We start from the raw sequence: 56,285 nt of genomic DNA on the forward strand, positions 1-56,285 counted from the left end.
CGTCTACCGCCCGGCGGCGGAACTCATCGGAATACTTCTTCGGTCGACCCATCGGGAGCAGTCTCCTTCCCCCATGGCCGAAACCACGGGATAGGCACTGCACCAAACCCGGGGGGACTCAGGCGACGACCCCGGCCGCCATCACTCCGGCGGCGACGCCCACCGCTACCAGCCACGGCCCCACCCACCCCACGCCCAGCCCGATCAAGCCCACCAGGCGCACGTCCCCAAAACCCAACGATTCCGGCCGAGTCAACGCCACCCCCGCGAACAGCCCCTCCGCCACGGCGGCCGCCAACAACGCTCCGCCCAACCGCCCCCACGAACCGTGCATCCCAGCCGCCAGCACCAACCAGCCCACCGTGACCGCCAACGTCGCATACACCAGCCGCTTCGGCAGGATCATCCGCTCCAGATCGCTCACCGCCAGCATCGCCAACCCAGCCCCCCAGACCATCAGTCCCGGGGTCGACCAGGTCACACCGAAGCGCAGCCCAACCGCCGCTGCCATCGCCGTCACAATCGCCCATCGCCACGGTGGACCGTAACGGAGGGGGTAACCGGCCGGCGTGAACGAAGCCGCCACTCGTGCCCCTCTCGCAGCGCTAGCCGCCTTCCTGGCGCCCGCCCCGACCAACTGCTTCGACGTACGGTCTCCTTGTCCGATGCCGCCGCTCGCCGCCTGTGCTCGCGGACGCTGCCCTTCCCCCGGTTGCTCCGACCCCGGGCCCACCTGTGCACCGTCCATCCCAGCACCAGGCGCCGCATCTGACTTCCGAGGCAGTTGACACCATCGGCATCTCGCTCGGGGACCCCCCGCCCCCACCACCGGTCGCGCCTCGGCTGATCCAGCCGAAAGCCACGTTGGCGTTGGCGGTAAGCGTGCCACGACGTCCCTTTCAGGTCACCTCCGCAACACTCTGGCGCACCGACGGACGGTTGTCAGCGACCTTTGTCCGACCGCGATCGGATCGTTGTCGGACCAAAGTCCAACTCTCGTCACCCGCTCCGCGGGCTACCTGTGGTCGTCGGAGATCCGGCGCAGCCCAGCACGGTCAACGATCATCACGCCGGCGGCGCCCGTGGACACCATGCCGGCATCTCGGAGCTGACTGACCGTCCGCCCGATCACCTCGCGTACGCTGCCTACCGCCAAAGCCAGGTCAGCTTGACGGACCGGGCGGCCCGGGCCGCCGTCCTGGTCGGCTGCCGTGAGCGCCAAAAGATGGAACGCCAGCCGCTTACGCATCGAGCCGAAAGCCACCCGCGTCGCCTCCGCCAACACGTCATCCAACCGCCTGGTCACCTCCCGCGTCGCAGACCAACCCAAAAGCGGGTAGCGCTCTCCGAGCTCCGTCACCTGCTCGCGGTCCAGTTGGAGCAGCCGCGAGTCACGGACCGCCTGGAACGCAGCCGGGAAGCTCCTTCCCATCAGATGGGTCAACCCCACAGCGCTGGCGGCCCCAAGGTACGACACCGTGAGCTGGCGGCCCGTACTGTCCGCGACGAAGCCGCGAAGTAGGCCACGATCAAGAACCGCAAGCTCGGGGTCATACAAGAACCTCCCAGCCTCCACATTGATGATGACACTACGAGCGGTCACATCACCAAGAACCTCATTCGGTAATACGTTCAGGAAGCTTCGGGCGATCCCATCCGGCTGAAGAGAGGCCGTCATAGCTAGCGACTTACCAGGGGATCCCTCACGCCAGCCTTGGCTGTGAACATGAGTGAGCATTTCATTCGTGCACAAGGCACATTCACTCGAACCGACCGGCCGCGGCCCTAACTGTAGTCACCAATTGTGGCTTCCCGTTTCGGGTCCCTGCAACGATCTTGCTTCCTCATCTGTAAAAGAAGGCCGGCGGCGGGATATCCGACCTCTGCGGCGAGGTTGGTACCTCAACCGGAGCAGGATAGGTCAACCCACCCGACCAAAACCGGTGGGCGTGCCGTCGTAGGTGAGAGGCTGCGTCTGGACGTTCGTGCCGGTGGTGTTGGCCGACACCACCTGGCCCCCACCGATGTACATGGCGTCGTGAGACGGTGCAGATCCACCGTAGAACACGATGTCGCCGGGCTGGAGCTGGCCTTCGGAGACGGGGGTCGTGGCCTGCATTTGCGACACGGTGTAGTGGGGCAACGAGACACCCGCGGCAGCCCAGGCGTAGAGGACGAGGCCCGAGCAGTCGAAGCTGCTCGGCCCAGCGCCGCCCCATTGGTAGGGCTTGCCGACCTGGGCCAGGGCGACCCGGACAGCGGTGGCCGCGCCGCCGATGTCGGGGGCGGGGGGTGCGGGGGGCGCTGGGGGGGTGGCGGCGGCAGCTGGCGTGGCAACGGCAGAGACCGGCGCCGTCGACCCGTCGACCTGGAGGACTTGGCCGACCAGGATGGTGTTGGGGTCGGCCAGGTGGTTGGCGCCGGCGAGCGCCGACCATGAGGTCCCGTAGCGGACCGCAATCGAACCCAACGTGTCACCGGCGCGGACGGTGTAGCTGGGCCCGGCCCCTGGCGCCGCGGCCACCGTAACCGTCACGCCGTCCCCTGCCGTGGCGCCGTCTCCGATGTTGAGAACCTGGCCGACCAGGACGGTGTTGGGGTCGACCAAGCGGTTGGCGGCGGCGAGCGCCGACCATGAGGTCCCGTAGCGAGCGGCGATCGAACCCAGCGTGTCACCGGCGCGGACGGTGTAGCTGGACCCGCCCTCGGCTGATCCCCCTGACGAAGGACCGCCGTTGAGCGAGAGAGACTCGCCGCCGAAGATGAGGTTGGGGTTAGCCACGTGGTTGGTCGCAGCGAGCGCCGAGACGGTGGTGCCGTGGCTGGCCGCGATCGCAGCCAGGGTGTCGCCGGCATGGACCGTGTACGCCGGGGCGGCCATGGCCACTGCGCCTGCGCTTCCCACGGCGGTCACTCCAGCCATGGTGGCGGCAGACACCGTGAGCACCCGAAGGGAGCGAGAACGTCCGTACTGCTGTAGGCGCACCACCCGCTCCACGAACCCGTCGCCGTCGTCGCCGCCGGCCAAGCGCATACACCACACGACAGGGGTGAGTACCCAGCCGAGGGCGTACGCGGCGGCGAAGCGGACCAGGTCGCCAGCGCCGAGGTCGACCGAAGCGATCTGCTCGACCGCCTCGCCGCCCGACTCGACGATGCCCAGCTCCCGTTCGAAGGCATCCCAATCGAGGCACACGCCCGGTTGGGCGCCAAAGGCGACGGTCAGCTCCCGCTGGGCCGAGAGACGGCGGACCCGCCACACCAACGTGGCGTACCCACCGGCCAGGACCGCGGCGGCCACGGCCGCCGAGCGCAGAACCCCCAACCCAGGAATGGCACTGAGCAGGCCGAGCGCCCCTACCGCTACACCCATGCCCACGAGGACCCGGCGGCGCCGGACTCGGACCTGGCTCGCCGGCCGCCACGGGAGCGTCGACTTCCCCGAGGCCGCCTTTTCGGCCGGTACGTGCGGCGCCGTCAGCACGACACCAAACACTGCGTGACGGTCGGTCGGAACTGGTTCACGAAACACTCCCCTCCTCACCACACGCGGCAGAGCCGCCTGCGTTCACCTCGGTAGTTGCGTACGTGGTCTGCGGATCTTGGTCGGGCATCACCACCTGCCTCCCGTGAGCACCCTCTTGGTCTTGTTGTGCCGCCGTCGCAGTCACCCTCCGACCGTCCGTCTCGTCGACGGCGCCCCCCGTTCGCTTCACTGTCCTGGATCGCAGTAGTCGACTTCAGTGGTGGAATGAAAATTGGCTACTAAAACGTTCCGTTTGAATCTGCCGCCTTCGCTGATCTCTTCTGCTGATACGTCGAACGTGAACTGTTCCATGGCTCGGAGGTGGACGCCGCCTAGAATGGTGGGTCGTTTGACGACGTAGATGGGCGACCACGGGCAGCAGTAGTAGTGGCCGATGCGTTGACCGCGGCTGTCAACCGCATAGCCGATATCACCCTTCGCGAGAGCAGTCTCGATCTCGCGAAGGGTACGAAGAGTCGCGTCGGGGTTCGAATCGTTGGCCCAGAGCGCTTCGATCGATCGCCGCGCTTGAGGATCGCGTTGCCATTGATCGCGGCTTTCTGGGTCGGTCAAACACCATGGGTCAAAGTCCGACGGAGCACCGGTGCTGGACGAGTGGTCGGAGGGCGCCAAACGGGGCTGAAGGGTGGCTGCGGGCATCGCCAGTAGCTGTCCGAGCTCGAAGTAGCCCTCGAGCGCCGTTTTGAGGTGACGCTCGATGTCGGTGTGCACACCCGGCGGCAGTCGGTCGGCCCACAGGCGACTGGCGTAGTCGGCGTCGGCGTCGGCACGGGCCCGAAGTTCTTTGATCTTGTCGTGAGCTTGCTGTTGGGGAAGGTCGTCTCCGAGCGAGAAACCGGACAGGGTGGCCTCTGCTTGGGTCCGCAGCCGGGTAGTTGCCGCTCGCATCGCGGCAAGATGCGCTGGGGGACAGGGTTCGACCGCTACGAAAGGCGGAAGAGCGGTCGGAACGGCCACGTCCAGCTTGAACGACTCGCTGGCTTGGGCCTCGCGGGCGATCGCCAGCCAGGTGGGTACCGGGCCGTAGAACGCCAGGGCTTGGCGGGCGGTGACGGGCGGCAGGTAGCCGGGCGTAGCGGGGTCCGCCGCGTAGTCGGCGTCGATCATCTCGTCGCCGAGGACCTGCAAGGCGAAGGCGCTCCATGCGGCGAGCAATGTGATCTGCGTCGAGGCAGGAGCGGTCCAAGCGGTGACGCCCTGAACACCCCAATCGGCCCTGACCTGATCGAACTCGCCAATCAGGTCGTAGACCTCCGCTCCCGCCCGGCGGTACGCTTCGACTGCCGCTGCTGGTATCTCGCCGTGCAAACGGGCCACCATGCGGGTGCCGAATCCGGGTTTCGCCGTCATTAGATGATCACGGTGCAACGGGCTGTCATCTGGTCGCGGCTACCATTTCGGTCCGCCGTGTGGAGACGTGGCGGTCCCCCCGGGGCGGGGAGCGTCATGTGCTCGGCGCCGCCTGCGGGGCGGCCCCGCTACGTTCGGTGAGTGCTGCTGGGGTCAACGTTCCAGCGTCGAGGCTGGCCAGGATCTGGTCCGCTTCGCTGTTCAGTTCGGCGTGGTGGGCGTGCATTTCGAGCACCTCGGGGCTGGCGCTCGACAGTTCGGTGGATGCCTGGGCTTCGGCGAACTGTCCTGCAACCTTCTGTTTGATCTCGTCGAACGACGGCACGTCCCCGCTGCGGGTCAGGTCCGAGACCTGCTTGAGGCTCGCCGCCATCTCTTTCTGCATCCTCGCCTGATCGACCTGGGCCAGAATGGTGCCCTTCTCGTTCAGCTTTTGTTGCATCTGGTCGGCCGACTCCTGGACCGCTTCCCGGGCGCTGTTCGCCGCTTCCTCGAGCTGGGGGATCTGAGCGACGAGACCCTGAGTCTGGTCACGCAAGCTGGCGATCTTCGATGCGAAGGTTCGGGCCACGTCGACGTTGCCCTGTTGCTTGGCGGCCAGCGCCGACTTGGTGTACTTGGCTTCCTGTTCCGAGAGGTCGGCCAGGCGCATCTTGGCCACCTTCTCCTGGGCGATCACGTGGCTGGCAGCCGCTTCCAGCTCCCGATGGTGTTCTTGCAGGCCAGCGATCGCCTGTTCGACCTGGACTTTCGGGTCAGCGTGCGCGTCGAACTCGGACTGCGCTTTCGCCTGGGCGTAACTGTTGGCCCGCCCGAACACCTTGCTCCACGACATCGCTGTCACTCCTCTCCACACGAGGCAACGGCGGCGTTCGAACGGCAGACGTCACCGGTGGGGCAGGGCACCGTGTTGTTCATCCGACCGAAGCTACTTCACGCAGTCGTAGATCGCCAGAGTGGCCGCTCACCGGTACCTCGTCGCCGCCACGAAGCCCGCCAGCACGAAGGCTCCGCCCAGCACCAGATAGACTGTTCGGGCGCCGCTGGCAGGGAGCCCGAAATAACTCGTCATGCAAATGACGACTCCGCCGACGAGCAGGACGATGATGAGGACCGGCAACCACCACGGGCTGCCGGGTAGCTCTGGGGTGACGGGCGGGCTATAGCGCCCGGTGTTGGACCTCCCCGCCGGAGTCGGCCCGCCGGGCGACCGTGCGTTGGTGGCGGCCCTCTTGGGGGTCGACGGCCTCGGTGTCTTGGTCTTCCTGGTCAATTGGTCATCAGGCTTCGCGTCCCGGAGTGGTGGTGAGGAGGAGGAGTCAGGGTCGGCTTGCCAGCACAAACTGCGCATACAGAGGTTGGATTCGTACGACGGCGCCGGAGTGGGGTGCCTCGATGACCTGGCCGTTGCCGATGTACATGGCCTCGTGTTCGCCCGGATCGGCGAAGAACACGAGGTCACCAGGTTGCAGGTCGCGCACAGGGATGTGGACAGTGGTGGAGTACTGCGCCCCGCTGTAGTGCGGCAGTGAAACCCCGGCATAGGCCCAGGCCCACATGGTCAACCCGGAGCAGTCGAAGGTGCTGGGACCTGCTGCTCCCCACACGTACGGGTCGCCGAGACGGGTCATGGCGGCTGCCACGGCGGTCGCACCGCCGCTGCCGGCGGGAGCGGGCTGGGTCGGTGGGCCGGTGTCGGTTGTGCTGGCCGGACCCGGAGGGGCAGGCGCCGGCGTCACAGCAGCGACCGGCGAGGCGGCGGCCGGCGCCTGCTGCGGTTGCTCGGCAGCGGTCTGAGCCTGCTGGAGTTGTGCTTGCTCGGCGGCTCGTTGCTGCGCCAAGGCCAGTTGAGCCTGGCGTTCCCGTTGGGCTTCCTGCGCGGCTTGGGCTTGGGCGACGAGTGTCGTCAGTTGCCCTTTGACTTGGGCGTAGGTGCCTTGAAGCTGGGACTGGGCTTGTTGCACCGACGTCTCGGCAGACTTCACCGCGCCTACCTGTGCAGCTGCATGTTGTTGCGCGCCCGAGAGCTGTCTCTCGGCGGTCGTGGCCTGGAGCTCGGCGACTCGGTATTGGTCGAGGGCGTCTTGCTGGTTGGATGCCAGCACGGTGGCGTACTCGCTGCGGAGGAGCTCGTTTTGGGCGCTCGGCAGGCCGGCAGCCGCTTGGGCGGCCAGCGTGGCGGTTCCCCCACCGACGTACGCATCGAGGGCGACCTTACGAACTGCCAGGCGCGCCTTGGCCGCGTTGGCGGTCGCCGCTTGTACCAGGTGCTGGGCGACCGCGACCTGTTGTCCCGTCTGCTGCTCGGTGAGCACGGCCTTGTCGTACTGCTCTGACAGCGCAGATTCTTGCAAACCGAGGGAATCGATCTGCGTGGCCAGCTGCGCCGCCTGGGCTCGCTTGTCGCTGATCTCGTCTGCTCGGGCGGGGACCGATGAGGCGAGGAGGCCGAACAGCGCTACGCTTGCGCCGATGGCCACCCGGCGGGGAAGACGCCGTCGAGCAATCATGTAGCGACGAACTCTAGGGGAGCGCCCACCTCTGGTCAACTACTGCTTGTCGCAGATACCGGAGGTGTCGAAGCCTGGTTCTGTAGAACCGGGACTCTGTTGCGTTAGCCGACTCATGCCGCGATCTGGTCTCGTGAAAGGCCTGGCGGTGGTCGAACCGCCTCACGTGAGGGTTGGTCGGTCGAGCGGCGACCTGTGAGGTCCAGATGGTCGAGGCGGAGCGGCGCGGGGGTTCGGCCCCTTGGCCGCTCCCCTTGCAGTTCATCAACCTCCCGGCGCTGGCCGGGCGGAGCATGAACTGGGTTGGGACTGATTTGGGTCGGGGTGGTCGCCGAGTTCCGTGTCGACGAAACGGGGACGGCTGCTCGGTGCTTCGACGCTGGTGGGGGTGCCGAGCGGGTCAGGGGTGTCGCCCGGGCGGTCGAGGAGCCGGCGGCGACGCTCGGCGCCCCCGGGCAGGGTTAGGTGCGGTAGCTGAACGTGGTCATCATGCCGGTGCCTTGGTGGTAGACGTTGTGGCAGTGCAGCATCCACTGGCCGGGGTTGTCGGTGTCGATGTCAATGGCGACCTGACGCCCGGGGAGGATGTTGACAGTGTCCTTGCGGGTGCCTCCGTAGCCGGGCAGGGCGAAGGTGTGCCCGTGGAGGTGGATGGGGTGCCACATCATGGTGCGGTTGGCGAGGGTGATCCGTACCCGTTGTCCTTGCCGGGGATCGAGACGGTCGGCGTCTCCGCCGAGCGACCAGCGGTAGCCGGACATCGACCCGTCGAGGGTCACCGTATAGGCGCGATCCGGTTGGCGGGGGGCGAGCCGGGCCGGTTCGGTCGGCTGGAGGGCGCTGTAGGCGAGCAGCTGACCGCCGAGACCGCCCGGCGGCACATCGCGAGGTGACGTGGCGCTGGTGTCGTTGGTGCGCAGCACCGCCGAGGCGTGCCCGGTCTTGCCTTCGGCTTGGGCGTAGAGCGGCCAGGCACCGCTGCGCGCGACCAGTTCCACGTCGTAGCGTTCGCCCATCCCGATAATGAAGCTATCGACGGTGACGGGCTGCACGGGCCAGCCGTCGGTGTGAGTGACGGTGAGCCGATGGCCCTCAACCGCAACGCGAAAGGCGGTGTCGGAGCCGGCGTTGATCACCCGCAGGCGTACCTTGGCGCCGACCGCAGCGTTGATAGTAGGCCGATCGGCCGGCGGGCGGCCGTTGAGCAAGTACATCGGATAGGCGATGTCGCCGGCGTCGCCGCCCAACGCCCCGGAGGTCATCGACGACATGGCCGTCCCTGCTGCGTTGGTGGGCGCCGAGCTGTCGCTCATGCCGCCCATTGCGTTCATACCGCTCGATTGGCTGTCGGAGCCGCGATTCATCATCCCACCGCTTGCCTTGAGGGCGGCGAGCGCCTTATCCGGGGTTTGTCCGTTGATGCCGTCGAGCCAGTCGTCCAAGACGATGACCTGGTCGACGTCGCCGCCTGCCTCGTTGGGGTCTTCTATGACAAGCGGCGCGTACAGGCCCCGGTCGAGTTGGAGGCCGACGTGGGGGTGGAAAAAGTAGGTGCCGGGGTTGGGCGTGTCGAAGCGGTAGAGGTACTCGGCGCCTGGCTTCACGGCTTTCTGGGTGAGGCCGGGCACGCCGTCCGCGTTGTTGCGGATGGCGATCCCGTGCCAGTGGACCGTCGTCGGTTCGGGCAGCGCGTTGCGCAAGGTGACCGCGAGCTCCGTGCCCTTGGTGACCCGGATCTCGGGGGTGGCCAGCTCGGTGGCGTACGCCCAGGTGGGCACCTGCCGTCCGGCGAGGTCGACGGTGAGCGGCGCCGCGGTGAGTGCCAGAGCCTTGGTGAGGCCGTTGCGGTAGCGGCGGGCGTCGACCGCTGCCACCACCGAAGCTTGCGGCCCTATTGCGCCCGGTGCCGTCGGGCTGGCGCCGCAGGCGCCCAACGCAACGGCGGCGCCTGCCCCTCCGGTGAGGGACAGGAACTGGCGGCGGGTCAACGAATTCACGGGCGCGGGGAACCTTTCTCATGTCCAGCCCCGAACCCGGGACCGATCCTGGCGGGGGGATCGACAGGTGCAAGTACGACCTGCTGTCAGAGAACAGTAGGTCAGGCCAGGACCACAGTGAAACCGGCCGGGTGCGCTGCCGCCGGCATTTGGACGTCCCAACCCCAGCCCTCCCAGTGCACACGGCCCCGAAGCTGTCGCATGCCGAATCGACTACCGGGTCCAGCCGAGCTACCTTCTACTACGTCATGTCGTTCGACGAGGCGCGATAGAGGACCCGTGAGCTTTCGTGAGCACCGGGCACGGTGGCTTTCGTCGGGTGTAGGTCTTATCGCTATCGCCCTGATCGCGGTGTTCGCCGTCCAGCCGCCCGCTGCCAACCAGCAGGTGCAAAGCGCGCTGATCGGCCATCGCGCCCCGCCGGTGTCCGGCCCGTCAGTCACCCCCTCCCCCTTCACCACCCTTGGCGGCCTCACCGGGCGGTGGGTGATCGTCAATTTCTTCGCCACCTGGTGCACCCCCTGCCAAGTGGAGCAACCGCAGCTCGCCAGCTTCGTCGCCACCCACCGCAGTAGCGGTGACGTCCAGCTGGTCATGGTCATCTACAACGACAACACCCCCAGCGTCCAGGGGTTCCTGCGCGCCAAGGGCGGTGTTTGGCCGGCGGTCCAAGACCCCGGCGGCCAGGTCGCCCTCAACTACGGGGTCTCCGGTATCCCCGAGACCTTCCTGATCGACCCCAACGGGGTCATTGTGGGCAAGGTCACCGGCGGGTCCACCGCAACAGGTCTCGACGCCCTGCTCGCCAAGGCGAAGGCCCGCGGTCTGTGACGCCGCGACGGCTGGGCAAGGTCCTCCCCTGGGCGGCCCTCGGTGTGGTGGTGGCGTTCGCCTTGGTCGTCGGCTCCCACCGCCCCGCCGGGCCGACACCGCTCGCTGCCCGAGTGCGATCAATCGCCGCAGGGATCCGATGCCCCACGTGCCAGGGCGAGACCGCGGCTGAATCACAGGTATACGCCGCCAGGGCCATCCGCGCTGACATCGCCCAACGCCTAAAGGCCCGGCAAAGCCCCGGCGAGATCCGTGCCTACCTCGTCAGCCGGTACGGAACTGGGATCTTGGAGTCGCCGCCCGTTCACGGCCTGACCGCCTTGGTGTGGTACCTGCCGGTGGTGGTGATCCCAGCCGCGGCGGTCGTGCTCGTCGTCGGGCTCCGCCGATCCCGTCACAAACGGTCTGCGGATTCGGTGCTGAGCGAGGAGGACCGGGCGTTGGTAGCGGCCGCTCTCGCGACACAACCGTCGCCTCCAGCCGCCCTGCGCGCCGAGATAGCAAGATCGCAGGCTGCCGAGCGGCGCGAGGCCCCACCAACCCAAGTGCCCGCCGTTGAGAGCTCAAGCGGCGACCGTGATCGCCGAGCAGATACCCCAGCGGCGCCGAACGCGTCCCGGGTGCAGGGAGATGACCGGTCATCCGAAGTCGGCTAACCAATCGGCGACGGCGGGATCTCGACGCAAGTGACTCACAGAGTCCAGTCCCGGGGAAGCGGGTGTGCTCGTCGATTACGTCAAAATGGCGGGTGAACGCTACGAACAGCCGCCTACTCGTGGTAGTGCTCCCGGTAGCTGTGGCATTCGCCGGGAATTTGCAAAATGTTCGTTGACATGGTGGACTCGTAATTGCCGGCGAGGCGTCGGCGTCGGGTCGTCGAACTCGCGGGCGGGTACGTCGATCGTCAAACGGCAGCGCTGGCGAACCAGGTGACGGTGCGTTTGCGTGGAGATGGAAACTGACGAACCCGTGATCGAGATGGACGTCAGTTACCGGACCCATTTCCTCGAGAACGGCGAAGTTCCGGTAGATGGTGGATTCAGCCGCGTCGGGTTACGCTGGTGGACTTCGCTGCACAGTTGTCGGCGCTGAGGTGACGATGAACTCCGCTGGCAAGGGGCACCTCGCTGGTGACGCGCCGCGCGGCCGTTGCTCGGCTCCGTTGGCCTGCAGTTCCGCGATGACGGCGTCCGCAGCGACAGCAAGCGGCGGCTCATTCGGCCTGATAGGACACACGGGTGTTCATGATGTCACGGCTTACCGACGGCGATGTCGTTGCCGGCGAAGGCGACCGGGGCGAGGCGCCGGCGTTTGGTCCACCAGACAAACGCCAAGCCGAGGCCGAGCAGAGCGGCGAAGGTCTCGTCGACCCCACCGCCGATGGCCTTGGGCCCGTAGACGAAGAACAGTACGAGCAGCGCTCCCATGATCACGCTGGAGAACAGCGAGCCGACAAGAAGGAGGCGATGACCGTGAGGTTGAAGCCGAACGTCGGGGAGAAGCTTGTGACCGACGGTCAGGAACACCACCGCGGTGACGGAATCCAAGAAGAACTCGGCGAGCAGGAAGAACCCTGCTGCCGAGAGCACCAGAGTGAAGAACGAACTGAGGGAGGACACGAACAGCTGGAGGGCTACAACCACGGCGGCAAGGCCGAGCACGGAGCCGATGGCGACGTGGGGGACGTCGTGGCCGTTCAGTTTGGCGAAGCTGCTCGGGATGAGCCGCTCTCGTCCCATGGCGTAGAGGGCTCGGGTCAGGATGAAGCTGGTGAGCCACAGGCCGCCTGCGGTTGACAACAGGATGGGGATCAGCATGATCCACGGCGCCCCTGGGACCAGACGATGAGACCAGATGGCCAGGGGGTCGGTGGAGTTGGCCAGCAGACGCAGGGGGGTTTCGCCGAGCATGAGCGGGTAGAGGACGGCGTAGAAGATGAGGGCGCCGAAGGCGCCGACGATGCCGCCGATACCGGGGTCGTTGCGCGGTCGCTGTGACTCTTCGGCGGCGTAGCTGTCGATCTCCCAACCATCGAGGATCGTGGCGGCCACGACGGCCACGATGAGGATGCCGCCGATGGGGGGCGCTCCGAAGTGGATTGGCACCGAGAGCCGGTGCCAGCTGAGCGCCCCGAAGATGCCGAACCCGGCGAGCGAGGCCATCTCCACCACAAAGAATGCTTGGGTGATTCGCGCTGTGGGCCGACCGCCGAGCAGCAGCGGCACCGCTGCGAAGCCGATCCAGAACAGCGTCACGCCCATCTGGACCACTGGCGGAGCCTGGTACCCGGGTGCGATCAACGCCAGCGTGTAGGAGCCGGCCGGGATGGCAATCGGTGGGATCGAGAAGAAGTAGGCCAGGATCAAGATCCACGCCTGGTAACGCGATACCCCGCGACCGATGACCCGCGCCGACCAGTGGTAGGAAGCGCCAGCATGGGGGAAGTGCCGGTTGAGCAGGCGGAACACGAAGCTCGAGATGACGAACGGCACAGCCAGGATGGCAATGGCAGGCAGCGTCCACCAACCGGCCTGCGCGGCCATGACCCCGCCGGTGGCGGCCACCGAGAACATCGGGCCTACGCTCGACACCGACAACGGCACCAAGTCCCACAGACGGAACGACTGGGCCAGCCGGCGTTGTCCCACGGCGCCCAAGGGGGCCACGAGGGGCTGCCTGGGGACGTCAGGCGTGTCAGTCACGGATCGTTCTTCCCCCCGGCACACCCGAGAGCCGCCGTCAGCGATTAGAAACCCGTAATGCTAGTAGCTCGCAGGTGGAGGCAAATGTCGCTACGCCTGCACTCAACGACGCCTCGTGGTTTGCACCGCCCCGTCGGTCGTAGATCAGGACAAGCCCGTTCTCCCGAGCTCGCCGCGGCCAGGCCCGTCGTGCCTTCTTGAAGGGGGGGATGCGAAGCGCTGCTGTGAAGCCGTGCCGCCCGTCACGGAAGGAGGCGGCCGGCTCCGAGGGGGAGGGCGATGCCGGCACCGATCCCGAGTGCCACGGAGGCGGCGGCTGCGGTGTAGGCGGCGGCGGCGCTCCAGGTGCCGGCGGTGACGAGAGCTGCGTCCTCGCGGTCGGCGGGGGCGGCGAGGAAGGCGGGGGCGAGCCAGCGAAGGTAGTAGTAGAGGCTGGCCACGGTGTTGGCGACGGCGAGCACGGCGAGCCAGGTGTAGCCGCCGTTGATGGTGGCGGTGAAGATCTCGAGCTTGCCGACGAAGATGGCGGTGGGTGGGGTGCCGACCAGGCCGAGGAGGCAGACGGCGAGGGCGGCGGCCAGGGCGGGGTGGCGCCGGGCCATGCCCCGGTAGTCTTCGATGGTGACGGCGGAGGGCAGTTCGGCGACGACGGCGAAGGCGCCGAGGTTGGTGACGGCGTAGGCGGCCAGGTAGTACCACAGGGCTCGCTGGGCGAGACCCGATCGGCCGGCGACGGTGACGGCCATGAGCAGGTAGCCGACCTGGCTGACGGTGGAGTACGCGAGGAGTCGTTTTACTTTCGTCTGGCCGAAGGCGGCCAGGTTGCCGAGGGTCATGGACGCGGCGGCGACGATGGCGGCTAGGAGCGCCCAGTCGACGCTGTGGGCGGGCAGGGCGTGGGTGTAGAGACGCCAAGCGGCGCCGAGACCGCCGATCTTGGGGATGGTGCTGACGAACGCTGCGGCGGGGGTGGAGGCGCCATCGACGGCGTCGGGCACCCAGAACTGGGCGGGAACACCGCCGATCTTGAACAAGATGCCGGCGGTCACGGCCACCACCCCGAACGCAACCGCGGCGGGCGGAGCACCGGTGAGGGCGTCGCGCAGGCCGGGATAGCTGCTGGTGCCGGCGACGCCGACCAGGACAGTGGTCCCGGTGAGCATGACGATCCCGAGGAGGGCGCCGAGGAGGTAGTACTTGAGGGCGGCTTCGGTGCCGAGGGGGTTGCGGAGGAGACCGACGAGGCCGTAGCTGGGGACGCTGGCGAGGAGGTAGGCGGCGAAGAGGGTGAGCAGGTCGTCGGCGCCGACCAGGGCGATCGCTCCCGCGGAGGCGAGGAGGACGAGGACGTAGAACTCGGTTTCGTGGCGGTGGCCGCCGACGGCGTCGACCGACAGGCAGAGCACGAGCAGGGTGGCGGCCAGGATGATGACCCGGGCGGCGTTGGTGGCGGGATCGACGGCGTAGCTGCCGTCGAAGACCCGTTGCGGGGTGTCGAGCATCGCGGCCGCAGTGGCGGCCAGCCCGGCCACGCAGGCGCCGGCGGCCAGGACCCGGACGACCCATTGGCGTCGGCGGGGCAGCCAGCTTCCGGCCAGGAGCCCGATGACCGCAGCCGCGACGAGGGCGATCTCGGGGATCAGGGCGGCAGGGTTCTCCTTCACGGGGTCCCGCGGGTCGCTGTCTGTCTGGTGCTCATCGAGCGACGAGGCCGACGAGGTGGCGGGCGGCCGGTTCGATGACATCGAGGAGCCATCGGGGGGCGACGCCGATGACCGCGGAGACGGCCAGCAGCGGGACCACGGCAACGGCTTCGCGGACGGTGAGATCAGCGAAGCCGGTTCCGGCGGGGACGGTTTCGGGGAGGCGGAGCGGTCCGACGAGCATTCGTTGCAGGGCCCGGAGGAACAGCCCGGCGGTGATGACGATGCTGAGCACGGCCACTGTGGTGGCCGCGACTTGGGAGGCCAGGCTTCCGGCGAAGATCTGGAACTCAGCGACGAACCCGGAGAACCCTGGGATCCCGATCGACGCGAAGGCGGCCAGCGCGGTGAGCCCGGCGAAGGCGGGGGCGGAGCCGGCGAGGCCGGAGTGGGCGTCGATCTGGTAGCTGCCGGTGCGGTCCCACAGCGTCCCGGAGAGCAGGAACAGGGCGCCGGTGATGAGCCCGTGGGAGACCATTTGGGTGACCGCCCCGGTGACGGCCAGGGAGCGGGCTTGGGCGTCGGTGCCGGCGAGGACCCCGGCGGCGCCGACGCCGAGGATGACGTAGCCCATGTGGTTGACGCTGGTGTAGGCGATCATCCGTTTGAGGTTCGGTTGGGCCAGGGCGACCAGCGCCCCGTAGACGGCGCTGAGCGCGCCGACGATGATGAAGACCAGAGCGTAGCGGCGCCACGCGTCGGGGAGGAGGGGCATGGCGATGCGCACGAACCCGTAGGTGCCCATCTTGAGCAGCACCCCGGCCAGGATGGCCGATCCGGTGGCGGGGGCGTCGGTGTGGGCGGGGGGCAGCCAGGTGTGGAACGGGACGGTCGGGGTTTTGATGGCCAGGCCGACGCCGATGGCGGCCAGGACCGCCCCGGCGTATGCGCCGCGCCCGGCGAGCGGGTTTGCTCGGATGAGGGCCACGATGTCGAAGGTGTGGGGGGTGGCGGCCAGGTACAGGCCGATGAACCCGAGGAGCAGTGCGAGCGACCCGACGAAGGTGTAGAGGAAGAATTTGAGCGCCGCGGCCCGGGCGGCTGGACCGTGTCCCCAGCCGGCGATGACGAAGTACATGCCGACGATGGACAGGTCGAAGAACACGAAGAACACGATGAGGTCGAGGGCGACGAACAGTCCGATGCAGACGGTTTCGAGCCCGAGGAACAGGCACACGTAGGTCCGGGGGCGGCGGGTCTCTCGCAGCGAGTAGACGGCGCAGGCCAGGAACAGCACCGAGGTCAGGGCCACGAGCGGCAGGGACAGCCCGTCGACGCCGACGTGGTAGCCGACACCGGCGGAGGGGATCCATCTCAGGTTCTCGGTGAACCCGAATCCTCCGTGCGGGTTGTAGGCGACCCACACGGCGATGACCAGAGCCAGGTCGACGGCGGAGATCGCCACCCAGGCTCGGAGAAACCACTTACCGGGGAGCCGTGAGGGGAGCACGGCGAGGGCCAACGCCGCTGCTGCGGGCCAGAAGACGATCAGGCTCAGCACGCCGTCAACCGACCAAGACCATGATCGCCACGAGGACGACAAGGACGGCGGCGGCCTGGGCGTAGTACTGGTGGACCAGCCCGGTCTGGGGGCGCCGGGCGATCCGGCCGAGACGGCGGGCTCCGCTCGCCACGCCGGCCACCACGTCGTCGACGCCGACCTCGCCGACCCGGGCGGCCACACCGGCGGACCCGACGGCGGCTGCGGCCAGCCGGCGTACGGCGCCGTCGACGACGTCGTCGTCGAAACGGGCCAGCGCCCCGGCCGCCCGCAGCGTCGGGCGCACCACCACCATGTGGGCGGCGGCTTCCAGCCCGAGCCACCCGCCGAGGGTGGCGGTGACCGCAGCCGGCATACGGGCCCGGCCGGTCAGGCGCCACGTGGCGGCCGCCGCGGCGAACGCCAGCCCGGCGGACAGGCCGAGCGACCACCCGGGCGGCCCGGGCTCCCCCCGTGTGGCCACGGTCCGCTCGAACGCCGCGGTCACGGCGGGCAGCGCGTACACCCCCAAGCCCACTGCGGCGGCAGCAAGGGGCACCAGGGGGGCGGCCATCAGCGGGCCGACCCGGCGTGTGCCGGGCCTCTCGGTGTCGTAGGCGGCATTGCCCTCGACGGGGGCGGGAAGCCAGATCAGGCGGGCGGCGCGGATGCTGTAGACAGCCGAGATCACCGCGGCGGCCAGCCCGGCCGCGTACAGGCCCGGGTCGCGGGCCAGCGCCGCAGCCAGGACGGTGTCCTTGGTGGCCCACAGCGACAGCGGCGGGATCCCGGCCAACGCCAAAACGCCGGCGGTGAAGGTGACGCCGACGAGGCGGTACCGGCGGCCGGCGCCGGCCAGGGCTGCCAGCTGTTTAGTGCCGAGCGCGCTCAGCCACGCCCCGGCGGCCAGGAACAGCAGGCTTTTCACCGCGGCGTGCGCGACCAGCTGGGCGGTGCCCGCCGCCACCCCACCCGCACCGGCGGCCAGGACCATGAAGCCGATCTGCGCGCACGTCGACGCCGCCAGCAGCTGTTTGAGGTCGCGCTGGGCGACGGCGACCAGTCCGAGCGCCACCGCGGTCGCCGCCCCCACCCAGGCGACCACCGGTTGACCCCACCCGGAGGCGGCCAGGAGCGGGTGGAGACGCAACAGCAGGTAGGCGCCGGCGGCGACCATGGTCGCGGAGTGCAGCAGCGCCGAGACCGGGCTCGGCCCCTCCATGGCCCGCGACAGCCAGAAACTGAACGGCAGTTGCGCCGACTTGCCCAGGGCGGCCGCCACCACCCCGGCGGTGACCACATCGAGCCACGGGGACCCCAACCTGGGAAGGGCGTCCAGTTGGAGCGACCCGGCCCCGCCGGCGACGGCGGCGCCGGCCGCCATGTACAAGCCGATGTCACCGGCGCGGGTCGTCACGAACGCAGTGGTACCGGCTTCCACCCGGCGCCGGTCGTGCCACCAGAACCCGATGAGCGCCCAGCTGGTGGCGCCCATGACCTCCCAGCCCATCAACAACACCGCCAAGCCGGTGGCGGTGACCGTGACCACCATGGCCCCGGCGAAGACCAGCATGATCCCGAAGAACCGGCTGCGAGCCTCGCCGGCACCGATGTCGGCGGCGGCGAAGACCAGCACCGCTACGGTGACCGCGGCGACGGTGACGACGAGCACGGCGGAGAGCCCGTCTACCGCGAACCCGGCCCGTATCCCGATGAACAGCGGTGCGCTGGCCGACGGGCGCAGCACTGCGGCACCGACGGCCAACCCGAGCGTGACCGAAGCGGCCGCCACACCCACCGGGGCGGCCACCCGATCCGTCCGCTGTCCACAGACGGCCAATCCCGCCCCGACGGCGAGCGGCACCCCCAGCAACACCCATATCAGCACCCGGCGGCGCTCATTCCTTGAGGTCCGCGGCCATGTCGGTCATGTCCACGTCCCGGGCCCGGAAGATGGCGGTGGTCACCGCGAACCCGACGGCCATCTCCACGGCCATGGCCACCACCGCCACCACGACCACCACCTGGTCACTAGGAGCGCCCGGGCCGATGAAGTACCAGAAGGCGGCGGCGGCGACGGTGATCCCGTTGAGCATCAGCTCCAGGCCCATCATTAACATCACGATCGACTGCTGGGACAGCGCCCCGTAGACCCCTACCGAGAACAGGGCCGCGGCCAGCAACAGGAACACCTCCAGACTCATCGAGCCTTGCCTTTCAGGTCGTCGCCGAGGCGGTCGTAGCGGCCCTGCTGGGAGGCGAGCACGACGGTCACCACCATGGTGGCGAACAGGGTTACCCCGAGCAGCATCATGGTCAACATGTGCGGCCCCATCAGAGACTTGCCGAGATCGAACGTCGGGTCGGCCGGCCGGTGCGGACCACGCGCAGGCCAAGGAACCAAAAAGATCCCGGCAGCCAGGGAGGCGAAAACAGTGCCGGCGGTGAGCAGGGAGCCGCGCTGGTTGTGAACCATGGACATCGGCATGAGCCCGGCCGGGTTCATCATGTACATGACCATGAACACCGCCATGATCACCATCTCCATGATCATCATCACCACGATGACCACGCCCAGATAGTCCAGGCCGAGCAGGATGATCTCCCCGGCGCCGAAGAGGAACGAGGCGAGCAGCGCGAAGGTGGCCCGCGCCATCGAGTCCACCACGAACACCGTTACCGCGCAGGCAACAGCGGCGACGGCCAGCACCCAGAACGCCACGGCGCCCATCAGCGCTCCCCCGCTCATCTCGACACCGACCTCATCTCGACACCGCCACCAGAGCGGCAATCAGGTCCTGGGCGATGGTGAGCGGTATCAGGACCGTCCACGCCACCGGCATCCACCGCTCCAGGCGCACCGTCGGCACCGACCGACGGACCCCGACCAGAACCCCCAGCACGGCGAAAGTCTTGACCGTCGACCACGCCCAAGCGGGCAGGACCGGGCCGAGACCGCCGCCGAGGAACAACGGGACCGCCATCGCCGCACCCGCGGTCAGGAGCAACCACCGGCCAGCGGCCAGGATCAGCCGGTCCGGGCCAGCCACCTCAGCGAAAACCCCGCCGGCCACGTCGACGCCGGCCGGCTGGTCGAACGGGCCGGTGAAAGAGAAGCCGAGCACGCTGAGCAGATACACCACGAACCCGACCGGCATCCACACCGCGAACCACAGGTGACGTTGGTGGGCGACGATCGTCCCCACCTGCAACGACCCCGCCGCGGTGGCCGCCCCTATCAGGGCGAACATGTGCGGCAACTCGTAGGCCAGTCCCTGGGCGACCATCCGGTACCCGCCGACCAGCGACAACACGCTGTTGGGTCCCCACCCCGCCGCCCACAGCGCCGCCCACGTGGCGATCTCCATGCCGTTGAACCACACCACCCCCACCCCGAGGTCGTCGACCGCCCACCGCCCAAAGGGGATCACCGCCGCCGCCAGCACCGCCGCTGTCGGCACGGCGATCAGCCCCAGCCGCCACAGGAGCCGGTCAGGGGCAAGCGTCGTCCTTCGCTGGCCGACCAGCAGCCGGGCGGTGTCGGAGCCGACCCCTGCCGCGATGGTCCGGGGACCGTACGGCTGACCGGCGGCCCGGGCCGCCAGAGCCCGGTCGGCGCAAACGGCCACCACCGCCGCCCCGCCTAGAAGGGGCAGCACGGCGAGCACCGCCCACAATGAGGCGGACTCAACCATCGGCGACCGAGGCGGGATGGCCGGCCATCTCGTCGACGTCGGGGTCGAAGCTGGCGACGATGAGCCGGGCCGCGCCGATCTCGGCGCCCACCACGAGGCGCTCGATCGCAGCCAGCAGCGGTTCGGGCGGGGTCACCGCATCGTGAAGGTACCCGAGCGCTCGACCGTCGCCGTGAGCGGTCAGCAGCACCGGGTCGTCGACCAGGTCGAGCATTTCGGCCGCCTCGGCCAGCCACTGCCGGTAGCGGGCGGTCACGTCGCCGCCGGCCCGGGCGACCGGGCCGGTCACACCGAGAGCGGTCGCGTCGGCGGCGCCGAGCACACCGAGCCCGGTAGTCATCCACCTGAGCGTGCGGGAACGTCCGACCCGGCGGGCCACGGCAGCAAAACGGCTGGCGACCTCGTGATGGGCTGCACCGGCCAGGACGTCGTCACGCAGCACGCGGGCGGCGGCTGCGGGGTCGGGCCAGCCGGCCACGCACAAGAAGCGGCCGAGACGGTCCAGGTAGCAGCCCGCGGTGCGCCGTGCCGCCTCGCCAACGGTCACCGCCTCGCCGTACATCGCCCGTGTCGCCGGCTCGACCCAAAACGAGCCGCGTCCTTGTGCGCCGACAAGTTCGCCCCGGGCGGATTGAATGATGTCGCCCTGCAGGGTGACCCGCAGCACCAAACCGGCAGGCCAGCCGACCAGCAGCGGACCGAGGGTGGCGTGGAGCTGGTCGAGCTTGAGGCCGTCGCGGTCGTCGCCCCGCTCCGCCATCGCCAAACCCGCTGGCATCGACATGCCGTCGTCCATGTCGCCGTGAGACATGGACGGATGCTCCGGTCCCTGCTGGTCGATGTCCGGCCCGGAGCCCTGATGGGCCTCACCTTGGCCAGCGGGGTCCTGGTCAGGTGACACGTCGAGATGGCGGTCGGCGGGATCCGGGCCGGGCGGTGACATCGCACCAGCTGCCATCTGATCCGGCGGCGTCGCATGGGCGCGTGGGTCCGAGCGGCCCGGTGTACCGCTACGTTCCTGGTTTGGCATTGCGAGCCGAGCTTTGGCCGCGTCCAGCGCGCCCGGGGCCAAGACGGCGGCGACGACACAGGTGCGGGAACGAGGGCCGGGGATCTCGGCCCAAAGCTCTTCCACCGCGGTCCTGAGACCTGTCGGGACCGAACCGCACACCACCAACACGTCGGCGTCGGCCGGGCTCCACGCCGTCGGCCAGTTCCGTCTCCGCAATTGCGCCTCGACCGCCAGGCGGATGGGGGTGCCGGTGGGCATGGCGGCCACTAGCACGTGCGGGCGCCGAGCGGCCGCCCTCAACATCCGGTGGGTTACGCCCATCGCATCGCCCCCTCACGCCAGGCGTAGGCAACCCCAGCGAGCAGGACCGCCAAGAAGCTGAACATCTCGATCACCGCACTGGCACCGACGGCGGCGACGACCCGCGTCCAGGGGTACATGAACACCATCTCCATGTCGAACGCCAAGAACAGCATCGTCAGGGTGTACCAGCGGACATGGAACCGGCTCAGCGCGTGCTCGCCCGGCAGCAGGCCCGAACCGAACGGTGCCGCCCGTAACGGCTCGCGGTCCACCCCGACCAGCCGGCTCATCCCGTAGATAGCCCCGACGACGCCGACCGTCACCACGGCCAAGACCAACACCGGCACGAAATCCCCGGTCATCGCCGGCCGGCCTGGCGCTGCGAGCCGACCGTGATGAGCGTCACGTCCGCCCCGTCGACGCTGTCCGCGGCCACCGGGTCCTCACGTTCCCACGCCATCGTCGAGGTGCACGTGGTGCGGCGAGGCATTGCATCCCGATCGAGTGTACGCGACGCTGCGACAGCAGGTCGTAGCTGCAGGGGACCTCTCGTTGGGCGCAGAGGGTCGTCTCGAGACAGCTCGTCGCCCGCCGCCCCTAGAAGACCAGGGCGGCGAGCGACACGGCGACGACCGCGGCGGCGACGGTGGCGACGGCACGGGGGCCGACTCTGGACTGGCGGGCCTCGACCCGGAGCCCGAGGATGGCTTGGCGCAAGGCGGTGTAAGCGCCGACCGCGGCGAGAAACAGCCACACTGACGACACACCGCCCAGCCCGACGGTCAGGCCCGCTCCGAGCGCCACGGCCGCCGCCAGGGCCGACTCGAGGAGCTGGGTCGGGACCCGGCGGGTGCCGACCCGCTGATCTGACGACCACAGGCCAGCGCGAGAGGTGGTGGGGCGGCCGGAGCAGCAGCCGGCGAAGAAACAGCCGACCCGGCCGATGGCCAGGCCGGTGAACAACCCGGGGGCTGCCGTGTCGAGGTAGGCCCCGACCGGGGTGCCCGACGCCAGCAGCAGGGACACGGCGACGATGACGAACCCGGCGAGGAAGCCTTGGACTGCCCAGCCCTCGAAGCGGGGCTCGCGGCGATGCAAATGCAACGCCACGAACCACACTTTGGCGGCGACGATGCCGGCGGCGACCCCCGCGACCGACACGGTCAGCGTCCCGCCCGGACGCGGGCGGAGATCGGCGACGATGACCTGCTGGACGATCAGCCCGACAACCGTGCCGATGACAGCGGTCGCCGCCCACACGACCGGGATGATCCCGGCGGCAACAGCCAAAGGCGGCAGATGGGTGGACAGGGGGCACCCATCGGGATTGGCCGGCGGTCGTCGCCGTAGCGACCACGACGAGACCGGCAGCCCCACGTCGGCGCTGCGGCGGGCGGGCCGTCCGTCGCGTCTGGTGGCATCGGTTTCGCCGACCAGCGCGGCCGTCACCGACCAGTCACCGGGGGTGAGGTCTCTGAGGCGAGCGGTCACCGCGACGGGGCCCGCTCGGCCGACCCGTTCGAAGGTCTCGTCGAGGGTGAAACGGTCGTTGGTCGGCGGGGATTGCTCGCCGTCGTCTTCGTCGAAGCGGGGTTTGACGAGGTGGCCGGCGAACCTGACGGCGAGGGTGTCAGGCTTGTCGGGCGACGGGGGCGGGCACCAGGCGGTGACGGCCAGCAACTCTTGGGCGGCCCGGTCGAGCAGTCCCGGCTGGCGTTGGGGCTCAGCCGGGACCGCATCGGACGGCTCGGGCGGCGCGGGAACCTGACCGGCTTTCGCAGACGACACACCCGGGATGCTACTACTGCTAGTCGGAGTTGGTGCGAGGGAGGGGGGATTAGGCGGCGGGGTAGCCGATGTCGGTGAGCTTGGCCTTGATGGCGTCGGGCGTGGTCTCGGTGTCGTCGTAGACGACATGGACGGCTTTGGTGTCGATGTCGACCTCGACGCGGTCCACGCCGGGCGCTTGGGTGAGGTCGCCTTCGATGCTGGCCTTGCAGTGCGCGCAGGAGATGTCGTTGGCGATCACATCGAGGGTGGTCATGGTGCGTTCTTCTTTCTGTTGTTGGTACTGGCTGATGGGTCAGGCCGCGGCAGGAATGGCCGGCCCGGCGGTGGCGTCCCGGTCGGTGGAGCCGCCCGGTTGTTGGGCGCGGTCGCTGCGTCCGAACCGTCGGAGCCTCAACGCGTTGGTGACCACGCTTACCGAGCTGAGCGCCATGGCCGCAGCGGCGAGCATGGGGGGCAGGACCCCGAAGGCGGCCAGGGGGACCAGGACGACGTTGTAGCCGAACGCCCAGCCCAGGTTCTGCCAGATGATCCGCCTGGTGGCCCGGGACAAGGTGATGGCATCGGCGACGGCGCCCACGTCGCCGTGGACCAGGGTGATGTCGGCGGCGGCCATGGCCACCCCGGTCCCGGTACCCACCGCGATGCCGATGTCGGCGGTGGCCAGAGCGGGAGCGTCGTTGATGCCGTCGCCGACCATCGCCACCGCGCCGTGAACGGTCCGCAGTTCCTCGACGAGACGGGCCTTGTCCTCGGGGCGCAGCCGCGCCCGGACCTCGTCCACGCCCACCTGGGCGCCGAGCGCGTCGGCGACCTCGGCCCGGTCGCCGGTGGCGAGGACCACTCGCAGGCCTTGGGCTCGCAGGTGGGCGACCCCCGACGCGGCGTCAGGTCGGAGCGCGTCGGCGACACCGATAACCAGTCGGATCTCTCCGTCGATCGCCACACCCACCGGTGTGTGACCTTGACCGGCGAGGCGGTCCGCTGCGGCCACGGCCCGACCTAACCGTTGGTCAGATACTGGGCCCGCCGCGGTATCCGCTGCGGCGAGCCAGTCCAGCGAGCCGACCTGAATCCGTTGGCCCTCCACCTCGGCCTCGATGCCGCCGCCGGGGCTGACCTCGACGGTGACCGCCTCCATGCCCAGCTTGATGCCACGCCGCTCGGCGCCGGACACGACGGCCCGGGCCAGAGGGTGCTCGGAGGAAGCCTCGACGGTCGCAGCCAACCTCAGCGCCTCGGTGCCGTCGGCGCCGTCGATGGTGATGACGTCGACGATCTCGGGGCGGCCCACGGTGAGGGTCCCGGTCTTGTCCACCACCACCACCCCTAGGTCACGGACGCGCTCCAGCACCTGGGCGCCGGAGATCAACAACCCCAACTCGGCGCCCCGGCCCGTGCCGACCATGACCGCCACCGGCGTCGCCAACCCGAGCGCGCACGGGCAGGCCACCACCAGCACTGCGACAGCCGGGATCAGCGACGCGACCAGAGCATGACCGGTGGCGAACCACCCCCCGAAGGTGACCGCGGCGACGACCAGGATCACCGGGACGAACACCGACGAGACCTGGTCGGCCAGGCGTTGCGCCTTGGACTTGCCGAGCTGGGCCCGCTCCACCAGGGCGGTGATGCGCGCCAGGGTGGTCTCTGCACCGGTGCGGGTCACCCGGACCGTGAGCGGTGCCAGGCCGTTGACCGTGCCCCCAGTGACCTCGTCGCCGGGAGCCTTGGCCACCGGGACGCTCTCACCCGTGACCATGGACTCGTCGATCGCCGCCGCTCCATCAAGGATCGTCCCATCCGCGGGGAGGGCCTCTCCGGGGCGAACCAGGATGGCGTCGCCGACGCGAAGGGCGTCGGCGCCCACCTCGAGCGTGGCCGTAGCGGTCGCGTCGGTGGGGGCTCCGGCCCGGGCGAGGAGGTGGGCGGTGCGGGGTCGCAGCCCGGCCAGGGTCTCGATGGCGTCGCCGGCCCGGCCTCGGCTCAGCACCTCGAGGTACTTGCCGACCGAGATAAGCGTGACGATCACCGCGGCCACATCGAAGTAGGTGGCCTTCCCGGGTAGGGCGAAGGTGGCTGCCACCGAGTAGGCGAAGGCCACGGTCGAACCGAGGGACACCAAGGTGTCCATGTTGACTGCCTGGTGCCGGGCCGCCTTCAGCGCCCCGAGATGGAATCCTGACCCCACCCAGGCGAACACCGGCAGAGCGAGGGCCAGCTGCACGTAAGGCGACCAGCCCGCGGTGGCAAACCCGTAGGCCAGCACCAGGACCATCACGCTGAGCGCGGCACCGGCCGCCAGTTTGACCCGCCGTCGCCGCAGGTCTGCCTGCCGGCGGGCCCGCCGAGCGGCGGCCTCTTCGGCCGGGTCCGATACCGGCTTAGCCACGGTGGCCTGGTAACCGGCGGAGTGGACCGCTTCGACGAGCGCCGCGGACTCGACCGGCCCGGCGAGTTCGACTTCGGCGGACTCGGTGGCCAGGTTGACCCGGGCCGACACCACGCCCGCCACGCCACTCAGGGCCCGTTCGACGCGCCGCACGCACGACGCGCAGGTCATGCCGGTGACCTCGAGCAGGGTCGACCGTCCCGGCGCGGACGAGCCGGAATGGGGGGTGTTGTCAGCGAGGACGGCGCGGTAGCCCGCCGATTTCACTGCGCTGGCCAGTGAGCCGGTGTCGACCGGGCCGGCTACGTCGACTTCGGCGGACTCGGTGGCCAGGTTGACCCGGGCCGACACCACGCCCTCCACGCCACTCAAGGCCCGTTCGACGCGCCGCACGCACGACGCGCACGTCATGCCATCGACACCGAACGCGTACCTGCTGGCGGCGTGGCCATCGAGGGTGGTTGAGGTCGCGTCAGTGGTCACGGCCGCTCGTTCATGTTCGCTGGGCACCGTTCTCGGTCCGTTCATGACTGCAGGAGCCGAGCGATGGCATCGGTGGCCTCCGTGACCTTGTCGTCGGCCTCGCGGCCGCCCGCGGCGGTCGCCTCGGCGACGCAGTGGCCCAGATGCTGCTCCAACAATCCGAGAGCGACTGCGTGGAGGGCCTTGGTGGCCGCCGACACCTGGGTCAGGATGTCGATGCAGTAGCGGTCTTCTTCGACCATGCGCTGCAACCCGCGGACCTGCCCCTCGATCCGCCGCAGCCGCTTGAGATAGGCCTCCCGGTCCGCTGAATATCCGTACACGTACCCTCCTCCGCTGCTCATCCCGGGTGATACTATACCGGGGGTGGGTACTAGCGGCGCTCGATCAGTGGGACCCGGCGGGTCCCGGGGACGTGGCAATATGGGCCGGCCATGGCGAAGAGGGCGACGACGCGCCGTTCAACAAGGGAAGCCACACGGTGTTGAGACGCGCCGCGCCGGGCAGCTTGGAGCAGGCCGTACTGGAGGTGCTGTGGGACCACGGCGGGTGGCTCACTCCCGGTGAGGTGCACGAACGCCTCGACGGGGCCCATCCGCTCGGCTACACCACAGTGATGACGGTCCTGGTGCGGCTATGGAGAAAGGGGCGCCTGGAGCGTCAGAAGGCCGGGCGTGCCTTCGCTTACCGTCCCAGCTCCAGCCGCGAGCAGAGCGTCGCCGAGCGCATGGAGGCCATCCTGGCTGCCGCCGCTGACCGCCCGACGGCGCTCGGGCATTTCGTCGAACGCCTCGACGCCGCAGAGCGCGCCCAGCTGCAACGCCTGCTCGGCGCCAGACGCAAACCATGACCGCGCTGATCCTGGCCGCCGGCCTCGTCGTCGCCGTGCCCGGCGCACTTAGCCGCCACGTCGCACGGCGACTCCCACCCCGAACGTGGGCCACCCTGGCGCTGGCCAGTGTCGTGTCGGCCGGGCTGTACGTGACGGTCGGCTTGGCGCTGCTGAGCGCACCCGTCGTCCTCCCCGTGCTGGCCGGGTCATCAGTGGCCGAAACGTGCCAGGTCCTCCTGCAGCGCTTCGAGCCCGGAGGGGCGGTCACCGCGTGGGCGGCGACCGTGCTCCTCGGCTCTGCCGTTGGCGTGGCCGCCGCTCGCCGGTGGCGGTCCCGGCGCCGCCGCGCGACCCTACGGGTCCCTTCCTACCTCGGCCTCCACGAACAGCAGGGCGGCTTCGAGCTCGTCACGGTGCCGACACCGACGCCGCTCGCCTACAGCCTCGGCGGCCCGCACCCCCAAGCCGTGATCTCGTCGGGGCTGCGGTCCCGGCTCGACGACACCCAGCTCTGCGCCGTCGTCGCCCACGAGGCTGCCCACCTCCGCTGGCACCACCAGCGCTGGCTCGACGCCGTCGACCTGGCCGCTGGGCTGTTGTGGTTCGTGCCCTGGGCCCGGCGCAGCGCCGCCTCCGCCCGGGTGGCCCTCGAGTGCTGGGCCGACGAAGAGGCCGCGACGGTGACCGGACGCGACGCGCTGCGCAGCGCCCTGCTCCTTGCCGCCGACGTCGCCCCCACCGCCGCGCAGGTCGCCGCCCTCAACGGCGCCGACGCCATCGCCGAACGCGTCACCATGCTCGATCAACCCTCGGGCGGCTCCGGCGGGATCGGGCCCGCCACCACAGGGCTTTTCGCCCTCGGTGCCGTCGCCGCGGCGGCCGGGGCCGTGGGAGGGGCACCGCAGCTGGCGGCACTGTTCTCCCACCTCTGTCCCCTGTAGGCAGGAACGTCCCGGCCCGCACGGGCGCTGGTCAACTACGACAGCCGGTACTAGCTTGTGGTTCCGTGAGCGGAGAGGTGATCGGCAAACGCACGACGCTGGATGCCGCCGCGATCGGCGGCACGGCAAACAGTCGGGTCTGGTGGCCGCGGTTCGGTCTCCTAGCCGTCGGGATGACCGCCACCTACATCGTGGTCATCGGAGCGCCCATCGCGATCATCCCGAACCCGCTGTTCCACCCGGTGACGCCCGCCGGGACCTGGAGCTACGTGTCCTGGCTGCTCCCCGCCGCGATGTTCGGCCCGCTGCTCGCCGCCTTCTTCGTGCCGTGGCCGCAAACCGGTCCCGTGGACCGACGCCTCGGCGACGGCGGCCTCGTTTCGTTCCTCGCTGTCAGCTGCCCAGTGCGCAACAAGCTCGTCGTGGTCGCCGTCGGCATTAGTAGCGGCGCCCTCGACTACTTCCGTCCCCTCCAACCACTCCTCGGCGGAGTTTCGCTCGCTCTGCTTGGCCTCGCCTTGTGGGCCGGGATCACGACCCTGACACGCGCCGCCGGAGTCCCTCCCCACACCGGAGCCCGCAGTGTCCCGCCGGCCAGGATCTGACGCCCCGATGAGCGCCACCGACGGTCCCGCATCAGCCCCCCGGCAGGCCGGACGGGGCGCCCAGCCGTTCCTGCCACGCTGGGTCCGCTTCGGGATGATGCCGTTCACCCTGGCGCTGATCATCTCGATGGTGATAAGCGCCGAGATGTACGTCCACGCCCGCAACGCGGCCGCAACGCCGAACCCGATGGTTCAGCTGATGGGACTCTCCGACGGCTCAGGAAACGCGGCCCCAGCGTTCACTCTCACCGACCAGCACAACAAGACCGTCGCCCTGACCCAATTCCGAGGCAAGGCCGTGCTGCTCGCCTTCATGGACTCGCACTGCACCCAGGTCTGTCCGGTCCTCGCCCAGGAATTCCGCCTGGCCGAGCACGATCTCGGCTCGACCGCGTCGCGGGTCGCGTTCGTTGCGGTCAACGTCAACCCCATGGGCGAGTCAGTGTCCGCCGTCGAACAGTTCAGCCAGACCCACGGTCTGACCAGTCTGGCGAACTGGTACTTCCTCACCGGCCCGACAACCGCCCTCCAGGCAGTCTGGAAAGCGTACGGGATCACCGTGATAGTGCCCAAGGCAGCCACCCAGACCGTCCACGCCGACTACCTGTACTTCCTCGACCCGAACGGACGCGAGCGCTACATCGCCAGCCCCCAGGTCGACCAGCACAAAGACGGCACCGGCTACCTCCCCCCAGGCGACCTCAACCAGTGGGGACAGGGCATCGCCACCTACCTCCAAAAGAGCCTGGGCCGATGATCAGACCCGTCTGCCACGCTTCTCACGCGTCGACCCGAAAGTAGCGGCAGCCGATGTCACCGTGGCTGCCTCTGCTCGCCGTCGTCGCCGGAATCCTCTCGTTCACCTCACCCTGCGCCCTCCCGCTCATCCCCAGCTACCTCTCCTACGTCTCCGGCCTGCCCATCTCCGAACTCGGCGAGGGTCGAGGCACGCCGCTGGTATTGCGCTCCTCGATCGCGTTCGTCGCTGGCTTCACCGTCGTGTTCACCGCCCTCGGGGCGTCCTCGGTCCTGGTCGGCTCGCTGTTGCTGCGCAACATGCCGACCATCCTCGACGTGGCCGGCGTGTTCATCATCGCCCTCGGCCTGGCATCCATCGGGCTCCTGCGCGTCCCGTTCCTCGCTCGGGAACGCCGCTTCGATCTCTCCCGGGTCCCTCAAGGCCCCAAAGGTGCGTTCCCGCTCGGCATGGCCTTCGCGTTCGGCTGGACCCCGTGCATCGGACCGGTCCTGGCCACCCTGCTAGCGGTGGCCAGCGCCACCAGCACCGTGATCACAGGGGGTGTCCTGCTCGCCTTGTACTCCCTCGGTCTTGGTCTGCCATTCCTCGCCCTCGCCCTCGGGTTCTCCCGGGCCCGCACCTCGCTCACCTGGCTGCGACGCCGCGGACGAGCCATCGAGATAGCCGGCGGTGTGCTCCTCATCGCCGTCGGCATAATGTTCGTCACCGGAGAATGGAAAAGCCTGTTCATCCCCCTCCAGACCCGCTTCGCCCAGCTCGGATGGCCACCCCTATGAGCACCGAACCCCTCACCGCGGGAACCGACGAGAATCCGCTCGCCTCGTCGCCGTTGCGACGTCGGGCCGGGAAACGCTGGTGGGGGGTGGCGGCCGCCGCGGTCATAGCCGGCTCCCTCGCCGGAGTAGGCGTCACCCGTCTGGCCCGACCCAGCGATACCTTGCACGCGACGTCGAACCAGATCATCACCTCCACCGGGGGTGTGTTCGACAAAGGTAACGGCCAGACCGCCCCCGCCTGGTCCCTCCCAAGCCTCCGAGCCCCCGCCAACACCGTGGCACTCAGCCAATTCCACGGCACGCCGCTGGTGATCAACTTTTGGGCGTCATGGTGCCCACCATGCCGGAAGGAGATGCCCGCCCTCGCCGCCACCGGCCGGCGACTGACCGGCAAAGTCGATTTCGTGGGCGTCGACACCAACGACCAGCACGGCGCCGCCCTCAGCTTCGCCGCCAAAACCGGTGTCGCCTACCCGCTCGCCTTCGACCCGCACGCCACAGCCGCCGGCAACTACGCCGTCTACGGGTTGCCCACCACCTTCTTCGTCTCCGCCGACGGAAAGATCCTCGGCCGCCAAGTCGGCGGGATGACCGAAGAACGCCTCGCACAGCTCATCACCCAAAACTTCGGAACCCAAACCGGCACCACCAACCCCGCCGGGTGAGCCGCTCAGACCGGCCCCAATGCATCTCCGGGGTGGACGGCTGACCGGCCTTTTTCGCCTGGGCGCCTTGACACAATTACCGGGACGGCAAGAAACCCCAAGGAGTCAATCATCGCGAAGCTCTGTGTCGCCTCGGAGCATCTCGCCGGCAGCGGAACACCAGTGCCCATCGGCTGGGCAGCGCGGCGCACAACATCAGGGGAGGGAAGCGACACCCGTCGAGGACGAACCAGGGCAGCCGGTGGTGCGATAGATTTCAACCAGTGCGCCTCGACGGCGGGGCCGCAGCCAGGACACCTACAGCCGACCCAGTTCTAGCGCCTGTCCCGCCGGATCGGCACAGCAGCCGGCACAATCAGCAACTCCATCCTGGCCCACCTCGTGATATCCGCTCAGCCATAGAACCCGACTATGACGAAATCACCGGGGGGCCCTTTGGTTTCCAGGTCACCCTCGAACAATCAGCCGGCGCACCAGGTCGTAGACCGCCGGGTAGCTCACCGGCGCGCCGTGCGGGCGCCCCCACAGGTTGACGAACACGTAGTCGCTGTCCAAGTCTCCGTACTCGCCGTGCATGTAGTCGGCGTAGAGACGGACCAGCTCCACGCTGACCGGGATCGCGCGCGCCTGGCCCGACTTGGACCGCGCGCCATTGTCGTTCGTCCTTGGCGTCACCGTGACTTGGCGGTCGGGGACAGCCCAGTCCTCGTGGCGCAACCCGAGTGCCTCACCGACACGCATCCCGGTGTCGTAGAGCACCGCCATCAGCAACCGGTCCCGGCGCCGGTCACAGGCGTCGAGGATCGCCTGGGCCTCACCGGCAGTCAGGGTCCTGGGCTGCTTGCGAGACGCCTTCAACCGGATCTGTCGGCGGCCCTGGGGTTCGCCCTTTGACACGTGATGCAAGAACGGCCGCCACGAGCCTCCTCGCCGCCCGGCCGGCTGCCAGGCTGTCAGCAGGCCACCCAGCTCAACCCCGCCGCGGGCTGCGTGCTGGTAGAAGGCGGACAGCGCCGACAGCTTGCGGTTGACCGTCGCCTCGCCGCAGTGGTGCTCCACCGACGGCAACACCGTGACCCGGGCCGCCCGGGCGCCAGGCGGTCGTCGCAGCCACGCCACGAACTCGCCGACATCCTCCAAACGCACCATCTGCCAGTCCAAGCCCCGCTCGGCGAGAAACACGAACCAGTCCTTCAAGTCATGGGCATACGCCTTGACCGTGTTCGGTGACCGCTCGATGTCGCTCAGATAGGCGAGGTATCGCTCGACCGGCTCCACCGGCAGGCCCTCGCCGTCCAGAACCGTCCACGACTCACGCTGCGAGTCGGGCGCCACCACCCTTTGAACGAACACCGAACCTCCCCGGAACCTGCGTGCTGGACCGGGGTAGATAACCACGTCCAGCACCCAGCCAAAGGCGCTCCAACCCCACGTCGGCTACGTCCCAGACGGCCCCCGGCTGACTCCAGATAACGATCGGGTTGCTGGTCTTGAGGTGCACCCAGTGCTCGGCGGGGAAGTCGAAGAAGCTGAGCAGCACATCAGCGTCGTCGACGACCTTGGCGACGGCCTTGGGCCACTTCGCCCCGTAGTCCCGCTCGAAGGCCCGGATCGCCGCCAGGGCGTGGTCGCGGTCCTCGGCGTCACGGATCTCCGCCAACGCCCGCCGAGCGGCCGGCTGCGCTGATTTCGGCAGGGCGTTGAGCACGTTGGCCGCCTTGTGCACCCAGCAGCGCTGAGCCCGGGTGTCGGGAAACACTTCCGCGAGCGCCGCCCAGAACCCCAACGCCCCGTCTCCGACAGCGATCACCGGGGCGCGCATGCCCCGGCGGCGCAGGTCCCGCAGCAGATCCGCCCAGGACTCGGTGGACTCCCGGATCCCATCGCAGATGGCGACCAGCTCCTTGGTCCCATCCGCACGGACCCCGACGATCACCAGGGCGCACAGGCGGTGCTCTTCCAACCGGACGTTGAAGTGCACCCCATCCGCCCAAATGTACACGTAGTCCCGATCGGCCAGCGAGCGCCGGGAGAACCGTTCGGCCTCCTCCTGCCACTGGGTTGTGAGCCGGGTCACCACCGAAGCAGACAGGCCGGCCTGGCTGCCGAAGAACCCTTCCAGGGCCGGGGCGAAGTCCTTGGTGCTCATCCCGTGCAGGTACATCAACGGGAGCACCTCGGACACCTTCGGGGACTTGCGGGCCCACGGCGGCAGGATCGAGCTGCGGAACCGGTGTCGCTCGCCCGTTGTCTCATCGACCCGGCGGTCGTTCACCCGAGGCGCGACCACCTCGACCGGTCCAGCCCCAGTCTGGATGCTCCGCGGCTGGGCGTGGCCGTTGCGGACCACCAGCCGCTTCCCGTTGTCGTCGACCTCACCCGCCAGGCCAGCCACGTACGCGTCGACCTCGGCCTCCAACGCCGCAGCCAGCATCCGCCGGGCGCCTTCGCGCACGATCTCGTCCAGAACCGAACCCAGCTCCGCGCTCGTCTGGTCATCAGCTACTACTCTCAACATCGGCGTTCCTTCCTCGCCGGGGCGGCAACCCCGACGTCTCTGATCAGTCAGTGAGGAAGGTACGTCGCGCCCTCGCGGCGATCCAGCATCCACAAGTTCTGGTTATAACTCCCGAGGTGATGGATCAGGTAGGCGGCTGACTCGGCGAGGTCCATCGGTTTGATGGTGTAGCGGGTGGCGATGCGCTGGTCGAGGGCGGCGAACACGCCCATGCGTAGTTGGCGGCTGAGCGTGGGTTGGCCGACCAGGATTCCAGCGAAGGGACTGGCCGAGTCCATCTCGGAGTTGGTGAGTAAGCGGATCTCCTCGAGCTGGGCGGGGGTGAGGAGGTGGGCTTCGTCGATGATGATCACGACCCGGCGATGTCGTTCTGCCTCTTCGGCGGCGAGCAGGGCGGCGGCTTGGGCCATGACCTCGACTTTGACGCTCCTATAGAAGTCAAGGGATGGAGGAGAGATTTCTCATGTCATTGTGTTCATGCTGCGTCGACCGCTGGGGTGATGGTGTCGTGGAGGACGCCGTAGACCTCGCGGGCGACGTAGCGCTTGAGGCAGCGGATGATCTCGGGCTTGGACAGGCCTTGGGCGGTGCGCCGCTCGACGTAGGCGCGGGTGGCTGCGTGGTGGCGCATGCGGACCAACACGACGCGATAGAGGGCGGCGTTGGCCTGGCGGTCGCCGCCGCGGTTGTTGAGCGCCTGACTGGGTGAGGACGCGCGGGGCGGGCGGCGACGTGCTGGGCGAGGACGGGGGCTGGGTGGCGTGGGGATGGCGTGGTGGGCGAGGGTCTGGGTGGACGCGCAAGGACCCTCCCGTCATCACTTGACCGGCGATCGTCGGGAGGGTCCTTCCTGGATGCCCGGAGGCACTGGTGAGGATGGTAGGGACTGACGACGTCGAGGTCGAACGCGTGCTGCGCGCTGGCCTGCTTGAGTGCGACTGCGGTGGGGTGCTGCGGCCGTGGGGGCGGCCCCGCGAGCGCGCACTACGCCAGGCCGGCGGTGGTGAGGATCGTCGTTCGCCGCGGCGGTCGCGGTGCTCGTTGTGTCGACGGACGCATGTGCTGTTGCCCGCTGATTCGCTGCTCGGGCGGCGTGATGCGGTTGGCGTGATCGGGGTGGCGCTGATGGCTCGGGCGGCCGGGTCGAGTATCGCCAGGACTGCGGCTCGGGTGCTCGGCGTGCCGTTCGCGACGGTTCGTGGCTGGCTCCGCCGGTTCGCTGTGGTGGCCGATGCTGTGCGGGCCAGGTTCACGGTGCTGGCGCATGACCTCGATCCCCAGCTCGGCGCGATCGGGGCGAGCGGCAGCTCGTTCGGTGACGCGGTCGAGGCGATCGGCGTGGCGGCCCGAGCCGCCGCGCTGCGGTTCGGGCCGGTCGACGCGTGGCAGCTCGTGGCGTCAGCGACGGGCGGCCGACTTCTTTGCAACACGAGCTGCCCCTAGTTGCGGGGCCTGCCGGGCGGTCAGGGTCTCGGTTCATGCCTGCAACTTGTTGTCGTCGCCGTGGGTGACCGCCGTCGTGATGTCGCGCTGTTCCGCTACTCGCTGATCCGCGAGGCCGCCGACCCCGAGCTGTCGAAGCGCGAACGCGGCGCACTGGTTCGGCATTTGGCCGCCCGTGAGCACGTCATGGTTGACGGGACCCGTGTCCGTGTGGGTCGTTCGACGTTGGACCGGTGGATCCAGCGCTGGCGGACGGGTGGCTTCGACGCGCTGGTCGACCCGCCCCGCCAAGTCGTGCCCGGCACGCCGGGCGCGGTGTTGGACCTGGCGGTCAAGCTGAAGCGGGAGGTCCCGGGCCGGACCGCGGCGCAGGTCGCCGCCATCGTCACGACCGCTGAGGGCGTGGCGATCTCGGAGAGGACTGTGCAGCGCCTGTTCGCCCGGCACGGCTTGAACACCCGGCCCGACGGCACGCCGCCCGCCGCGTTCGGCCGCTTCGAGGCTGCGGCCCGCAACGACCGCTGGACTGGCGACGCCCTCCACGGTCCGGTGGTCGCGGGCCGCAAGACGTACCTGTTCGCGTTCATCGACGATCACAGCCGGGCCATCCCAGGGCATCGGTGGGGGCTGTCGGAGGACACCGTCCGCCTCGAGGCCGCCCTCCGCCACGGCCTCGCTTCGCGGGGTGTGCCGAAATCCATCTACGTCGACAACGGCAGCAGTTTCGTAGCTGCCCCGCTCATCCGGGCCTGCGCGGTGCTGGGGATCCGCCTCGTCCACTCACGGCCCGGGCAGCCCGAAGGGCGGGGGAAGATCGAACGGTTCTTCCGGACAGTCCGCGACCAGTTCCTCGTCGAGATCGCCGCCCGCCCGCCCGAGGGACTGGTCGAGCTGAACCGCCTGTTCGCGGCATGGGTCGAGACCGCGTATCACCGCCGCGTTCACAGCGAGACCGGCCAGACCCCACTCGAACGCTTCAACGCTCCGGGCCCGCCGGCACTGCCGTCGCCTGCGCTGCTCCACGAAGCGTTCCTGTGGTCCGAGCACCGGCAAGTGACCAAGACCGCGACCGTGTCGCTGCACGGCAACGTGTTCGAGGTCGACGCCTCCCTCGTCGGCCGCAAGGTCGACGTCGTGTTCGACCCCTTCGACCTCACCGCCGTCGAGGTCCGCTGGGAAGGCCGATCGATGGGCAACGGCATCCCACAAGTCATCGGCCGCCACACCCACCCCATGGCCCGCCCCGAAGCGCAGCCGCCGCCCGCCGCGACCGGCATCGACTACCTGGGCCTGCTCGCCCAGCAGCACGAACGACGCCTCGCCGAGGCGGCCCGACCCATCGACTACTCGGCTCTCGTCGTCGAGTCGACCGACCCCGAGCAGTGCCCGGGCCAGCTCATGATCCACCACCCCGAAAGCGACAAGACCTGATGAGCATCGATCTCCTGCAAGCCCACTACGGGTTCACGCGCACCCCGTTCGGCCGGGACCTCGCGCCCGGCATGCTCCACAAGAACGCAGGTCACGGCGAAGCCGTCGCGCGCATCAGCTGGTGCATCGCGGAGAAGGCGCTCGGCGTCATCACCGGCGAGGTCGGCTCCGGCAAGACCGTCGCCGTCCGCGCCGCCACCACCGCGCTGGACGCGTCCCGGCACTCAGTCATCTACCTCGGGAACCCCGCCGTCGGCGCCCGCGGGATCTACGCCACCATCGTCACCGCCCTCGGCGGCGTGCCCCGCTTCCACAAGGCCGCGCTCATCCCACAAGCCGCTGACGCCCTCGCCGCCGAGGAAGCCGAGAAAGGCAAACGGGTCGTCGTGTGCGTCGACGAAGCGCACCTGCTCTCCGCCGATCAGCTCGAAGAGCTGCGTCTGCTCACCAACGCCGACATGGACAGCCACGCCGCGTTCGCGTGCCTGCTCATCGGCCAGCCAACCCTGCGCCGGCGGATCAAGCTCGGCACCTTCGCCGCCCTCGACCAGCGGATCCGGCTCCGCTACGCCATGCCATCAATGAGCGACGTCGAGACCGCCGGCTACATCGCCCACCACCTCGCCCTCGCCGGCCGCAGCGACACGATGTTCAGCGACGACGCCGTCGCCCTCATCCACCAAGTCGCACGCGGCCTGCCCCGCGCCGTGAACAACCTCGCCGTCCAAGCCCTCGTCGCCGCCTACGCCACCAACAAGAGCATCGTCGACGAAGCCTCAGCCCGAGCCGCCGTCACCGAGATCACCGCCGACTGACGCCGCCACCACAATGACCACCACGACGCCTCAGCGCGCCCCGATCACAGCCTCACCAACCCTGTCGCCGCCATCGTCACCCAGCCTGTCGGCCAACAGCGGTTGAGGCGGTGTCGGACGGTCTTGCCCGAAGACGCCTCGACGGGCGCGGCGCCGCAGAGCATGGCGAACGCCGCTTCGGATCGGAGACGGTCGGGGTTGTCACCGGCGGCGACGAGCAGCGCGCCGGCGGTGTCGGGCCCGACGCCGAAGGTCTCGACCAGCTTGGGGGCGGCTTCGGCGGTGAGCTCGGCGAGCTGCCCGTCGAGGGTGCTGATCTCGGTGTCGAGGGCCTGGTAGCGGCCGGCCAGGGCCCGCAGGGCGGTCTTGTTCGCCGCTGTGGTCGTCGCTTCACGGCCGGAGCGCAGGCGGGCGGCGGTGGCGACCAGGGCAGCGGTCGACAGGCCGCGTAGCTGGTCCCGTAGCTCGACGGGTGCGGTGACCACGAGCGACTTGAGGGCGTTGAGAGCCTGGGTACGGGCCTTCATGGCGGTGGCCCGGGCGACGCGCAGTACCCGGATCATCTCGACGAGGTCGTCGCCGGACTTGGGGGTCCCGGTCGCCTCGCCCGAGATGACCGCCCGGGCCGCGGCCTCGGCGTCGGCCGGATCGGACTTGCCGTTGCGCCGCCGGGTCTGACGGTTCGGGCGGACGACCTCGATGACGTGGTGGTCCGCCGCTCGTAGGTGCCGGGCCAGCCCAGCCCCGTACGAGCCGGTCCCCTCCACCCCGAACGCCTCGACCGGCCCGGCCGTCTCCGCCCAGGCCACTAGCTTGGCGTAGCCAGCCGTGGTCGTGGGAATCGTGGTCGAGTCGATCCGGCGTCCGAGGCCGTCGAGGGCCACCGCCACGTGAAGGTCCTTGTGGGTGTCGACGCCGATGACCACACGGGTAGGGCCGATCTGCGCGATGTTGGTCATGCCATCTCCTTGCTCTGATGGGTGGTGATGGCGAGCCCGGCTGGACGGGCGGACAGCACTGTGAGGGGGCCTCAGGCCAGGCTCCTATCAGGTCACTGCCCGTTCGGTCGGGTGCGCCGGCGGCGGCCCGGCCACCAGGTCGACAGGTCAAAGTCCAGGCATCAAGCCAGTGGAATGCGAGGGTCAGACCTGGCGCCGGGGCCGCCACCGGGCGATCGTGGTCGAGGGGACCTGTAGTGGTGGTGGATGCCCGTCGCCCACTACGACTCCGCTCTGTCGCTGTCATGGCTCACCGCCGGCCGGGCGCGACCCACCAATCACGTAGGCGATGTGATCAGCCAGCCGTTCTGCCGAGCCCTGCGACAGCCCGACGGTCACGATCGCGCTCGCCCCGGGCCGCCGGAGCCGGACCATGAACACCCGGTCCGGGGGGCGACCCCACGAGCTGGCCGACCCGCGGTCGACCTCCACGATCAACTGCGCGGCAGATGCGCAGACAGTCCCACATTCGGTTGCAGCCGGAGCCGACAGGTCAGATACAGGGCACGGAGCCGGTGGATACGAGGGGTCAAGCTCCGACTGCAACCTCATGGAAGAGATCATCACAGTGGAACCGGGGGGCAGCCCCGAGCGCCGAGACGATCGTGACATACAGGCCGCGTGTCCCGAAGGCGGGGTTGGCGACATAGACGACTAGGTGCGCGGCCGGGTCGAGGGCGGCGACCGCTGCGCGCACTGCGGCGGTCTTGCCGGCGCCGACGTCGCCGGTGATCACGCCGAGGGCTGACTCTCCGACACAGAAGTTGATCCGGGCGACGGCTTCGGCGTGGGCTGGTCGGGCGTAGAGGTCCTTGGCCGGGATGGTCTTGGAGAACGGGGTGCGTCTGAAGCCGAAGTGGGTGACCCACGGAGCCCGGCTCACGACGCCGTTCCGGTGTCGAACAGGCCGAGCTGATCGCCGTCGCCGTTCAGGCCGCCGTCGCCGGGGCCGGCGACGTCACGGAAGGAGATCGGAGTTGAGGTGACCGCCTCGTGTGCTGCTTGGACCATGCCCAGGTAGTCGACGCCGGTAGCGGGTGCGGGAGCCCGGGCCGCTTGGGGCACGGCTGGGTGCACGTGGCGGCCGAGCACGAAAGGGATGGCGACCCCGGCGGGGCGCCCGTCGATGATCACGTCGAGGCGGGTGAGGTCCTCAGGGTCATAACGCAGCTCGACTCGACGGCCGACGAGGGCAGGGTCGACGGTGTAGCGGTTTCCTGCGAGCGACACCGTCGCCGTGGCGGTCACTTTGCGGATCGCCGACCATCTGAACGCGTCAGCCATCACGGAACGCTCCGCGGCCCGCGGCGCCCCTCCGGCTGAGAACCGGTCGAGGGGGCTCTGGCCGGTCTCGGCGTGGACCCGGGTGTTGGCGACCTGCTCGGCCCAGGCCATGAACGTGTCGTTGAGCTCGTCAAGGCTGGCGATCCCTCTCGCCTCGGCCTCGGTCAAGAACCGGTCACGGATGTAGCGGTTCAGTCGTTCCTGTTTTCCCCGGCCTTGAGGCGAATACGGTCGACTGTGGATCAGGCGCACGCCGAGCACCGCGCATGTCCGTTCCAAGGCGGCGTTAGCGAACGGGGCCCCGTTATCGGCGTAGAGGGCCTCGGGCAGTCCCCTTCGTTCGATGGCGGCTCGGAGCACGTCTTGGCCGGCCCGGGTGTTCTCCTCGTTGACCCAGCGGCCATGGACCAACAGCCGGGAGTGGTCATCGACGATCAGAAACAGTCGGGCCCTGCGCGAGCCGGCGGCTCGGGGATGGGGGACGAACGGACCGACGAGGACGTCGGTGATCCACCTCTCGTTGGGCCGTGACGCCTCGTAGCGCCCGAACGCCCGAGGAGTGGCCCCCAAAGCGGCACGCGACAGCCCCCGGGCTCGCAGGTGGGCGGACACGGTGCGCTCCGCTATCCGCACCCCGTGGCGGCGCGACACGATCTCGGCGATCTGGGCGGCGGAACGCGCGGGCAGCTCGGCGCGCAGGGCGCACCGCCTCGTCGATCAGGGCGGCGTTGGCTCGCACCGCCCCGGCATCTGAACGTGTCACCGGCCGCAGACCGACCAGGCCACGGGCCCGATAGGCACGGATCCAACGATCCAGCGTCCCACGGGAGTAGCAGCGAGTGCCGCCATCGGGATGGGGGTGGGCGAGACGGGCGATGTCGCGCACCAACGCCCCCCCCCGCTCGGCGGGGCTGACCCGGTCGCTCACCGCCTCGGCGATCAGGGCGTAGCGGTGTAATGCGACGGCTTCGTCGTGGTCGTTCATGGTCCCATCTCCTCGCTGCCGGGGAGCGTCCCCGGCACCGGAGCAAGCAGACCGCGCCCGCCGAGGCCGGTCCACGGTGGGATCGTGTTGGGCGACAGCGCCGCCCCGCCGCACACGACCGCCCAGTTCCGCCACGCCGGGCCGGCCCGAGCCCCGAGGACACCTCGGGCCGCGCACCAAAGCGCCCCGACCGCCTCAACGCTCGCCCGCTGCGCGTCTGGCGATAACCGGGGGGCCACCCCGCCGAGGCTCACCACGACCGCTGTCACCCCCGCCACCAGCATCGCCGCACGGTCCCGGTGACGCCGTCGCCAGCCCCGCACGCTGCTTTCAGGCACGTCGATCGCCCTCGCTACCGTCGCGTCAGAATCGCCCGACACCCCAGCTGCCAGCGCCGGCCCGATCACCTCGATCCCGTCCAGGCGGCCGAGCAGGCAAAACGCCGGGACCAGGGCGTGGCTCGTGACACAGGCCCGACAACGCATGCGGGCGAACCACACCCGGACTGCAACCCCAACACGCACGAAACGCCAGTAGCCGCCCCAGCGCTGCATCGGCCCATCGCAGCCCGGGCACGCCGGCCGGGGAACCGCGACCGACACGCCAGCCGCGGCATACGCATCGACATCGAGCAGGCAGGGCCATACGATGGCCACAGGCGAACACCGCCTCTGGACCCCGCCCTCGACCAGTGCCAACTCGACAGGGGCGGGGTCCTTCGCGTGGAAAGGACCGCCAATCCTGCCCCACCATCCCCACGCCATGCACGAAGAACCCCGCCAAAGCCAGGCTCCCGGTGCTCAACCAGTCATGCGCTCAACAAGGCCTCGGCTCATGGCATCGCTATCGGTGGCGTAGCGGTCCAGCTGTCAGCAGCTAACGGGCCCAGCCCTCCCATACGGGCGTCGTTGGTTGGCGCTCCGATTGCCCCTAGTGGAGGGTTCCGGCGAGTCCAGCAGAACCCCTCGTGGCCGGTCGTTCTCTTCGGGCGAGAAGCAGTCCGTCTGCCTCGAGTGGGCCCGGCACTCCCTCACGCTTACGGGGCCCGGGGGGTGGCAGCGTCGCTCTACCCCGCACGGCGCCCGCCGCCTGCAACAGCGGCCGTCCGACGACTACTATCCTCTTTAGGAGATGAGCTGGTCCTATAGGAGGTGGTAGGCGTGCACGGTGTGTTGATGGGTACCGCCCTGCTGGCGGCGTTCGTCGGCGGCGTGGTGGCCTTGTTGGCGCCGTGTTGCGTGTCGGTGATGCTGCCTGCCTACCTGGCCACGGGGTTCCGACGCCGGGGCGGGATCGTGGCCGCAACGGTGGTGTTCGGGGCGGGGGTGGCGACGGTGATCGTGCCCATCGGTTTGGGCGCGTCGGCGTTGACCGCGCTGGTGTCGGGCCATCACATGGCGGTGTTCTTGGCGGGAGGGTTGGCGATGACCGTCGGGGGGGTGGCGGTGCTGGCCGGCTGGAAGCCCAAGCTCCCGATGCTGATGGGCCGGGCTCCCGGTCACGGTCAGCGCGGCGTGGTGGCGATGTACGGGCTGGGGGTGTTCTCGGGGGCGGCGAGCTCGTGCTGCGCCCCGGTGTTGGCGGGGGTGGCGGTGCTGTCGGGGGCGGCGGGATCGTTCCTGCCGGCGTTGGCGGTGTCGTTGACATACGTGGCGGGGATGGTGGCGCCTCTGGCGGTCCTGGCGGTGATCTGGGATCGGCGGGACTGGGCCGGCCGGGTGTTGCACGCCCGGCAGGTGACATTTGGGGTGGGCAGCCGGCGGTGGCGGCTGCCGTTGGGGTCGTTGCTGTCGGGTGTGGTGCTGGTGGGAATGGGGGCGTTGACGGTGGTGGTGGCGTTCACCGGTCCTGGTATGGGTTCAGGCGGTTGGCGTGAACGAGCGGCGGCTGATCTAGCCCATTGGGCGGCGGTGGTGACCAAGGATTTGTCGTGGATGCCGGGGTGGGCTACGGCAGCGCTGCTGGTCTTGGCAGTCCTGGGCGTGGTGCGCCATGTCCGCCGGCATGGTGCGCCTGACGCGGTTGTCGACGGGGACCAACGGGCCGCGGACGTCGAGGCGGCATACGGCCCCTGCGTGGGCGAGGCACCCCCCGAAGCGGCCGTGACGGCCGAGGTACCAGTCGAAGGGTCTATCCAGGTGAGGAGTGGCGTCGAATGAGCAATCGAACGGCGAAGAGGCCGCGGCCGAGATCGGCACCGTCCCGCAGCGCCCGGGAGCGGGCACGTCAACCGCCGGTCGGTCGGCGCCGCTCACCAGACCCACGGCGGCGGATGAGCTGGATGGTATGGGCGGCAGCCGCCGCCGCGGTAGTCGCGGTGCTATTCGTGGTGTTCAGCCGGGCGTCGTCGTCATCGACGGCGGCCGCGGATACCTACTCGGTCGGCCAACCCGGCCCCGGCCAGCCTGCCCCGGGGTTCACGTTGCCGGCGACGACAGGGGGGACGGTGAGTCTGTCGCAGTTCCGGGGTCGCACGGTGCTGTTGTACTTCCAAGAGGGCATCACCTGCCAGGCGTGCTGGGATCAGCTGGTGGCCTTGGACCACTCGACTGCCGCGCTGCGTTCGGCCGGGGTGGACCAGGTGGTGACGATCACCACCGACCCGGTGGACCTGCTAGCCCAGAAGGTCCGCGACGAGAAGATCAACACCCCCGTGCTCTCGGACAAAACCGTGGGGGTCTCGCATGTGTATCACGCCAACAGCTACGGGATGATGGGGACCAGCCGGGACGGACACAGCTTCGTACTGGTCGGCCCGACCGGCACGATCCGCTGGAGGGCCGACTACGGCGGCGCCCCGAAGTACACCATGTACGTCGCCGTCCCCACCCTGTTGCGTCAACTCCGAGCCGGGGAGATCCCGGGGTGAGCGACGTGACCCTGTTGACCCAGGCCGATTGCGCCTGGTGCGACCGGGCCAAAGCGGTGCTGGGCCGTCTGAGCGCCGAAATGGGCTTCACAGTGCGTGAGCTCGACGTGAACGGCGACCAGGGCCGACGCCTGGCCGAGCAGCATCGTCTGGTGTTCGTTCCCGGTGTGGTCTGCGATGGTCAGCTGGTCGCCTACGGGCGCGTCTCGGAGCGGGCTTTGCGCCGCCGGCTTCCCCCGCTGGTCGTGGCCGCGGACCGCCGTTGAGCCGGTGCAGGTCCCCCGGTACCGGAACCCGCCGAGCGGCCCGGCGGTGGCCGCAGCGGATAGCGGTCGGGGTGGGCGCTTGGCTGGTGGCGGTGGTGGTGTTGGGCACCGTCGGGGCCGGGGTGGCCTCGGCGCACGCGTTCCTGGTGGGCAGTGACCCGGCCCAGGGGTCCCGGCTGGCCCGGCCGCCGTCGACGATCACCCTGGCCTTCAGTGAGCGGGTGGTCACCTCGGCGACGACGGTGACGGTCCGCCTGGCCGGCAGCGGCCGGCGGGTGCCGGCCACCGTCGAGCAGGCGGGCGACACCGACACGGTCCGGGTGCGGCTCGGAGCGTCCCCGGACGGGATTTACGTGGTGTCCTGGCAGGACGTCTCGGCTGAGGACGGCCATGTGGCGTTCGGCGAATTTGCGTTCGCCGCCGGGGCGGTCTCAGGGACCGTACCGGCCACGGTACAAGCGGGGGCGTCACCGGACCCGGTTCGGGTGGCAGCCACGGTGCTGTTCCTCTTCGGCCTATCCCTGGCCGCCGGCGGGGCGGTCACCGGGCTGGTGGTGGACCGTTCCATCACGGCCCGGTCGGCAGGGGTGAGGATCGGGTTGCTGGCCACCACCGCCGGCGCGGTGATGGCGTTCGTCGACAACGTCACCGGGCAACCCGCGGGACTGTCACACGTCGGGCTGCTGACCGGGATCGCCGCGCTGCTGGCTGCCACTGCGTCGTTCGCGGCGAGCGCGTTCCGACGGCTGATCCCGGTGCTGATCGGGCTGGTCGCCGCCGGGGTGGTGTGGGCCGCGGACGGACATCCAGCCCTGGTCGGTGGCACCCTCGGCCTGGTCGTCAACGCCGTTCATCTGGTGGTGGGGGCGGTGTGGGTGGGCACGCTCGGCTACCTGCTGGTGGGCCTGGTCCGCCACCGGGGAGACCGGAACCGGCTGTTGGGGATGGCCGGTCGTTACGCCCGGCTGGCGCTGCCACTGGTCATCGTGCTGGCCGGCGCCGGCGGCCTCTCCGCCTTGGAGGCGTTGCCGTCGTGGTCGTCGCTGTACTCGAGCGGGTACGGGCAGCTGATCCTGGTCAAGACCGGGCTGTTCGCCTTGGCGTTGGGGTTGGCCGGCTGGAGCCGCCGGCGCGGCATCGGCCGCCGGCAGGCCTCCACCCTGGCCCGGGCGGTCCCGGTCGAAGCCGGGGTGGTGGCGGTGATCCTGGTGGTCACCGCGGTCCTGGCCAACACCGGACCGCCGGTCAAAGCCCGACCGGTTGCCGCGCTGCTTGGCCCCGCCCCCCTGACAGGCCCGGTCACCCGGGCGGCCGGCCTGGCCGGTCAACTCAACGTCGCCGTGGCCGCCGGGTCCGGGCAGCTGCAGATCCAGGTCCTCGCCCCCAACCAGGCCAAGATCGCCGCCCGGGTCAACATCGACGCCATCTACCCGAACGGCAAAGACATTGGGCTGTTCCCCCGGGCGTGCGGGAACGGGTGTTTCACCCAGACCCTGAACCTGCCCGGTGGGACCACCCACCTGCACGTGACCGCCGCCGCCGCCGGCTGGACCGGCGGGACCTGGGTGGCCACCCTCAACTGGCCGCCCCCGGCGAACGACCCGGAGCTGCTGACCCGGTTGGTGGCCACCATGGACACGGTGCCCGCCGTCGCCGCCCGCGAGACGGTGACCAGCAACAGCACCACCCCGGCGTTCACCACTCTGATACCTCCGATGTCGGGGCGCTCGCTGATGGGCCTGGAGGTCTACGGCGGCGGCAGCGACCCCGGGGAGAGCGCCTCGTCGAGCTCGATCACTGACGTGGCCCCCCTCACCGTCGGCGGCCCCGGCCTGCAGGTGTACCTGCCGGGCACACCGGTGTGGGCGACGCTGTGGCTGGACAGTCACGGCCGGCTGGCTCGCGACCGGATCGTCGACCTCGGACATGTCATCACCGACGCCTTCACCTATCCCAACCCCTCGAACTCACCGCCGCCCGGATGAACCGTCCGGCTGCCGACCGCGGAACGAACGAACCCATGACCGACCCCGAACCCCGACTCGCCGCACCGGCGCCTGAGCCGGCGCCCGAACCGACGCGGCAGCGCCGAGGGCACCGAGCCCGGTGGGCGGCGCTAAGCGTCGGCCTGATCGTGGTGGGGTTGGTGATCGTCCTGGCCGTGCAACCCTCGGCCGCCAACCGGCAGGTGCAAAGCCCGCTGGTCGGCAATCCCGCCCCGCCGGTGGCCGGCCCGTCGGTCACCCCGTACCCCTTCACCTCCCTCGGTGCCCTCGGCGGGCGGTGGGTGCTGGTCAACTTCTTCGCCACCTGGTGCGTTCCCTGCCAGGTCGAACAACCCGAACTGGCTCGCTTCGCCGCCGAGCACCGGGCCAGCGGTGACGTGCAGCTGGTGATGGTCGTCTACAGCGACAGCACCCCCAACGTTCGTGGATTCCTGGCGGCGCGGGGCGGGGACTGGCCGGCGGTGCAGGACCCCGGCGGGCAGATCGCGCTCAGCTATGGGGTGTCGGGCATCCCCGAGACCTACCTGGTCGACCCGCACGGGATCATCGTGGCCAAGATCGTCGGCGGGTCCACCACCGCCGGCCTGGACCGGCTCCTCGCCGCCGCCCAAGCGAGAGGACTGTGACCCTGCGAAGGCTGGCCAAGTTCGCTCCCTGGGCCGCGATCGCCCTGGTGATGGCTGTGGCGCTCGTCATCGGAACCCACCGCTCGGGGCCGCCCCCGTCGATCGCCGAGCGGACCCAGTCGATCGCCCAAGGGATTCGCTGTCCCACCTGCGAAGGGCAAACCGTGGCCAACTCGACCGTGTTCGCGGCCAAGGCCATCGAGGCCGACATCGGTCGGCGTCTCCGGTCTGGCCAGACCCCGACCCAGATCCGCGCCTACCTGGTCAGCCGGTACGGGACCTCCATCCTGGAATCCCCACCCACCCACGGCCTCACCGCTCTCCTGTGGATCCTGCCCGCGGTGATCGTCCCCGCCGCCGCCGTCACCCTGATCGTCGGGTTCCGACGGGCCCGGCCCGGCCCGGTCCCCCCGCTCAGCGAAGAAGACCGGGCGCTGGTCGCCCAGGCCCTCCGACCACCGTCGTCACCCGAAGACACGGCCGCCGGGGAGACAGTCCCAGACGATGACACGGGCCCGGACGAGACCACCGAAGGCCCTCCCGCTGCGCAACTCTACGAACAGGACGTCGACGCCGACGACCCGCCCCCCATCAGCGGGCCAGAAACGACGACAACGGCCGCCGAGGTCACAGCGGAACGCGACTCATGAACGACAACTACGGCCAGTGGGCCATGGTCGCCTTCGACGTGGCCCTGGTCGGATGGGGCGCCCGTGGCCTGTTCCATCCCCGCAGCCGATCCGACTGGGGGGTCGTCGGGGGGATGTGGGCGTTCCTGGTCGCCCTCTACGCCGAAATGTACGGGTTCCCCCTCACCGTCTACCTGCTCGAAGGCCCCCTCGGAAAGGAGTTCCCTCAGCTACGCCCGACGTTCGCCGGCGGCCACATCTGGAACGACCTGATCGGCTGGAAGGGTACCCCGCAGCTGTCCCCGTTCCACCTGGCCAGCTACCTGTTCATCCTCGGCGGATTCTGGTTGACCGGCGCCGGATGGGCGGCGCTGTGGCGGGCATCCCGGGCCGACACGCTGGCCACCGACGGCGCCTACGCCCGGCTCCGCCACCCCCAATACGTCGGGTTCACGCTGATCATGGCCGGGTTCTTGCTGCAATGGCCGACCATCCCCACCATGGCCATGTTCCCGGCCCTTCTCCTCGCTTACCGCCGCCTCGCCCGGCGCGAGGAACACGAACAGGCCGCCCGGTTCGGGCCGGCATGGGACGCCTACGCCGCGGCCGTGCCCCGATGGTGGCCCAAGCTGCGTCCTGTGCCGATACCGGTCGCGGTCATGGTCGGCTGGGCTCGGATGTCCCGACGGCGACGACCGGACAATCGCACCGATACGGGTGGGTCGGGTACCTCCGATAGACAACGAAGCCTCACCGGCCCGTCAGCTCGTCGCCGCCAAGACGATCCCGGCGACGACGGCCCCCACAGCACCGACCGCGGCGACCGGACCGGCCAGGACCGACACGCGCAGCTCTTCTCGCAGACGCAGCAGCGCCTGGCGGACCACGGTGTAGGCGCCCAACGCGGCCAAGAACAGCCCGCCGCGGCTGGGCCCGACCTCGACCACCGCCGCCAAGGCCCCAGCCCCGACGGTGGCGGCGAGAGCGGACTCCAACAACTGGGTGGGAACCCGCCGGAACCCCAGGCGGCGGTCCGAGGACCACAGCGCCCAGCGTGACGCGCTGGGCCGCCCCACGCAGCACCCGGCGAACAGACAGCCGATCCGGCCCACGGCGAGGCCGAACATCAATCCGGGCGCGGTGACGTCGAGGAACACCCCGGCATCGGTGCCGGTGACGGCGAGCAGCGTCACCGCCACCGCAGTGACCCCGGTGACGAGCCCCTGGATGCACCATCCCTCCCGGCGGCAGTCGCGGCGATGCAGCACCATGAACCAGGCCTTGGCTCCGACGATCCCGCCGGCGACGGCCGGCACCGACACGGCCAGGACCCGATGCAGGTGGACGTGAACCGCGGAGATCACCAACAGTTGGCTCACGAGGGCAACGGCGACACCGACCAGGGCGAGGATCCCCCAGGCTCCCGTCACCAGCAGCCCCGGCGCCCGGACCAAGGGAGCCAAGCAGGTCTGAACGGGGGCCTCTGGCGCGGCCACCAGCCGCCAACGCCGCCACGACCAGGCCGCCCGATGAACTCGGACACCGTTCACTCCCCCCGACAATGATCGAGTCGCGCTCCCGGGCCGGGCGAGCAGCTCGGCGGTGACAGCCCACTCACCGGTGTTGACATCGGATACCCGGGCGGTGACCGCCACCGGGCCACTGCCGGGCGTGACCGTCTCCACGATCTCGTCGTGAACGAAACGGTCCCGGCTCTCCGGCGGGCCGGTCACCTCCAAGCGGTGCCCGATGAAGCGAACGGTGACCGACTTGGTATCAGGAGGCGGAGTAAACCAGTAGGTGACGCCCAGCACCTCCGGCGCCATGCGCTCCAACAAGACGTCGAGCCATCCGAGCTGACCAGGGCTGCCGGTTCCGACTGCGGATTCGCTGGATGGAGCTGCAGGGCGCAGCCGCGGTACATACGGTGTGCGAAGCTGCTCTGTCACCGGCAGTGTCAGGGGCAGTGGCGACACCGGGGTGCGTTGCTTGGGTGCGGTGTAGCGCCCGGTCGGCTCCGCCCCCGGCCCCGCCCGGGCAGTCCCTGAACGTGGCGGAGCCCGTTTCGAGCCACGTCGTGAGCTCACAACCGTCTCTCCCTCCTCGGCCGATGACGACGCCGTCGCCCCCCAGAGTCCGGTGCTCGCTCGACATGTGTGTTTTGGCACGTCGCTGGGACCCGTCTGGATCGTCTACGACGGCAGGCTGTCGGACTCGGAAAGCTCATACCGGCGGCCAGCCGAACCGGGCGAACGCATGCTGAAGCGGTATGAACAGTCGACGCCACTCACCGGTGACGAACAGGACCCCGACGGCGACTAGAAGGGCCCCGCTGACGACCTCGATGCGTCGGCCGTGACGGCGCAACCAGGCGAGGGACCGCCGGGCCCGGCCGAACCACAAGGCCAAGGCCACGAAGGGAACGCCGAGGCCGAGCGAGTAGCACACCAGCAGCAGCGCACCCCAGGCCGCGGTCTGGGTGGCCGCAGCCGCGGCCAGGACGGTGGCGAGCACCGGCCCCACACAAGGGGTCCAGCCGAACGCGAACGCCATCCCCAACACCACCGCGCCTCCCGGTCCCGACGGCAGCCGGGCCAGGTCCATACGGCGCTCCTGGGCCAGGAACGGGATACGTAACACGCCCATGGTGGTGAGGCCCATGGCGACGATCAAGATCCCCGAGACGGTGATGAGCAGCGGCACCCGGCGCAGCAGCACCGCGCCGACCAGGGCGAACGACACCCCGAGCGCCGCGAAGACCAATGTGAACCCGGCGACGAAGCCGAGCGCGGCGCGAAGGGTTACTCTCCGGGCTTGGCGCTGATCCAGACCCGAGACCGGGATCGCTGACACATACGACAAGTAGCCGGGGATGAGCGGGAGGCAGCACGGAGAGGTGAACGAGATGATCCCGGCGAGCGCCGCCAGCAACGGGAGCAGCACAGTACCCATCAACTAATCAGCTTAGTATGTCGGATCTTTCAGGACCAGCACCTGGCGCCGGTTGCAGTGAGATGCTGTCGGGGCGGCCCCGGTACGCCAAGGTCGACCGGCGGTTTCGGTCGCGTCAGACCTTCCCGGAAGCTACGGCTTGGGCCACGTAGTCGCCGGTTGTTCTCGTTGCAGCTCGGTCAGCGGGCGCTTCGAGACCGAGCGGGCGGGGCCAGAGCACGAGAGCGAAGAGCATCAAGGGTGGGGCGGTGCCGAGATCGGTCCCGCTTCCGCTCAGCATCCCGCCCAAGTTCTGGCCCACCACCCAGAAAACCAGGTTGAGGGCGATGGCGGCTCCGAGGGCTACCCGGGGCAGGATCTCGGCCACGACCAAGAGCGCGATCAGCGCGCACACCAGGCTCAGCGCGGCCAACAGCCAAAGCTCGTGGCCGTAGCTCAGCCAGCCCAGCACGGCTCTGTCCATGCCGGCGATGAGGGACGGTTCCTCTCTGGCCGCCATGAACAGTGTGCTGTCGAGAGCGCCGGGCCCCCCTGGGAGCGCAGCTGGACGACTGCGGCGCTGAGCCACAGCAGCGCCCACACCCCCTTGGCTCCTGCCCGGCCCAGAGGGCCGGCGGCCGCGACACTCCCCGCTTCGGCTCGGGCGGTGGGCCAGAGCAGCACGGCGAGGACGGCGTAGAGCAGCGCCGCGCCGGGGAACCCGGTGAGGATCGATGCGGACCCGGCCGACAGCCCTTCGAATCCCTCCCCCAGCACCCAGATACAAAGAGCCCAGAGCGCGCTCACCGCCAGCACCATCCGGCTGGCTCTGCCGGCCACGAGGGCGATGCCGATCAACAGCTCCACGACACCGAGCCCCCACCACAACCCCGGATGGGCGACGAGCAGGCGACCCACCTGGAGAATGGCCCGGGCCACCGGTACCGGGGTACCCATGGCCGTCATGGCGAACGAGTAAGCCTCCTGGCCACGGTTAGCGAGTCCCGGTTGGAACTTCAACAGCCCATCAATGATCCAGAACACCCCGAGGGTCCGGCGGATCCCGGTCTTGGTGCCGAGCGCCCAAAGCCGCCATGCCACTCGGACTCGGCCCCTCGTCATCACGGCGTCCCGCGGTCACCGCTGAAGGTGCATCCGACCGCGGAGGCCGAGAGGAGGAAACGAGCGACGTCGTCGCCGAGGCCGCTCACTCGGGGATGAGGGCCGATCGTCCCGGGACGATCGAGTCGGGCGGTCGCTTGATGGGACGGCCAGGTCACCTTCGCTCGACCCAACAAATGGGGCCCGGCGTAGAAGGGTCCACCGAAATCGAAAGCATCGCCCCTTCCTTCACCATGGTCGGCGGCCACTCGTTACGACCGCTGATACTACTATGCTAGCTAGTAGTATAACGAGTGAAGTCCCGCCGGCTCGCACGCACCTCCCCCATCCGATGTAGGCGAGACATCGCCTGGAGCGTCCGGTGTGTCAGAGGAGTGAGCCGCGCTCGGATCCCTACCTGAGCGTGCACGGGACGTGTCAGGCGGAGCTGACCGGAGGCGTTATCCCCGGATGAACGGGGCAGAGGTTCATGTGCATGGCGTGCAACGCCGGCGCGGCGGCCACCGAGACCGGCAGCGCCACGATGCCCACTACGGCGAGGACCCCGGCTAGCAGCGCCGCCCGGTGGAGGGGGGCGGCCGGGGCCACCAGACGGCGCACCCTCGTCAGCGCGGCGGAGCCGCTGGCGCCGAGCGCAGCCTGCGGGGCGTGCATCCCGGCCAGCGCCACGACGGCGGTGGCAATCGTGGCCCGATGGTGCGCGCCTGCGGCGACATCGTCGGCCACCATCTCGACCAGGGCCGCCACCTGTTCCTTGGCCGCTTGGAACAGCGGGATCCCCGGGAAGGCTCGGGCCAGCCCAGAGGCGACACCGACGAGGTGATGATGGCGTCCTCGCAGGTGGGCGCGCTCATGAGCGAGAACCGCCGCCAGCTCGGCGTCGCTTAGCGCGGCGAGCGCCGCGGTGGTCAGCACGACCTGGCGGTGACGGCCGGGCACGCAGTACGCGGCGGCGGTGTCGCAGTCGACGATCAGCGCGTCGATGTCATGGCGGGGACGGCCGGCGAGGACGACGGCGCGGCGATGCGCCCGCCGCGCCCAGGTCGCCCGCGCCCACGATCCGCTCAACGCCACCGCGGTGCGGGCGGTGACGAACAACGCGAACGCGGTCCCGGTGGCGCCAAGGATGATCCCGCCGGGGGTGGCGTACGCGGCCCGGATGGCCATGGCACAAGCCTGCAACCATTGGCTCAGCCCGGAGCTGACCGGCACGGTCGGTACCGCCAGGGCCACGCCGGCCAGACCCAACGCCAGCACCACCGACGCCGCGGACGCCAACCACACCGCGATCGCCAAGCGAGGCGCCCGTTGCGGCCACGACGCTCGGGCCAGCAACCATGGGGCAACGAACGCGCCGGCCAGGGCGTAGGCGACGAGGACCGCGGCGACCCTCACGGCTCGGGGCGATCGTCGGGGCCTGCATCGAGCTCAGCCAAAGCGTCGCGCAGAGCCGCCGCCTCCTCGGCGGGCATCTCCGTCACGAAATGCAGCAACGCGGCGGTGTGATCCGTGCTCGTCGCCAGCGCCTCGCGCATCAGTCCGGCTGCGTACTGCTCACGGGTGCACACCGGCCGGTAGGCGTAGGCACGGCCCTGGCGCTGCCGGGTCAGCCACTCCTTGCGGTACAAGATGTCGGTCACTGTCAGTACGGTGGTGTAGGCGATAGCCCGGCCCTGTTGGAGGTCGTCGACCAGCTGGCGTACCGTTACAGGCTCCGGGGCCGCCCATAGGCGTTCCATGATCTGCGCTTCGAGGTCACCGAAGCCTCGCAGCATGCCCTTCCTCGAACCTGACGTTGTCCTGGCCATCCGACCTCGCACGTTACCGCCCGCGCCCAACACGGCCATACCAGCCGCGCCCGCCAGCAGCCGGCGATCGAGGGCAGCGACGGGCTGGGTCACCTGACGATCAGCTTTCCCCACATTCCCTGCTGGGCGTGGCCCGGGACCGGGCAAAGGTAGTAGTAGGTCCCGGCTGGGGGCGCCCGGAACGTGGTGGTCGCGCTGTACCACGAGGTGCCGTGCGGGGCGGGGACGGGCATGATGAACGCGCCCGCCGCGGCGACCTGTCCGGCCATCATTGCCATGCGCGGGAACGGCGGTGCCGCGGTCGTGACCTCGAAGCCGTGCGGGTGACCGGCGTCACCGTCAGCGAAGCGCACGGTGATCGTGGCACCCGCGGGGACGACGACGGTCGGGTTCACCACCCCGTCAACCTGCCAGAACATGCCGGGCCGGTTCCCTGGTGCGCCCAGGGCGACCAGGGTGACATCGCTCGACTGGTAGGTGACCGTCCGGCCACTCACCGTCGCCTGACGGGCGGCGACGGCCGCCAACGCCTCCATCCGAGCCGCTGGAACCAACACCGCTGCGCCCCGACCGGCACCTGGCATGCCGCCCATCATCGCGGCCCCGCCCATCATGTTTCCGGTGCCCATCATGGCGCCCGAGCTGTAGCCGGCCTTCGTCGCGGGCGCCGCAGCCGCGCTCGACCCGGTCCCGGCCGTTGCCACTGCGGTACCGAGGGCTCCCCCGGCCGCTCCCACCGCCAAGGCAACACCCAGCATCACCGACCTGGACCTTAACAACCTCCTACCGCCTCCTCCTGAGCGAGGCGAACCGCGAAGTTCGGTCATGCACCCCTCGCCGTCACCGGCGGCCCGGGAATGAACTGAAGTCCCGGGAACATCATCGGTTCGTGAGCGCCTGGCGGCGGCGCTGGAGCTCCTCATCGGAGATCTCCCCGCGAGCGAAGCGCTCGTCAAGAATGTCCCCCGGTGACGGGGCTACCGGCGTCGCGCGACCCGAGGATCGCTCCCCCCTTAAGGCCCACACCACGACAGCAGCCACCGCCGCGATCAACACGACCACCACCAACCAGGTCAGGACCACCCACGCGTCCCACGCACCTGGGTCCATCATCCGCGACGTAAAGCCCATACCACCCACAGCGACCACCTCTCATCTAGCTACTAACTATCTTAGTACCCACCGTGGGCTACCTCTACACCTCCGCTGTCAACTAGGATGCTTAGTAGAGACGGGTCCGGCCGTTCGGATCGAGCGGTCTCATCGAAGGAGGACCACATGAGTCACATCTTCTACAGCCTGGCCATCCTCGCCTGCCCCGCCGGGATGGGCGTGATGATGTGGATGATGATGCGAGGCAACAAACAGCCCGCCGGGCCCGCTGACGATCCCGCCAAGCAGGCCGAGCTGGCCCGGCTCCAAGCCCAGATCGACGCGCTGCGCGCCGAGCAAGGTTCGGGTGCGCCGGCCCCGTGGCCAGGCACCGAGCAACCCGTCGGGCATTGATGCTGACTTGGGCGCTGCCTGCGGCCACCGCCGTCGCGGCTGGTGGGCTCAGCTACCTGTGCTGCGTGCGGCCCATGCTCCGAGACCGCCACCACAGCCGCACCCGCCACGATGCGGCCACCGCCAAACCTGCGTCGCTCGACGACCAACTCGCCCGCGCCCGCGCCGAGCTTTCACGCCTCGGCCGGTGACACCCCCGCCACCGTCATCCCTGAGCGCCGACCGAGGCGACGCCCCCGCCCGGCCAGGCGCTATGCCGGCCCTTGCCAGGAGTCGCTCGGGGGCGACCGGACGGACGTGACCGTCGACCACCCGGTGTTCGCTCGCCTTTACCCTCGCGTCGCCGCCGCCTTGGACGCCGCTGGGGGGTACCAGCACCGCCAGGAGCTGCTGGCTGGTCTGGCCGGACGGGTCGTTGAGCTCGGCGCCGGCCACGGCGCCAACTTCGTTCACTACCCCGGGGAGGTCAGCGAGGTCATTGCCGTCGAGCCCGAACCGGGCCTGCGCCGCAAGGCCGAACGGGCGGCCCGCCACGCGGCCACCGCCATCCGGGTCATCGACGGCGACGCCGACGACCTTGACCTGCCCGCCGCGAGCTTCGACGCCGCGGTCACCTCGCTGGTCCTCTGCAGCGTCCCCGACCAACACCGGGCTCTCGCCGGCGTGTACCGGGTGCTGCGCCCCGGCGGCCAGCTCCGCTTCTACGAACACGTCCGCTCCCCCCACCCGGTTGCGGCGCGCCTCCAAGACACCGCCGATGTCGTCTGGCCGGCTATCGCCGGCGGTTGTCATTGCAACCGCGACACGCTCTCGGCCATCACCGGGGCTGGGTTCCAGCTCGGCACCAGCCGCACGTTCAGCTTCAGGCCCAACCATGTGCCGACACCGACCGCGCCCATGATCCTCGGCCACGCCCGCAAACCTCCGACCGACGACACCGACTGAAACCCTCGAACCCGCTCCGGCCGCCGACGACCTTCATCTTCGGCAACGGATCGAGACTCCGCCCGAAAGCAAGCCGACTCGCCTCACGATGACTAACCCACAACGATCCAAAGGTCCCGCCCGACGCAGCGACGTCCCCGCCCGCCGGTCACAGCAACCTCGCCCACCCAAACGTCGCCCGCCCAAACGTCGTCCCACTCGTTCACGCAAGCCGCTCATCGCTGCGGTCGTCGCGGTGCTCGCCGCCGCCATCGTGGCGGTGGTCGTCGCCACCACCAGCGGTTCGAGCCCCCAGCTCGGCGGTCCCGCCGGTCCCGAAGGCGTCAACTTGGAGACCGGCCCCCCGCTGGCCGCCGCCGGCGCCGTCCCCCCCGCCCAAGGGGGAAGGGCGGGGGTGGGCTGCGGCGCCACCGAACAGCTCGCCACCCACACCCACACCCACCTCGCAGTCTTCGTCAACGGAACGCTTCGCCCCATCCCCCCCGGCGTCGGCATGGTCGGCCAACTCCAAACCCAGTCAAGCCCGCAAGGCACGTTCGTGTCTGGAAGCTCCGACTGCCTCTACTGGCTGCACACCCACGCCCCGGATGGCATCATCCACGTCGAAGCCCCCGCCGGGCGGACCTTCGTCCTCGGCCAGTTCTTTATCGTATGGGGGCAAACCCTCAGCCAGAATCGGGTCGGCCCCGCCACCGGGCCGGTCACCGCCTATGTCAACGGACACCGTTGGACCCAGCCTCTCGAAGACATCCCCCTCGCCGCCCACGAGGTCATCCAACTCGACGTCGGCACCCCAATCGTCCCGCCCCGGTCGGTCAGCTTCCCCAGCAGCCTGTGACCGACCCCGCCTACCTCACCTCGCGAAGGGTGAAACGCAATGGCCGCAGTTTTTAACCGGCTGCCCGGTCGCCCGAGGACCCGTTGACGCTTATCGGAGCCAGTCCACGCCCGCCCCCCAACGCTGCGCCATCTGTCGTCGCCTGACATACCAAGCTGGTTCTCGAGGGGCGGCCAGCCGCATCCACGGACCTGCCGCCTAACATACCCATAGGGGGTATAGCCGAGTCAAAAGGAGGCCGCTCGTGCGGGTCGGGTACAGCGACAACAAATCGAGCGTGCAGCGGCGGTTGCGCCGAATCGAGGGGCAGGTCCGGGGACTGCAGCGCATGGTGAAGGAGAACACGTACTGCATCGACGTGCCCACCCAGGTGTCAGCGGCGACCCGGGCGCTCCAGTCGGTGGCACTCAACCTCCTCGGTGACCACCTGTCCCACTGCGTACAGGACGCCCTGGCGACGGGAGAACCGGGCGCCGAGGAGAAAATGGTCGAGGCTCAGGCCGCCGTAGAGCGGCTGGTTCGTTCGTGACCGGGCCACGCTCCGTGCCGCCCCCGTCCTGCCGCGGCGCAAGGGACCAGGTGCCGGGGTGCGAGACCGGGCCGCTCGGCCGGCTGGACTGGGCGATCCGTGAGATCGCCGGGCTGCTCCGCCATGCCCGCCACGACAGCGACAACGAGGTGGATGATGCACGCTGAGCTGATCGGAGCGCTCACCGCCGGGCGAGCAGTCACCGACGTGGGCCGCTCGCTGCGCGAGGCGTTTTACATGTTCTGGGAGACCCTGTGGGCCCTGGTCCTCGGTTTCGGGCTCTCGGGAGCGGTCCGGGCCTTCGTGTCGCGCGCCGAGATGCAGGCCCGTCTCGGTGACCACCGGGCGGGGACGGTAGGCCGGG

General features: G+C 69.6%; 58 protein-coding genes and 3 pseudogenes (1 of these 61 running past the window's edge). 23 read left to right on the forward strand and 38 right to left on the reverse strand.

Going from position 1 to position 56,285, the window contains the following annotated elements; translation table 11 throughout:
• Positions 1-118: 118 nt before the first annotated feature.
• The 6 genes from K6U06_RS15180 to K6U06_RS15205 all read right to left on the reverse strand — a co-directional run bounded on the left by K6U06_RS15180 (position 119) and on the right by K6U06_RS15205 (position 7,407).
• Positions 119-511 (reverse strand): prepilin peptidase, encoded by a 393-nt coding sequence (locus K6U06_RS15180; protein ID WP_262322798.1) that lies wholly within the window; start codon positions 509-511, stop codon positions 119-121.
• A gap of 504 nt (positions 512-1,015) precedes the next feature.
• Positions 1,016-1,678: a Crp/Fnr family transcriptional regulator gene (locus tag K6U06_RS15185; RefSeq protein ID WP_262322799.1), complete on the reverse strand. Its 663-nt coding sequence runs from the start codon at positions 1,676-1,678 to the stop codon at positions 1,016-1,018.
• 243 nt (positions 1,679-1,921) lie between these two features.
• On the reverse strand, positions 1,922-3,373 hold the full coding sequence (locus tag K6U06_RS15190; protein ID WP_262322800.1) for a LysM peptidoglycan-binding domain-containing protein: 1,452 nt from the start codon (positions 3,371-3,373) through the stop codon (positions 1,922-1,924).
• 339 nt (positions 3,374-3,712) lie between these two features.
• Entirely contained in the window at positions 3,713-4,897 is a 1,185-nt protein-coding gene (locus K6U06_RS15195; protein ID WP_262322801.1) for a hypothetical protein, read from the reverse strand.
• Between the two features lie 94 nt (positions 4,898-4,991).
• Positions 4,992-5,717: a PspA/IM30 family protein gene (locus K6U06_RS15200; RefSeq protein ID WP_262322802.1), complete on the reverse strand. Its 726-nt coding sequence runs from the start codon at positions 5,715-5,717 to the stop codon at positions 4,992-4,994.
• Positions 5,718-6,216: 499 nt separating this feature from the next.
• A complete protein-coding gene (locus K6U06_RS15205) occupies positions 6,217-7,407 on the reverse strand; it encodes a C40 family peptidase (RefSeq protein ID WP_262322803.1) in 1,191 nt (396 codons plus the stop codon).
• Between the two features lie 303 nt (positions 7,408-7,710).
• On the opposite strand from K6U06_RS15205, the gene K6U06_RS15210 reads away from it, so the two are divergent.
• Positions 7,711-7,872: a hypothetical protein gene (locus K6U06_RS15210; RefSeq protein ID WP_262322804.1), complete on the forward strand. Its 162-nt coding sequence runs from the start codon at positions 7,711-7,713 to the stop codon at positions 7,870-7,872.
• Here K6U06_RS15210 and K6U06_RS15215 read toward each other — a convergent pair.
• Entirely contained in the window at positions 7,869-9,404 is a 1,536-nt protein-coding gene (locus K6U06_RS15215) for a multicopper oxidase family protein (RefSeq protein WP_262322805.1), read from the reverse strand. The genes K6U06_RS15210 and K6U06_RS15215 overlap by 4 nt on opposite strands.
• A 279-nt stretch (positions 9,405-9,683) precedes the next feature.
• Here K6U06_RS15215 and K6U06_RS15220 point away from each other — a divergent pair, with 279 nt between their 5' ends.
• Positions 9,684-10,235 carry a TlpA family protein disulfide reductase gene (locus K6U06_RS15220; protein ID WP_262322806.1) on the forward strand — a complete coding sequence of 184 codons (552 nt, stop codon included), beginning with the start codon at positions 9,684-9,686 and terminating at the stop codon, positions 10,233-10,235.
• 113 nt (positions 10,236-10,348) lie between these two features.
• Complete coding sequence (locus K6U06_RS24740) at positions 10,349-10,891, forward strand: cytochrome c-type biogenesis protein CcmH (protein ID WP_410051060.1); 543 nt, start codon at positions 10,349-10,351, stop codon at positions 10,889-10,891.
• A 594-nt stretch (positions 10,892-11,485) separates the two neighbouring features.
• Here K6U06_RS24740 and K6U06_RS15225 read toward each other — a convergent pair.
• The 14 genes from K6U06_RS15225 to K6U06_RS15290 all read right to left on the reverse strand — a co-directional run bounded on the left by K6U06_RS15225 (position 11,486) and on the right by K6U06_RS15290 (position 26,137).
• Positions 11,486-12,937 (reverse strand): APC family permease, encoded by a 1,452-nt coding sequence (locus K6U06_RS15225; RefSeq protein ID WP_262322807.1) that lies wholly within the window; start codon positions 12,935-12,937, stop codon positions 11,486-11,488.
• A gap of 242 nt (positions 12,938-13,179) precedes the next feature.
• Positions 13,180-14,601, reverse strand: a complete 1,422-nt coding sequence (locus tag K6U06_RS15230; RefSeq protein ID WP_262322808.1) for an NADH-quinone oxidoreductase subunit N — start codon at positions 14,599-14,601, stop codon at positions 13,180-13,182.
• A 31-nt stretch (positions 14,602-14,632) separates the two neighbouring features.
• Complete coding sequence (locus tag K6U06_RS15235; RefSeq protein ID WP_262322809.1) at positions 14,633-16,141, reverse strand: NuoM family protein; 1,509 nt, start codon at positions 16,139-16,141, stop codon at positions 14,633-14,635.
• Between the two features lie 4 nt (positions 16,142-16,145).
• The gene (locus K6U06_RS15240) at positions 16,146-18,005 is read right to left on the reverse strand and encodes a proton-conducting transporter membrane subunit (RefSeq protein ID WP_410051061.1); all 1,860 of its coding nucleotides are present in this window, start codon (positions 18,003-18,005) and stop codon (positions 16,146-16,148) included.
• Positions 18,006-18,018: 13 nt separating this feature from the next.
• Positions 18,019-18,324 carry an NADH-quinone oxidoreductase subunit NuoK gene (locus K6U06_RS15245; protein WP_262322811.1) on the reverse strand — a complete coding sequence of 102 codons (306 nt, stop codon included), beginning with the start codon at positions 18,322-18,324 and terminating at the stop codon, positions 18,019-18,021.
• A complete protein-coding gene (locus K6U06_RS15250; protein WP_262322812.1) occupies positions 18,321-18,869 on the reverse strand; it encodes an NADH-quinone oxidoreductase subunit J in 549 nt (182 codons plus the stop codon). Before K6U06_RS15250 ends, K6U06_RS15245 begins: the two co-directional genes overlap by 4 nt.
• A 13-nt stretch (positions 18,870-18,882) precedes the next feature.
• Positions 18,883-19,815 (reverse strand): complex I subunit 1 family protein, encoded by a 933-nt coding sequence (locus K6U06_RS15255; protein WP_262322813.1) that lies wholly within the window; start codon positions 19,813-19,815, stop codon positions 18,883-18,885.
• Entirely contained in the window at positions 19,808-20,626 is an 819-nt protein-coding gene (locus K6U06_RS15260; RefSeq protein ID WP_262322814.1) for a hypothetical protein, read from the reverse strand. Before K6U06_RS15260 ends, K6U06_RS15255 begins: the two co-directional genes overlap by 8 nt.
• Before the next feature lie 512 nt (positions 20,627-21,138).
• Positions 21,139-21,492: an NADH-quinone oxidoreductase subunit A gene (locus tag K6U06_RS15265; protein ID WP_262322815.1), complete on the reverse strand. Its 354-nt coding sequence runs from the start codon at positions 21,490-21,492 to the stop codon at positions 21,139-21,141.
• The gene (locus tag K6U06_RS15270; protein WP_262322816.1) at positions 21,489-21,620 is read right to left on the reverse strand and encodes a hypothetical protein; all 132 of its coding nucleotides are present in this window, start codon (positions 21,618-21,620) and stop codon (positions 21,489-21,491) included. The genes K6U06_RS15265 and K6U06_RS15270 overlap by 4 nt, the downstream gene beginning before the upstream one ends.
• A gap of 107 nt (positions 21,621-21,727) precedes the next feature.
• Positions 21,728-22,918, reverse strand: coding sequence for a prolipoprotein diacylglyceryl transferase (locus K6U06_RS15275; RefSeq protein WP_262322817.1), 1,191 nt, complete (start codon positions 22,916-22,918; stop codon positions 21,728-21,730).
• A 49-nt stretch (positions 22,919-22,967) separates the two neighbouring features.
• A complete protein-coding gene (locus K6U06_RS15280; protein ID WP_262322818.1) occupies positions 22,968-23,174 on the reverse strand; it encodes a heavy-metal-associated domain-containing protein in 207 nt (68 codons plus the stop codon).
• Between the two features lie 39 nt (positions 23,175-23,213).
• A complete protein-coding gene (locus K6U06_RS15285) occupies positions 23,214-25,793 on the reverse strand; it encodes a heavy metal translocating P-type ATPase (protein ID WP_262322819.1) in 2,580 nt (859 codons plus the stop codon).
• A gap of 41 nt (positions 25,794-25,834) precedes the next feature.
• Positions 25,835-26,137 carry a metal-sensitive transcriptional regulator gene (locus K6U06_RS15290; protein ID WP_262322820.1) on the reverse strand — a complete coding sequence of 101 codons (303 nt, stop codon included), beginning with the start codon at positions 26,135-26,137 and terminating at the stop codon, positions 25,835-25,837.
• A 71-nt stretch (positions 26,138-26,208) separates the two neighbouring features.
• Here K6U06_RS15290 and K6U06_RS15295 point away from each other — a divergent pair, with 71 nt between their 5' ends.
• The 6 genes from K6U06_RS15295 (at position 26,209) to K6U06_RS15320 (ending at position 30,372) form a co-directional block, all read left to right on the forward strand.
• Positions 26,209-26,643 carry a BlaI/MecI/CopY family transcriptional regulator gene (locus K6U06_RS15295; RefSeq protein ID WP_262322821.1) on the forward strand — a complete coding sequence of 145 codons (435 nt, stop codon included), beginning with the start codon at positions 26,209-26,211 and terminating at the stop codon, positions 26,641-26,643.
• Positions 26,640-27,566 carry a M56 family metallopeptidase gene (locus K6U06_RS15300; RefSeq protein ID WP_262322822.1) on the forward strand — a complete coding sequence of 309 codons (927 nt, stop codon included), beginning with the start codon at positions 26,640-26,642 and terminating at the stop codon, positions 27,564-27,566. Before K6U06_RS15295 ends, K6U06_RS15300 begins: the two co-directional genes overlap by 4 nt.
• A 65-nt stretch (positions 27,567-27,631) precedes the next feature.
• Entirely contained in the window at positions 27,632-28,171 is a 540-nt protein-coding gene (locus K6U06_RS15305) for a hypothetical protein (RefSeq protein WP_262322823.1), read from the forward strand.
• Between the two features lie 7 nt (positions 28,172-28,178).
• Positions 28,179-28,928 (forward strand): SCO family protein, encoded by a 750-nt coding sequence (locus K6U06_RS15310; RefSeq protein ID WP_262322824.1) that lies wholly within the window; start codon positions 28,179-28,181, stop codon positions 28,926-28,928.
• A 53-nt stretch (positions 28,929-28,981) separates the two neighbouring features.
• On the forward strand, positions 28,982-29,707 hold the full coding sequence (locus K6U06_RS15315) for a cytochrome c biogenesis CcdA family protein (protein WP_262322825.1): 726 nt from the start codon (positions 28,982-28,984) through the stop codon (positions 29,705-29,707).
• Positions 29,704-30,372, forward strand: a complete 669-nt coding sequence (locus K6U06_RS15320) for a TlpA family protein disulfide reductase (RefSeq protein WP_262322826.1) — start codon at positions 29,704-29,706, stop codon at positions 30,370-30,372. Before K6U06_RS15315 ends, K6U06_RS15320 begins: the two co-directional genes overlap by 4 nt.
• A 462-nt stretch (positions 30,373-30,834) precedes the next feature.
• Here K6U06_RS15320 and K6U06_RS15325 read toward each other — a convergent pair.
• The 4 genes and pseudogenes from K6U06_RS15325 to K6U06_RS15340 all read right to left on the reverse strand — a co-directional run.
• Positions 30,835-31,725 (reverse strand): annotated as a pseudogene (locus K6U06_RS15325) (tyrosine-type recombinase/integrase); the annotation flags it as partial.
• Between the two features lie 121 nt (positions 31,726-31,846).
• A pseudogene (locus K6U06_RS15330) lies at positions 31,847-32,890 on the reverse strand (IS256 family transposase); the annotation flags it as partial.
• A 47-nt stretch (positions 32,891-32,937) separates the two neighbouring features.
• Entirely contained in the window at positions 32,938-33,300 is a 363-nt protein-coding gene (locus tag K6U06_RS15335) for an AAA family ATPase (RefSeq protein ID WP_262322828.1), read from the reverse strand.
• Positions 33,301-33,365: 65 nt separating this feature from the next.
• Positions 33,366-33,578: pseudogene (locus tag K6U06_RS15340) on the reverse strand (IS110 family transposase); the annotation flags it as partial.
• 371 nt (positions 33,579-33,949) lie between these two features.
• Between K6U06_RS15340 and K6U06_RS15345 the strand changes: the two are divergent.
• Genes K6U06_RS15345 through K6U06_RS15355 form a run of 3 tightly spaced genes read left to right on the forward strand, consistent with a single transcriptional unit; the run spans position 33,950 to position 36,579 of the window.
• Positions 33,950-34,333: a helix-turn-helix domain-containing protein gene (locus K6U06_RS15345; RefSeq protein ID WP_262322829.1), complete on the forward strand. Its 384-nt coding sequence runs from the start codon at positions 33,950-33,952 to the stop codon at positions 34,331-34,333.
• Between the two features lie 60 nt (positions 34,334-34,393).
• Positions 34,394-35,764 (forward strand): DDE-type integrase/transposase/recombinase, encoded by a 1,371-nt coding sequence (locus K6U06_RS15350; RefSeq protein ID WP_262322830.1) that lies wholly within the window; start codon positions 34,394-34,396, stop codon positions 35,762-35,764.
• Positions 35,764-36,579, forward strand: a complete 816-nt coding sequence (locus tag K6U06_RS15355) for an ExeA family protein (protein ID WP_262322831.1) — start codon at positions 35,764-35,766, stop codon at positions 36,577-36,579. Before K6U06_RS15350 ends, K6U06_RS15355 begins: the two co-directional genes overlap by 1 nt.
• Before the next feature lie 44 nt (positions 36,580-36,623).
• Here K6U06_RS15355 and K6U06_RS15360 read toward each other — a convergent pair whose 3' ends face one another.
• From K6U06_RS15360 to K6U06_RS15380, 5 genes are all read right to left on the reverse strand, one after another.
• Positions 36,624-37,538 (reverse strand): IS110 family transposase, encoded by a 915-nt coding sequence (locus K6U06_RS15360; protein ID WP_262322832.1) that lies wholly within the window; start codon positions 37,536-37,538, stop codon positions 36,624-36,626.
• A gap of 282 nt (positions 37,539-37,820) precedes the next feature.
• On the reverse strand, positions 37,821-38,009 hold the full coding sequence (locus K6U06_RS15365; protein WP_262322833.1) for a hypothetical protein: 189 nt from the start codon (positions 38,007-38,009) through the stop codon (positions 37,821-37,823).
• A 97-nt stretch (positions 38,010-38,106) separates the two neighbouring features.
• The gene (locus K6U06_RS15370) at positions 38,107-38,460 is read right to left on the reverse strand and encodes an AAA family ATPase (RefSeq protein ID WP_262322834.1); all 354 of its coding nucleotides are present in this window, start codon (positions 38,458-38,460) and stop codon (positions 38,107-38,109) included.
• On the reverse strand, positions 38,457-39,512 hold the full coding sequence (locus tag K6U06_RS15375) for a DDE-type integrase/transposase/recombinase (protein ID WP_262322835.1): 1,056 nt from the start codon (positions 39,510-39,512) through the stop codon (positions 38,457-38,459). The genes K6U06_RS15370 and K6U06_RS15375 overlap by 4 nt, the downstream gene beginning before the upstream one ends.
• Before the next feature lie 330 nt (positions 39,513-39,842).
• Positions 39,843-40,400 (reverse strand): hypothetical protein, encoded by a 558-nt coding sequence (locus K6U06_RS15380; RefSeq protein ID WP_262322836.1) that lies wholly within the window; start codon positions 40,398-40,400, stop codon positions 39,843-39,845.
• Between the two features lie 621 nt (positions 40,401-41,021).
• Between K6U06_RS15380 and K6U06_RS15385 the strand changes: the two genes are divergently transcribed.
• The 6 genes from K6U06_RS15385 (at position 41,022) to K6U06_RS15410 (ending at position 46,263) form a co-directional block, all read left to right on the forward strand.
• Complete coding sequence (locus tag K6U06_RS15385; protein WP_262322837.1) at positions 41,022-42,005, forward strand: cytochrome c biogenesis CcdA family protein; 984 nt, start codon at positions 41,022-41,024, stop codon at positions 42,003-42,005.
• Positions 42,006-42,118: 113 nt separating this feature from the next.
• Positions 42,119-42,715, forward strand: coding sequence for a peroxiredoxin family protein (locus K6U06_RS15390; protein ID WP_262322838.1), 597 nt, complete (start codon positions 42,119-42,121; stop codon positions 42,713-42,715).
• Positions 42,712-42,981, forward strand: coding sequence for a glutaredoxin family protein (locus K6U06_RS15395; RefSeq protein ID WP_262322839.1), 270 nt, complete (start codon positions 42,712-42,714; stop codon positions 42,979-42,981). Before K6U06_RS15390 ends, K6U06_RS15395 begins: the two co-directional genes overlap by 4 nt.
• A gap of 71 nt (positions 42,982-43,052) precedes the next feature.
• Positions 43,053-44,966 (forward strand): copper resistance CopC/CopD family protein, encoded by a 1,914-nt coding sequence (locus tag K6U06_RS15400; protein ID WP_262322840.1) that lies wholly within the window; start codon positions 43,053-43,055, stop codon positions 44,964-44,966.
• A 35-nt stretch (positions 44,967-45,001) separates the two neighbouring features.
• Complete coding sequence (locus K6U06_RS15405; protein WP_262322841.1) at positions 45,002-45,613, forward strand: TlpA family protein disulfide reductase; 612 nt, start codon at positions 45,002-45,004, stop codon at positions 45,611-45,613.
• Positions 45,610-46,263 carry a cytochrome c-type biogenesis protein CcmH gene (locus K6U06_RS15410; protein WP_262322842.1) on the forward strand — a complete coding sequence of 218 codons (654 nt, stop codon included), beginning with the start codon at positions 45,610-45,612 and terminating at the stop codon, positions 46,261-46,263. The genes K6U06_RS15405 and K6U06_RS15410 overlap by 4 nt, the downstream gene beginning before the upstream one ends.
• Positions 46,264-47,003: 740 nt before the next feature.
• On the opposite strand, the gene K6U06_RS15415 is transcribed toward K6U06_RS15410, so the two are convergent.
• The 8 genes from K6U06_RS15415 to K6U06_RS15450 form a co-directional block, all read right to left on the reverse strand.
• On the reverse strand, positions 47,004-48,080 hold the full coding sequence (locus K6U06_RS15415) for a prolipoprotein diacylglyceryl transferase (RefSeq protein ID WP_262322843.1): 1,077 nt from the start codon (positions 48,078-48,080) through the stop codon (positions 47,004-47,006).
• 385 nt (positions 48,081-48,465) lie between these two features.
• On the reverse strand, positions 48,466-49,194 hold the full coding sequence (locus tag K6U06_RS15420; protein WP_262322844.1) for a cytochrome c biogenesis CcdA family protein: 729 nt from the start codon (positions 49,192-49,194) through the stop codon (positions 48,466-48,468).
• A 115-nt stretch (positions 49,195-49,309) separates the two neighbouring features.
• Positions 49,310-49,657 carry a hypothetical protein gene (locus K6U06_RS15425; protein ID WP_262322845.1) on the reverse strand — a complete coding sequence of 116 codons (348 nt, stop codon included), beginning with the start codon at positions 49,655-49,657 and terminating at the stop codon, positions 49,310-49,312.
• Positions 49,630-50,274, reverse strand: a complete 645-nt coding sequence (locus K6U06_RS15430; RefSeq protein WP_262322846.1) for a hypothetical protein — start codon at positions 50,272-50,274, stop codon at positions 49,630-49,632. The genes K6U06_RS15425 and K6U06_RS15430 overlap by 28 nt, the downstream gene beginning before the upstream one ends.
• A 438-nt stretch (positions 50,275-50,712) precedes the next feature.
• Complete coding sequence (locus K6U06_RS15435) at positions 50,713-51,690, reverse strand: M56 family metallopeptidase (RefSeq protein WP_262322847.1); 978 nt, start codon at positions 51,688-51,690, stop codon at positions 50,713-50,715.
• Positions 51,687-52,103: a BlaI/MecI/CopY family transcriptional regulator gene (locus K6U06_RS15440; RefSeq protein ID WP_262322848.1), complete on the reverse strand. Its 417-nt coding sequence runs from the start codon at positions 52,101-52,103 to the stop codon at positions 51,687-51,689. The genes K6U06_RS15435 and K6U06_RS15440 overlap by 4 nt, the downstream gene beginning before the upstream one ends.
• 89 nt (positions 52,104-52,192) lie before the next feature.
• On the reverse strand, positions 52,193-52,861 hold the full coding sequence (locus tag K6U06_RS15445) for a sulfocyanin-like copper-binding protein (RefSeq protein WP_262323027.1): 669 nt from the start codon (positions 52,859-52,861) through the stop codon (positions 52,193-52,195).
• A 121-nt stretch (positions 52,862-52,982) separates the two neighbouring features.
• The gene (locus K6U06_RS15450; protein WP_262322849.1) at positions 52,983-53,216 is read right to left on the reverse strand and encodes an SHOCT domain-containing protein; all 234 of its coding nucleotides are present in this window, start codon (positions 53,214-53,216) and stop codon (positions 52,983-52,985) included.
• A gap of 165 nt (positions 53,217-53,381) precedes the next feature.
• Between K6U06_RS15450 and K6U06_RS15455 the strand changes: the two genes are divergently transcribed.
• The 5 genes from K6U06_RS15455 to K6U06_RS15475 form a co-directional block, all read left to right on the forward strand.
• Complete coding sequence (locus K6U06_RS15455; RefSeq protein ID WP_262322850.1) at positions 53,382-53,609, forward strand: hypothetical protein; 228 nt, start codon at positions 53,382-53,384, stop codon at positions 53,607-53,609.
• A gap of 297 nt (positions 53,610-53,906) precedes the next feature.
• Positions 53,907-54,554 carry a class I SAM-dependent methyltransferase gene (locus tag K6U06_RS15460; RefSeq protein WP_262322851.1) on the forward strand — a complete coding sequence of 216 codons (648 nt, stop codon included), beginning with the start codon at positions 53,907-53,909 and terminating at the stop codon, positions 54,552-54,554.
• 235 nt (positions 54,555-54,789) lie between these two features.
• The gene (locus K6U06_RS15465; RefSeq protein WP_262322852.1) at positions 54,790-55,392 is read left to right on the forward strand and encodes a hypothetical protein; all 603 of its coding nucleotides are present in this window, start codon (positions 54,790-54,792) and stop codon (positions 55,390-55,392) included.
• A gap of 244 nt (positions 55,393-55,636) precedes the next feature.
• Positions 55,637-55,921, forward strand: a complete 285-nt coding sequence (locus K6U06_RS15470) for a metal-sensitive transcriptional regulator (RefSeq protein WP_262322853.1) — start codon at positions 55,637-55,639, stop codon at positions 55,919-55,921.
• Positions 55,922-56,077: 156 nt separating this feature from the next.
• A protein-coding gene (locus tag K6U06_RS15475; protein ID WP_262322854.1) for a permease crosses the window boundary here: on the forward strand, positions 56,078-56,285 show its 5' portion. 209 nt of this gene lie beyond the right edge of the window; the window shows 208 of its 417 coding nt (coding positions 1-208); the start codon lies at positions 56,078-56,080; its stop codon lies off the right edge, out of view.

Source organism: Acidiferrimicrobium sp. IK (assembly GCF_025499425.1).
Taxonomy (GTDB): Bacteria; Actinomycetota; Acidimicrobiia; order Acidimicrobiales; family Palsa-688; genus Acidiferrimicrobium.

What these genes read in the sequence shown, in the direction of transcription:
- K6U06_RS15180 (WP_262322798.1), bottom strand. Translation starts at nt 511, where the DNA reads ATGGCAGCGGCGGTTGGGCTGCGCTTCGGTGTGACCTGGTCGACCCCG.
- K6U06_RS15185 (WP_262322799.1), bottom strand. Translation starts at nt 1,678, where the DNA reads ATGACGGCCTCTCTTCAGCCGGATGGGATCGCCCGAAGCTTCCTGAAC.
- K6U06_RS15190 (WP_262322800.1), bottom strand. Translation starts at nt 3,373, where the DNA reads ATGGGTGTAGCGGTAGGGGCGCTCGGCCTGCTCAGTGCCATTCCTGGG.
- K6U06_RS15195 (WP_262322801.1), bottom strand. Translation starts at nt 4,897, where the DNA reads ATGACGGCGAAACCCGGATTCGGCACCCGCATGGTGGCCCGTTTGCAC.
- K6U06_RS15205 (WP_262322803.1), bottom strand. Translation starts at nt 7,407, where the DNA reads ATGATTGCTCGACGGCGTCTTCCCCGCCGGGTGGCCATCGGCGCAAGC.
- K6U06_RS15245 (WP_262322811.1), bottom strand. Translation starts at nt 18,324, where the DNA reads ATGAGTCTGGAGGTGTTCCTGTTGCTGGCCGCGGCCCTGTTCTCGGTA.
- K6U06_RS15250 (WP_262322812.1), bottom strand. Translation starts at nt 18,869, where the DNA reads ATGAGCGGGGGAGCGCTGATGGGCGCCGTGGCGTTCTGGGTGCTGGCC.
- K6U06_RS15255 (WP_262322813.1), bottom strand. Translation starts at nt 19,815, where the DNA reads ATGGTTGAGTCCGCCTCATTGTGGGCGGTGCTCGCCGTGCTGCCCCTT.
- K6U06_RS15260 (WP_262322814.1), bottom strand. Translation starts at nt 20,626, where the DNA reads ATGTCTCACGGCGACATGGACGACGGCATGTCGATGCCAGCGGGTTTG.
- K6U06_RS15265 (WP_262322815.1), bottom strand. Translation starts at nt 21,492, where the DNA reads ATGACCGGGGATTTCGTGCCGGTGTTGGTCTTGGCCGTGGTGACGGTC.
- K6U06_RS15270 (WP_262322816.1), bottom strand. Translation starts at nt 21,620, where the DNA reads ATGCCTCGCCGCACCACGTGCACCTCGACGATGGCGTGGGAACGTGAG.
- K6U06_RS15280 (WP_262322818.1), bottom strand. Translation starts at nt 23,174, where the DNA reads ATGACCACCCTCGATGTGATCGCCAACGACATCTCCTGCGCGCACTGC.
- K6U06_RS15290 (WP_262322820.1), bottom strand. Translation starts at nt 26,137, where the DNA reads ATGAGCAGCGGAGGAGGGTACGTGTACGGATATTCAGCGGACCGGGAG.
- K6U06_RS15300 (WP_262322822.1), top strand. Translation starts at nt 26,640, where the DNA reads ATGACCGCGCTGATCCTGGCCGCCGGCCTCGTCGTCGCCGTGCCCGGC.
- K6U06_RS15310 (WP_262322824.1), top strand. Translation starts at nt 28,179, where the DNA reads ATGAGCGCCACCGACGGTCCCGCATCAGCCCCCCGGCAGGCCGGACGG.
- K6U06_RS15315 (WP_262322825.1), top strand. Translation starts at nt 28,982, where the DNA reads ATGTCACCGTGGCTGCCTCTGCTCGCCGTCGTCGCCGGAATCCTCTCG.
- K6U06_RS15320 (WP_262322826.1), top strand. Translation starts at nt 29,704, where the DNA reads ATGAGCACCGAACCCCTCACCGCGGGAACCGACGAGAATCCGCTCGCC.
- K6U06_RS15335 (WP_262322828.1), bottom strand. Translation starts at nt 33,300, where the DNA reads ATGGCCCAAGCCGCCGCCCTGCTCGCCGCCGAAGAGGCAGAACGACAT.
- K6U06_RS15355 (WP_262322831.1), top strand. Translation starts at nt 35,764, where the DNA reads ATGAGCATCGATCTCCTGCAAGCCCACTACGGGTTCACGCGCACCCCG.
- K6U06_RS15360 (WP_262322832.1), bottom strand. Translation starts at nt 37,538, where the DNA reads ATGACCAACATCGCGCAGATCGGCCCTACCCGTGTGGTCATCGGCGTC.
- K6U06_RS15380 (WP_262322836.1), bottom strand. Translation starts at nt 40,400, where the DNA reads ATGCAGCGCTGGGGCGGCTACTGGCGTTTCGTGCGTGTTGGGGTTGCA.
- K6U06_RS15385 (WP_262322837.1), top strand. Translation starts at nt 41,022, where the DNA reads ATGGGTACCGCCCTGCTGGCGGCGTTCGTCGGCGGCGTGGTGGCCTTG.
- K6U06_RS15390 (WP_262322838.1), top strand. Translation starts at nt 42,119, where the DNA reads ATGAGCTGGATGGTATGGGCGGCAGCCGCCGCCGCGGTAGTCGCGGTG.
- K6U06_RS15405 (WP_262322841.1), top strand. Translation starts at nt 45,002, where the DNA reads ATGACCGACCCCGAACCCCGACTCGCCGCACCGGCGCCTGAGCCGGCG.
- K6U06_RS15420 (WP_262322844.1), bottom strand. Translation starts at nt 49,194, where the DNA reads ATGGGTACTGTGCTGCTCCCGTTGCTGGCGGCGCTCGCCGGGATCATC.
- K6U06_RS15425 (WP_262322845.1), bottom strand. Translation starts at nt 49,657, where the DNA reads ATGGACAGAGCCGTGCTGGGCTGGCTGAGCTACGGCCACGAGCTTTGG.
- K6U06_RS15440 (WP_262322848.1), bottom strand. Translation starts at nt 52,103, where the DNA reads ATGGCCAGGACAACGTCAGGTTCGAGGAAGGGCATGCTGCGAGGCTTC.
- K6U06_RS15445 (WP_262323027.1), bottom strand. Translation starts at nt 52,861, where the DNA reads ATGCTGGGTGTTGCCTTGGCGGTGGGAGCGGCCGGGGGAGCCCTCGGT.
- K6U06_RS15450 (WP_262322849.1), bottom strand. Translation starts at nt 53,216, where the DNA reads ATGATGGACCCAGGTGCGTGGGACGCGTGGGTGGTCCTGACCTGGTTG.
- K6U06_RS15455 (WP_262322850.1), top strand. Translation starts at nt 53,382, where the DNA reads ATGAGTCACATCTTCTACAGCCTGGCCATCCTCGCCTGCCCCGCCGGG.